Here is a 57,671-nt window from a genome sequence, read left to right as displayed (position 1 = left end):
AACCGCCGTTGATGCTGCGGGTCAACCGCCAGCGCAGCGAACGCGACGCGCTGATCGGCCAGTTGCGCGCGGCCGGCTACGAAGCGGCAGCGCATCCCTGGCTCACCGACGCACTGGTGCTGCCGCACAGCGGCGACGTCACCCGCATGCCCGGCTTCGAGGACGGCCATTTCGCCGTGCAGGACGGCGCCGCCCAGGTGGCCGCCGACCTCGCCGACCTGCGCGACGGCCTGCGCGTGCTCGATGCCTGCGCCGCGCCCGGCGGCAAGGCCTGCCATCTGCTCGAACGCGCCGACATCGACCTCACCGCGCTGGAATTCGACGCCCCGCGGGCCGAGCGCATCCGCCAGAACCTGATGCGGCTGCGCCTCGATGCGAAGCTGGTGATCGGCGACGCGGGCGCACCCAAAGCATGGTGGAAAGGCCAGCCGTTCGACCGCATCCTGATCGACGCGCCCTGCTCGGCCACCGGCGTGCTGCGCCGTCGCCCCGACGTGCGCCTGCACCGGCGCGAAAGCGACATCGCCGCGATGCACGCGCAGCAACGCCGCATCCTGTCCGCGCTGTGGCCGTTGCTGGCGCCGGGCGGGCGGCTGGTCTACATCACCTGCTCGGTGTTGCGTGCCGAGAACGAGGCGATCGTGGGCGAGCTGCTGGCGACCCGGGCTGACGCCGAGGTCGTGCCCTTCAGCCTGCCCGCCGGCCAGCCGGCCGCGACCGGCTGGCAGATCCTGCCCGGTGACGGCGACCTCGATGGCATGTATTACGCCGTGCTGCAGAAACGGCACTGAGATCGTGACTCACGCCGCCGCCGACATCGGCGCGTTATGCTTGCCGCGCCCCTCGCACTGCTGACGGATACCCCGACGTCATGAAGCCCCCCGTGCCCCTGTCGCGCGCGCGCCCGCTGTGGCTGCGCGATGCGCGCATCGAAATGCTGCTGTTCGGCGTATTCGCCCTGCTGTTGCTCGGCCTGGGGCTGGGCCTGCGCGATCCGTGGCCGTCGGACGAGCCGCGTTTCGCCCTGGTCGCCCGCTGGATGGTCGAGCACGGCCAGTGGCTGTTCCCGCACCGCGGTCACGAGCTCTATCCGGACAAGCCGCCGGTGTTCATGTGGCTGCAGGCGCTCGCCTACTTCCTTACCCGCAGCTGGCGCGTGGCCTTCCTGTTGCCGTCCCTGCTGGCGGCGCTGGGTGCACTGGCGCTGGTCTACGACCTGGCCCGACGGTTGTGGAACCACCGCAGCGCCCTGTTGGCCACGGCCACGCTGCTGGTCACGATCCACTTCACCTACCAGATGCGCAACGCGCAGATCGACCCGCTGCTGCTGGGCTGGATGACGCTGGCCAACTACGGCCTGTTGCGCCACCTCCTGCTGGGGCCGTCGTGGCGCTGGTTTGCAATCGGCTGCTTCTTTGCCGGCCTGGGCGTGGCGACCAAGGGCGTCGGCGTGCTGGCCCTGCTGATGCTGGTTCCCTACCTGATCGCCCGGCGCGGCCATTGGCGCGCACTGGCCCTGCCCGCGGGCGGCTGGCGCTGGGCCGGCGGACTGGCGCTGTTCCTGGTGCCGATCCTGGGCTGGCTGCTGCCGATGCTGCTGGTGGCCCGTGCCGACGGCGATCCGCAGCACGCCGAGTACGTGCAGAACATCCTGTTCGGGCAGACCGTGCATCGCTATGCCACGCCCACCGGACACATCCATTCGCCGTTCTATTTCCTCGGCATCATCGCGTTCGACTGGTTGCCCCTGTCGCTGCTGTTGCCATGGGCGCTGCCGGCCTGGTGGCGGCGACTGAAGCGGCGCGATGCGCGCTTGCTGTTGCCGCTGGGGTGGATCGTGCTGATCGTGCTGTTCTTCTCGTTCAGCCCGGGCAAGCGAGACGTCTACATCCTGCCGGCCCTGCCGATGATGGCGCTGGCACTGGCGCCGCTGCTGCCCGGCGTGCTGCGGCGACGCGGCGTGCGGCTCGCCGTGTTCGCACTGACCCTGCTGTTGTCCGCGACGCTCGCGGCGGCGGCCGCGCTGGCGATCCATCACCACCCGGCCTGGGCGGTGAAGATCGAGCAAAGCCTGGACGCGCGGATCTGGTGGCTGCTGCTGGCGATCGGCGTGGCCGGCCTGGTCATCGTGGCGCTCACCCGCGTACGCCACGCGCCGCTGGGCTGGCTGCTGTTCGCCGGCGTCCTGTGGGGGATCTACGGCCTGTGGGGATATCCGATGCTCAACGGCGACCGCTCCGCCCGCGACGTGATGCTGCAGGCACGTTCCATCGCCGGACCGCAGGCCGAGATCGGCCTGCTCGCCTGGAAGGAGCAGAACCTGCTGATGGCCGAGGGGCCGGTGGCCGAGTTCGGCTTTTTGAAGCCCTGGCCGCAGCAATACGTCGATGCCGTGGCCTGGCTGCGGCAGGATGCGTCGAGGCGCTGGATCTTCAGCCTCGACCAGGCAATGGGCGACTGCGTGGATCGCCAGCACGCGATCCATGTCGGCCACGCCAACCGCCGTGAATGGTGGATGTTCCGGGCTGACGCGGTGAAACCTGGCTGCGCGCCGACGGACAAGGGCGATCAGGGTGGCGACGAGCCGCCTTGAGGGGCGCAGGGTCCCATCCGGGCAGCACCCACCCCCGCACATCGCAGATGAACCCGAGCGTTACACCGTGGCCGGCCGACACGCGCATAGCGGCGGGCCACGGTTAGCATGGGCGCGCGGGGGGAGTTTCAGGTGCAAAAAAGGTTGGCCCGTGCACGAAGAACAAGTTTCATGGAAGATCCGGACGGCGTCGGTGCTGCTCGCAGTCTTGCCACTGTGTTTTGCAGTATCCGGACGCCTGAAGGCGGTGCCGATGGGGCTGCTGTTCCTGGCCGGGCTGGTCCTGCTCGCTTCCCGCGCGGAAACCCGGGATATCTTTCGGCGGGTGTGGCCGGTGGTCGCCGTGTGCCTGCTGCGCCTGCTCTACGATCTTGGCAACTTCCTCGGCCACGGGCTCGACGGCAACACGCTCGACCTGCCGGGCCAGACACTGCTGTTCCTGGCGATTGCCGCCGTCTTCACCCTGCCGCTGCAGCAGCGCGTGATCGCGATCGGCTTCAGCATGACCACGCTGCTGCTGGGCGCAGCCAGCATGGTTCAACGCTACGGCATGGGTGCCGACCGTCCCTACGGCCTGAATGGTGGCGACTGGGCGTCGGTCGAATTCGCGATGTACCTGCTGGTCATGGCGCTGTTGTCGATGCTGCAGGCGATACGGCCGGACACGCGTCGTGCGGACCGCTGGCTGCACGGCGTGGCGGTGGTGGTGGGTCTTTATGGCGCGGTGCTTACCCAGAGCCGTGGGCCGCTGCTGTCGTTCGCACCGGTCTTCCTGGGCCTGATGTCGTGGCAGGCGATACGCACGAGGCACTGGAAACGCGTATTCATTCCGCTGGCGGCCACCCTGCTCGGCATGCTGGCGGTAACCGCCACCCTGCACCGGGAGATGGTCGACCGGCTGGCTGATGTACCCGCCCAGATCAGCGAGTACGGCGACAACGCCGCCGGCAGCAGCGGCGCCATTGGCGAGCGTCTGGAGATGTGGCGCACCGCATGGCAGGCATTCACCGAACACCCGCTGGCGGGCATCGGGCTGGATCAGTTCGGCGTGTACGCACGTGCGCAGGTGGCCGCGGGCAAGGCCAGCCCCACGATTGCCAGTTACGTCCACCCGCACAGTGAATACCTCGAATCGATGGTCGCCGGGGGCGTGCCGGCGCTGCTGGTGCTGTTGCTATTGCTGATCGTGCCGGCGGCCTTCTTCGCCCGTCACCTGAACCACCCCAGGGAGCCGGTTGCCTGTGCGGCGGTCGCCGGGTTGATGGTGATCGGCCTCTACAGTCTCTGTGCATTCACCGACAATGTGTTCTATCGGGCGATGCCGCAATCACTTTTCCTGTTCCTCGTGCTGGGATTGACGGTCGACATCGGTCGACAGCTGCGCCATCCCGCCCATTCCTGAAGTCGATCCACATGGCCCGAATCAACCTGCTTGCCTGGGACAACCAGCGCGGACTCACCCACGACATCCGCCTGTTGTGCCGCACGCTCACCGGACTGGGCCATGAGGTGCAGGTGACCCGGCTCGGCCCGCGCCGACATGACGGTCGCTGGCAGGCCCTCAGGCTGCATGCGCGGATGTGGTGGCAACGCCTGCGCCACGGCGACTGGCACACGACGCCGTACGACATCAACATCGCGCTGGAGCACGTCCGGCCGGACTGGTGCGCGCTGGCCCGGCGGAATCTGCTGGTGCCGAATCCGGAATGGCTGTCGCCGCGCAGCCGGCAATACCTGCCGCGCTACGACGCGATCCTGTGCAAGACGCGCTACGGCGTCGACCTGTTCAATTCACTGGGTTGCCGCGCGCTGTACATCGGCTTCGACAGCACCGACTGCCTGGATGCCGCCGTGCCGCGCAAGGCCAGCTTCCTGCACCTGGCTGGCGCCAGCCGGATGAAGGGCACGCAGCGCCTGCTGGCCTTGTGGCGACGCCACCCGGAATGGCCGAAGCTGCTGGTGCTGCAATCACCGCGAACGGCCGCGCGAGCAGCCGGGCCGACGCCGGCCAATATCGAGCACCGACTGGGCCATGTGCGTGACGTGGGCGAGATACGCCAGCTGCAGAACGCCCACCTGTTCCACCTGTGCCTGTCGGAAACCGAAGGCTGGGGCCATTACATCGCCGAGGCGATGAGTTGCGGCGCCGTGGTGATCACCTCCGACGCCGCCCCGATGAACGAGCTGGTGCAACCGGACCGCGGTGTCCTGGTGAAGGCCATCGGGAAAGGCTCGTTCAACCTCGCATCCCTCCATCAATTCGACGAATCGGCGCTGGAAGAGGCGATCGGACGCCTCACCAGCCTGCCGTTCTCCGAGCTTGCCAGCCTGGGCCGGCAGGCGCGGGAATGGTTCGAGAAGAACGAGGCGACGTTCGCGCAGCGGGTGCAAGCCGCGCTGGCCGAGCTGGCCTGAACCGGCCGTCCCGCTCCCGCTGTCCCTCAGCCGGGGCGCAGATCAGCCGGTGGCTGCGCGAATTCGGCCAGATGGCCATCCAACCCCAGCTCGCAGCGGACCAGCCCGCGTGCCCGGGTATCGTCGACGATGAGGTCGTTCGGATTGCCCACCACATGCTTGCGGGTGGGATGGTAGAGGTGGGTCGCCAGCGCGCTGAAGCGCAGCTCACGCCGCAGCAGCCCGGCGTGGAAGGCGCGTATCGCCAGTTCGGTGTCTTCGCGCCCCCAGCCGGTCATCGCCTCGTTGAAGCCATTCAGACGCAGCAGGTCATCGCGCCAGAACGCCATGTTGCAACTCTTGATGCCGCGCTGCTTGGTGCCCGGCCGCGCATACCAACGCGCCAGCGCGGGCAGCCGCAGCGTGTGTCGCCGGCGCTCGATGCCCCGGCTGAAGAACCCGGGCATCGGCGCGGACTCTTCCAGCATCCGCCGGGTCAGCCCGGCATCGGTCAGCACCCGCGAACCCTGCGCGAAGCAGCCGCGGCGGGCGAACGCGTGGTGGTCGGCGATGAAGTGCCGCTCGGCCACCATGTCACCATCGAGCAGGATCACGTAGTCGCCGCGGGCAGCGGCGATCGCCCGGTTGCGCGCGCGGCTCATGCGCGCACCGTCGTCGGGTTGCCACAGGTGCACCAGCCGCACCGGATAGCCGGGCGCGATGCCTTCGAGCAATGCGCGGGTGGCCGGCTGCGAACCGTCGTCGGTGACGATCACTTCGTACGGCAGCTCGCTCTGTGCCGCCAGTGACTGCAGCACCAGCGCCAGCGCGCTCGGCCAGTTGTAGGTGATCACGGCGACACTGATGCGCACGGCAGCCCCGCTCATTCGTCTTCGGTCAGGCGATGACCGCCGCGGATGCCGCGCCACCAGACCGGGCCAAGGATGGCCAGTGCGCGGTTCAGATTGCCCAGCCAGCTGCCGCGGCGCATGCGCACCAGCCTGGCGTAGCGCCTGGCCTCGCGCCAGGAGGGCTCGGGCTTGGTGCGGAACTCGTGCTTGGCGTTGTCGACGGAGCGCGTGTCCAGGCCGATGTTCCTGGCATAGATCTCGATCAGGCAACGCGAGCGGAAGCGGTTGAGATAGATGCTGGTCGCCGTCTGCTTTCCCCACCAGCCATTGTTGCCGTGGATGCGGTAATGCACGGCGCCGGTGCGCAGGTAATACTTGCGTGCGCCCAGCACGCTGGCGCCGAACACCAGGCAGTTGTCGGCGGACAGCCGCCACGTATGGCTCAATTCTTCCGGCAGTTCCAGCGTGCGCCGCGCCCACAGCGCGCGCATCGACAGCGCCGAAGTCGGCGCACCGTACCAGTGCATCAGCATGTAGGTGCAGATGGCGGTGTGACCCAGATCCTGCGTGCGTTCCGAATAGCCCATCCAGCGATTTTCGTCGCCGAACAGCTGCATGTCCGAAAACACGAAATCGACGTCGCGGCGGTCGTCGTAAAGCTCGCCGAGGCGTGACAGATAGTCTGCTTCCCAGCGGTCGTCCGCATCGAGAAAGCAGATCACGTCGGCCGTGGCGCGTGCCACGCCACGCTGGAAGGCCACCAGCTGGCCTCCGTTCTCGCCACAGACCAGGGTGACCCGCGGATCGTTGCCGTAGCGTTCGCGCAGGAGCTCCGCCGAACCGTCGCGGGAGCCGTCATCGACCACGATGACCTGCGCCGCCGCGCGGGTCTGCGCCAGCGCGCTGTCGACCGCCGTACCGACGAAATCCCGATAGTTGTAGCTGGTGATGACGACCGCGAAGCTGGTCATGCCGCCGCACCCTCCTCGCGCAGCCGACGGAAATAGGCAATGGTCTCCCTGAGGCCGTCCTCGAGCGTCACGCTGGGCTGCCAGCCGAGCTTGTCGCGCGCCACGGAGATGTCCGGCTGGCGCTGGCGGGGGTCATCCGACGGCAACGGCTTGTTCACCAGTTTCGAGCGTCCGCCGACCAGGGCGATCACCTTCTCGGCCAGTTCGAGCATGGTGTACTCGACCGGGTTGCCGATGTTCACCGGGCCGGTGAAGCCGCGCCCGGAATCCATCATCCGCACGATCACCTCGATCAGGTCGTCGACGTAGCAGAAGCTGCGCGTCTGGCTGCCGTCGCCGTAGATGGTGATGTCCTCGCCGCGCAGCGCCTGCATGATGAAGTTGCTCACCACCCGTCCGTCGTCCGGGTGCATCCGCGGGCCATAGGTGTTGAAGATGCGCACCACCTTGATGTCCAGGTCATGCTGGCGGTGGTAGTCGAAGAACAGCGTTTCAGCGCAGCGCTTGCCTTCGTCATAGCAGCTGCGGATGCCGATCGGATTGACCTTGCCCCAGTAGCCCTCCACCTGCGGATGCACTTCCGGGTCGCCGTAGACCTCGCTGGTGGAAGCCTGCAGGATGCGCGCCTTCACCCGCTTGGCCAGGCCCAGCATGTTGATCGCGCCATGCACGCTGGTCTTGGTGGTCTGCACCGGGTCGTGCTGGTAGTGCACCGGCGAGGCCGGACAGGCCAGGTTGAAGATGCGCTCCACCTCCACATAGAGGGGGAAGGTCACGTCATGCCGCATCAGTTCGAAATACGGATGCGTGAGCAGATGCGCCACGTTGCGCTTGCTGCCGGTGAAGAAGTTGTCCACGCACAATACGTCGTGGCCGTCGCGGAGCAGTCGATCACACAGGTGCGAGCCAAGGAAGCCGGCGCCGCCGGTGACAAGGATTCGTTTCATGAAAAGCCGTTAATTAGCGATGGCGGGGGCGTGCCGAGGTGTGCACGGTCAATCGACGCCGGTGAATTTTGTCATGGATGGCGCCACGAAGTTGCGACCTGGCCGGCCGAATGGACGAATTGCCCCGAAACGCCGCCTCCACCCGGCTGAATCGGGCCATGGGCTAGAATCCCGCCCATGCCGACCCTGCCGCTGACCCTCGCCGTCATTACCCACAACGAGGCCGGAAGCATCGCCCGTTGCCTGGACAGCGTGCCGTTCGCCGCCGAAAAGCTGGTGGTGGACTCGGGCAGCGACGACGACACCGTGGCGATTGCCCGGGCGCATGGCGCCCGCGTGGTGCAGCAGGACTGGCTCGGCTTCGGTGCCCAGCGCAATTTCGCCAGCAGCCAGTGCAGCCACGACTGGATCCTGGTGCTGGACGCCGACGAATGGCTCAGCCCGGAACTCGCGGTGGAACTGCAGCAGCGGCTGCCGGAGCTGATGGCCGGCAACACCCCGGCGGCGTATCTGCGCCGTCGCACGATCTACATGGGCCGGCCGATGCGCTGGTACCGGCCGAACGTGGGCGAGAAGCTGGCGCGGCTATACCATCGCGGCCGTGCGCGCTGGAGTGATGCGCGGGTGCACGAATCGCTGCGCTTCGACGGCGCCGCGCCGACCTTGCTCGCCGCCTTCGACCACGCCAACAACCCAAGCCTGCCGCACAAGCAGCTGAAGGTGCTGCGCTATGCCGAGCTGAAATGCCGCGACTGGCTGGACCGGCGCAAGCCGGTGCGGATGTGGCAGGCGCCGTTGGTCTACCTGCTGGCCTTCCTCAAGGACTACCTGTTCCGGCTGGCCTTCCTGGACGGCTGGCGCGGCTTCCTGATCGCCCAGACCGCGGCCAGCTACGCGCTGTACAAGCGCATGCGCTATTACGAGATGGTCAACCATCCGGAGTCGGTTGCGGATGCGACCGACTTATTGAACAAACATCACATAGATCGCTGAACACAGATTTGCAGCCATGCACGAGGTAGCGAACCCGCACGGCACCCGCTCCAATCAAATCACGCGCCTCCCGTCTTTGCCTCCTCTCCCTCCGGGAGAGGATTGAGGTGAGGGTTCAGGGCTCGCCACAAACTCCAACTAACTCACCCCCGACTCGCCCATGACCCCCAAGAAGCACTACCTCCTGTACGGCTCCGAGCGTTACGCGCTGGCGATCCTGCGCCCGTTGCAGGAAGCCATACGCGCCCGCGGCGACGAGACCGCCTGGTTCTTCGACGGCCCCGGCGCGGAGGACCTGGTCGAAGGCGAGCGCCTGCTGAGCGTGGCCGAGGTGCGCGCCTGGCGTCCGCTCGCGGTGATCACCTCGTCCAACGCGGTGCCGCACTTCTTTCCCGGCGTGAAGGTGGAGACCTTCCACGGTTTCGACGCCGGCAAGCCCCGGCACATCTACGTGCGCGGCTTCTTCGACCTGTACTGCACCACCGGCCCCCGCGACACCGCCCAGTTCCAGGCGATCGCCGACAAGGTCGGCCACTTCAGCGTGATCGAGACCGGTTTCCCCAAGATCGATCCGTTCATGAAGCAGATCGACGGCCCGCTGCCGCCGGTGCGCCAGCCCCCGGTGATCCTCTACCACTCCACCTTCTCGCCCTCGTGGAGCGCGGCCGAGACGCTGTACGAGGAAGTGTGGCGGCTGTCGCGCGATGGCCGCTGGCGCTGGATCGTCACCTTCCACCCGAAGATGAACCCGGAGACCACGGCGAAGTTCAAGGCGCTGCAGAACGAGTACCTCACGTTCGCCGAGAACGACAACATCCTGGAGCTGTTCCCCCAAGTCGACATGATGTGCTCGGACACCTCCTCCGCGCTCAACGAATTCCTGCTCACCGGCAAGCCGGTGGTGACATTCAGGAACCGCCGGCCCGGTCCGCAGCTGATCGACATCGACGACCCGGCGCAGTTCGAGAGCGCGATCGAGCGGGCGCTGGCGCGGCCGCCGGAGCTGATGCAGGCGATCCGCGACTACGCCGACGCGATCCATCCCTACCGCGACGGCCGTTCCAGCGAACGCGTGCTCGACGCGATCGACACCTTCATCGCCCGCGGCGCGAAGAATCGCCGGCGCAAGCCGCTGAACCTGTGGCGCAAACTGAAGATCCGCCGGCGCATCGGTTACTGGGGCCCGGCCTGATCGTTACCGTGCGCCTGCGCCGCTTGCGGCCGCACGGCGCAGGCTAGAATCATCCCCTGCCCGCCAAGAGCCTGCCCGTGTCACTGAGCCCGTATAGCCGTTCCGAACAACTTCGCGCCGTCTGGCCGTGGCTGCCGCTGTGGACCGCGGTGGCGCTGGCGGCGATCTTCTCGCACGGCCCGATGCCGCTGTACTCCACCCGCACCCTGGCGGTGGCGTGGGAAATGTGGAACCAGGGCCATTGGCTGGTCCCGCACATCAACGGCCAGCCTTACAGCGAGAAGGCGCCGCTGCTGTTCTGGCTGATCCAGGGCGGCTGGTTCGTGTTCGGCGTCAGCGACGTGTGGCCGCGGATCCTCGAGGTGCTGGTCGGCGGCGCCCAGCTGGTGCTGGTCTCGCTGCTGGCGCGCCGGCTGTTCCCGCACCGACCGTGGATGGCCAGGGCGACGCCGTGGATGCTGCTGGCCTTCGGCTACGCCTTCCTGTTCGGCCTGCAGATCATGTACGACGTGCTGCTGGCGACATGGACGCTGGCGGCGCTGCTGTGCCTGACCCCGAAGTCGCAACGCGCCGAGCCGCGCTGGCTGCTGTTCGGCCTGTGCCTGGGCTTCGGCCTGCTGACCAAGGGGCCGGTGATGCTGCTCCACGTGGTGTTCCCGTGGCTGCTCGGCCCGCTGTGGAACGACTGGGCCAGCGAGCATCGCGCGCGCTGGTACGGTCGCGGTCTGCTGTCCTTCCTGCTCGGCGGCACGATGCTGCTGGCCTGGGCATTGCCGGCCGGATTCTCCGGCGGCGAGGCGTACCGGCAACGGCTGTTCTTCACCCAGACCGCCGGTCGCGTGGTCGACAAGCTGGCCCAGGGCAAGGACCTGCAGAACCACGCCGAACCGTTCTGGTTCTACCTGCTGTGGCTGCCGGTGATGCTGTTCCCGTTCAGCGGCTGGCCGCGCATGTGGGTGGCCGTGGCCAGCCTGCGTCGACCGCTGGAGTCGGGCCTGCGCTTCGCGCTGTGCTGGCTGGTGCCGAGCTTCGTGGTGTTCTCGCTGATCAGTGGCAAGCAGGTCTACTACCCGCTGCCGGAACTGGGCGGCATGGCCTTGCTGATGGCCGGTGCGATCGCCGTGTTGCGCGAGCGTCGCCCCATTCTGGCGGCCAGCGGCTGGCTGGGCACGTGGCCACTGGCGCTGGGCAGCATCGTGTTCGCCCTGCTCCTGTTCGCGTTGCCGCTGCTGGTCGCCGGCAACCACCTGCGTGGCGAATGGCTGGATGCCGCGGCGCCCTACAGTCGTTACTTCAGCGTGGTATTCCTGCTGCTGGGCGCCCTGGTTTTGCTGCGCGGCCGTGGCGAACTGCGTCGCCTGGCGGTGGCCGGGCTGATCGGCGTGCTGGCCCTGAACACCTTGTTCACCCTGACCCTGTGGAACCGTTTCGACCTGCGGCCGATCTCGCAGATGCTGGGCGCCGCCGAGCAGGCCGGGCGGCCGATCGCCTTCCTCGGCAACTACGAGGGCCAGTTCCATTTCGAAGGCCGGCTGACCCGGCCGATCCGGGAACTGTTCGGCAATCAGGCAGTGCAGGACCAGGCGATCCAGGACTTCTCCCGCGCCCACCCGGATGGCGTGGTGGTACGCCGCGTGGACCAGCCGGATGCCACGGCACTGCGCTATGCCCTGCTGGTGCAGCCATTCCGCTCGTCATGGCTGGAAGTCTGGCCAGCCGTTGCACTCGCCGACCTGCGCGCAGGGCAAACGCCACCCGAACCGGCGCAACCCACCCGCGTCTACCCGTCGGACGATCGCCGCTACTCGCCACGGCCATGAGTGCCGAACAGATCGCCAACCTGCGCCGGCAATGCGGCGGTCCCCGTGACGGCGCGCTGCTGCGCTTCTCGCTGGGCAGCGCCCTGCTCGCCGGGGGCGACCACGCGGCGGCGATCGAGGAATTGCGTCGCGCCACGGATTTCGACCCGGGCTACTCGGCCGCATGGAAGCTGCTGGGCAAGGCCTGCCTGGCCAGCGGCGACGACGGGGCGGCCGGCGCGGCATGGCGCAGCGGCATCGCCGCGGCCACCGCGCGCGGTGACAAGCAGGCCGAAAAGGAAATGACCGTGTTCCTGCGCCGCCTCGGCTGAGCGCCGGGAACACCGGCGCGCGTGGCGGCTTCCTAGTCGTTCTTGCCGTCGTAGGGATTGACCAGCCCCACCGCGGAATAGCGCCGGTATTGCCACTGGTACTGCGCAAACGCCAGCTCCACGCAATCCTGCACGCCCTGGTTGAGCGCGCGACAGGCGATCGCCGGGTCCGCATCGGTGAGGCCCGCGGGCGCCGGCACCAGATGGATGCGGAAACCCGCCCCGCGCGGCAGCCGTTCGGCAAACGCGTAGAGCACGCTGGCGCCGGTGCGGGCGGCCAGCCGCGGCAGCAGCACCATGGTCAGCGCATCGCGACCGAAGAACGGCGCGAACTCGCCCTCGCCGGCGCGCGGCTTCTGGTCCGGCAGGATGCCGACCGTGCCCCCTGCCGCCAGTCGCTTGTACAAGGTGCGCACGCCGGCGCCATCGGCCCGCACCTGCTCCGGCGCCAGCGCCCCGCGCACCTTGCGCAGCAACCCCTCGATCGCGGCGAAGCGCGGCGGCCGGTACAGGATCGCCATCGGCGTCTTGCGGCACAGCCAGTAATTCAGCAGTTCCCAGCAACCCAGGTGCGGCGCGGCGATGATCACGCCCTTGCCCGCCGCCAGCGCGGCATCCAGCAGTGCCTCGCCGCGCACCTCGCGCACCAGCGCGAGAGCACGCTCGGCACCGGCGCCCCAGACCTTGACGATCTCGCTGCCCGACTTGCCGTTCTCCGTCATCACCTGACGCAGCAGGCGCGATTGTGCCGCCCCGTCCAGCTGCGGTCGCGCGATGCGCAGGTTGACCGCGGTGTTGCGCACCGTGCGGCCGCCGAGCCGCAGCCGCAGGCGGCCGAAGCCGGCGCCGACGCCATGCAGCGCACGCAGTGGCAGCAACGCGAGCAGGCGCAGCAGGAGATAGACGAGAAACATGTCGATACGCATCCGCGCAGTGTAAGCGACGCTCCGCCGATCTTTCACCGCAACGGTCGGCACCGTAAGCTGGGCACTCCGTCGCCAGCGCACCGCCATGATTGCCCTGATCCAGCGAGTCCTTTCAGCCAGCGTCAGCGTGGACGACGAAACGGTCGGCGCCATCGGCCCCGGCCTGCTGGCGCTGGTGGCGGTGCAGCCGGACGACGGCGAGGCGCAGTCCCGGCGCATGCTGGAACGCCTGCTCGGCTACCGCGTGTTCGCCGACCACAACGGCAAGATGAACCGCTCGCTCGGCGACACCGGTGGCGGCCTGCTGCTGGTCAGCCAGTTCACCCTGGCCGCCGACACCCGCTCGGGCATGCGCCCCAGCTTCACCCGCGCCGCGCCACCCGAGCATGGGCGGCGCTGGTTCGAGCACCTGCTGGCCGCGGCGCGGGCGGCGCACCCGGGGGTGGAAACCGGCCGCTTCGGTGCCCATATGGTGGTGCAACTGGTGAACGACGGCCCGGTGACTTTCTGGCTCGACACCGGCTGAACAGATCGACGCGTGCGAGGCCCGGCCCGATGCCAGCCGATGCACGGCAATTCCGTGATTTGGCGCGATTTTTGCGTGCCTGATCGCAACCCTTTCCCACTTGAAAACTGGTCAAAAAAGCAGCACATCGCTATAATGTCCGGTTCTTGAACCTTGCGGCGGTCGGTGAATGAATAGCAAAGCTCCCCACGAGCAACAGTCTGAAATCAAGGCGCTCATCTCCAAGGGTCTGGAGCAGGGCTACCTGACCTACGCCGAGATCAACGACCACCTGCCCGACGACATCGTCGATCCGGAGCAGATCGAAGACATCATGGCGGTGCTCAAGGGTGTCGGCATCGAAGTGCACGACGCCGCGCCGGACACCGACACCATCTCCGATGGCGCCGCCCCCGGCGGCGGCACCGGCGACGACGACTCGGCCGCCGAAGAAGCGGTGGCCCTGCTCTCCGCCGTGGACGCCGAAGTGGGCCGCACCACCGACCCGGTGCGCATGTACATGCGCGAGATGGGCACGGTCGAGCTGCTGACCCGCGAAGGCGAGATCGCCATCGCCAAGCGCATCGAGGAAGGCCTGGGCCAGGTGCAGACTGCGCTGGCCAGCTTCCCGCTGACCATCGAACTGCTGCTGGAGGAATACGACCAGCACCTGGACGGCAAGCGCCGCCTCAGTGAAATCCTGGCCGGCTTCCTCGACCTGGAAGAAGCCGCCGACCTCGCCCGCAAGGAAAAGGAAGCCGCCGCCCTGCTCGCGCCCGAAGTCGAGGAAGGCGAGGAAGGCGACGAGGACGAGGACGAGTCTTCCGAGGACGAGGAAGAAGCCGGTCCCAGCGGCCCCGACCCGGAAGAGGTCAAGCGCCGCATGGAGCTGCTGCGCGACTACTACGGCAAGTTCCAGAAGGCCGCGCCGAAAGCCGCCAGCATCACCGACAAGAAGATCGTCAAGCTGCGCGACCAGATGGCCGAGGAATTCCTCAAGCTCAAGCTGCCGTCCGCGCTGATCGACGGCTTCGTGCGCAAGCTGCGCGAAGTGGTGGGCGACATCCGCCATCACGAGCGCGTGCTGCTGGACATCTTCGTCAAGCAGGTGAAGATGCCCAAGGCCGAGTTCATCAAGACCTTCCCCAGCAACGAGGGCAACCTCGAGTGGGCAGCCGAACTGGGCCGCAAGCGCCAGAAATGGTCGCCGAACATCAAGACCCATCGCGAGGCGATCGACGCCGAGCAGGAGAAGCTCGCCGCGATCGAGCGCAAGCTGTTCCTGCCGCTGATCGACATCAAGGACATCAACCGCGCCATGGCCAGTGGCGAGGCGAAGGCCCGTCGCGCCAAGAAGGAAATGGTCGAGGCCAACCTGCGCCTGGTGATCTCGATCGCGAAGAAGTACACCAACCGCGGCCTGCAGTTCCTCGACCTGATCCAGGAAGGCAACATCGGCCTGATGAAGGCGGTCGACAAGTTCGAATACCGCCGCGGCTACAAGTTCTCGACCTACGCCACCTGGTGGATCCGCCAGGCGATCACCCGCTCGATCGCCGACCAGGCACGCACCATCCGCATCCCGGTGCACATGATCGAGACGATCAACAAGTTGAACCGCATTTCCCGCCAGATGCTGCAGCAGTTCGGCCGCGAGGCCACGCCGGAAGAACTGGCCAAGGAAATGGAGATGCCCGAGGACAAGATCCGCAAGGTGCTGAAGATCGCCAAGGAGCCGATCTCGATGGAAACCCCGATCGGCGACGACGAGGATTCCCACCTGGGCGACTTCATCGAGGACGGCAACGCCAGCTCGCCGATCGACTCGGCGACGGAAACCGGCCTGATGGAAACCGTGCGTGACGTGCTCGCCGGGCTCACCCCGCGGGAAGCGAAGGTGCTGCGCATGCGCTTCGGCATCGACATGAACACCGACCACACGCTGGAAGAAGTCGGCAAGCAGTTCGACGTCACCCGCGAGCGCATCCGCCAGATCGAAGCGAAGGCGCTGCGCAAGCTGCGTCATCCCAGCCGCTCCGAACAGCTGCGTTCGTTCCTCGACGTCGAGTAACCGCTGCTCGCTCCGCGATGCTTCTTTTCAACGGCCGCGCATGCGGCCGTTGTCTTTTCTGGAAGCACGATTTGTCGTGGCCATTTCGGGGTGATGCTCTTCTGCATGGCAATTGGCGCACAACAAGATGCATTTGGTCAGCTCACCCTCGACTTCGGCCATGCTTCGATTCGAGAGCGCGCGCAGGTCGAGGTTGAATGATTTGCGTGCGTGTTTGCCATGGTGCCAGGTCAACGCTGCAAGATTCGCGCGATAACCACACCGCACGCAGCATCCGCCCGCTGACTCAACCAGTTGCCGTTTGCGTAACAGGCCGCGTGACTGCTGGCTGGAGTAGCTTTGGTGTCGATGATTGGTATCCCGGTTCTTGCAGACCCGGGAACAGAATCGGCGCTGCCTGCCTGTCAGGATGGCACCGCACACCATGCAGGCAAGTTCGGATTTCATTTTATTAGCATAATCCAAAGCGCGCGCAAGGCGTGGCTTTGTCTGCGGGCGTTGCTACCATAGGCATACGGGCCTATAGCTCAATGGTTAGAGCAGGGGACTCATCGAAAGGTGCCGCCGTGCAGGAATGCATGGACGGGAACGGGATGAATTCAGGGAAACCTCAGCGGCGCAGACGCGGCCGGTGGCAACCCTGAGCCAAGCCGCCGGTACACCGGCGGAAGGTGCAGAGACTACCTGAGGGCTTCAGCGCCCTTCATTACAGGCTAGAGCGTCCCGCACCCCAACCGCACGAAGCCATGCAACGTGCGAAGGGTGAAGAGATAGTCCGCGCCGAAGGGAAACCTCCGGAACACGCGAATCCCTTGGTTCGAGGTTCGAGTCCTCGTGGGCCCACCATTCACGAAGCGGCATCTCCGGCCATCGCCACGGTTGCGATGCATCCGAATCCGCAGCTTCTCCGTATGCACCGGCATGGAGCACACCCCGGGTCGGGGTGCGCCGCGGCCGTGGGCGGGAAGTTGCGTATGATGGTTCGGAACCACTCTGTCACCGGGATGACGCCCGCCGGGGCCAAACGATCCGTGTCCGCTCCCATGAACCACAGCGCGCCTGATGCATCGTACTGGTCGGCACAGATGGCGGCCGTGTCGGTACAGCGCGACCGTGCGAGTTTCATGCGCATCTACGATCACTTCGCGCCGCGCCTGCAGCGCTACCTGCGCAACCTGGGCGTGGCCGAGTCGATCGCCGACGAGCTGGTGCAGGAGGCGCTGCTGACGCTGTGGCGCAAGGCGGCGATGTTCGATCCGGCGCGCGCCAGCCTCGCCACCTGGCTGTATCGCGTGGCGCGCAACCTCTACATCGACCACGTGCGCAGGGAACCGCACTGGCTGCCGATCCAGGAAGGCCTGGACCGGCTCGACCATCTCGAATCCGGTCGGCTTGACTCGCAACCCGAATCCTCCTTCGACCAGGATCTGCTGAAGCAGGCCATCGATCACCTTCCACCCGTGCAGGCCAAGCTTGTTCGCATGTGTTACCTCGAAAGCAAAAGTCACAGCGAGATCGCCCGCGAGCTGGACATGCCGCTGGGCTCGGTCAAGTCCTCGCTGCGGCGCTCGTTTGCCAAACTGCAGGGCAGCATGAGGGCCCCGCGATGAAACCGAATCGCCACCTCGACGACGCCACCCTGCTCAGCTATTCCGCCGGCGCCTTGCCGGCCGCGCTGGCGGTGGTCGCCTCCGCCCATCTGGAGCGCTGCACCACCTGTCGCGAGCGACTGCTCGACGCCGACCGGATCGGTGGCGTGCTGGTGCAGCAGCAACGCGTCGACGTACCGGCCGACGATGCGCGCGCCGCGATGCTGGCCCTGCTCGACGCCGAACCGGCCGAGGCGCTGCCGCCGGCGCCCGCCGAGATCATCGAGGAGCGGAACCCGGACCGGCTGCCCAGCGCGCTGCACCCGTGGTTCGGCCCGTCCATGCGGGCGTTGCGCTGGCGCCGCGTGGCGCCGGGCGTGCAGCGCATCCGCGCCAGCGGCATCGCCGGCGGCGACCTGATGCTGCTGCGCATCGCGCCGGGCAGCAAGCTGCCGCTGCACAGCCACGGCGGCAGCGAACTGACGATGATCCTGGATGGCGCCTACGACGACCTGCTCGGCCACTTCGGCCCCGGCGACGTGGCCGACCTGGACGGCGAGACCCTGCACCAGCCGGTGACCTCACCCGGCGTGCCGTGCATCTGCGTGGCAGCCACCGATGCCCCGCTGGTGTTTTCCAGCTGGATGGCGCGCACGCTGCAGCCACTGTTCGGGTTCTGAGCGCGGTGCCGCCGCGGAGCCTGCCTCGATGAGCACGGCGCTGGTGCTGTTCCGGCGCGACCTGCGCCTGGCGGACAACCCCGCGTGGAGCGCGGCCTGCGCCGAGCACGCCCACGTGCTGCCGGTGTTCATCCATGCCGATGACGAAGCCTGCCCGGCCGGTTCCGCCAGCCGTTGGTGGCTGCATCATGCGCTGCGCGCGCTGGACCGGGATCTGCGCGATGCCGGCGCCGCCCTGCACCTGCGTCGTGGCGAGCTGCTGGACGTCCTGCGCGAGCTGATCCGCCGCAGCGGCGCCGTCGCGGTGTACTGGAACCGCCTGTACGAACCGGCCGCGATCAGCCGCGACACGCAGCTCAAGAGTGCCTTGCGGCAGGATGGCATCGCGGTACACAGCCACAACGCCGCCTTGTGGTGCGAGCCGTGGCGGATCGCCACCGGGCAAGGCCAGCCGTACAAGGTGTTCACGCCGTACTGGCGCAAGCTGCGACCGGAACTGCAAGCGGTCGCCCCGTTGCCCGCGCCGCGTGTTCCGGGCTGGCGCGAACTGCCCGACGGCCTTCCACTCGAGGCACTGGAACTGCTGCCGCGCATCGATTGGGCCGGCGGTCTGCGCGCACACTGGCAGCCGGGCCAAGCCGGAGCGCGCGAGCTGCTGGAAATCTTCGCCGACGACGCCATCAACGACTACGCCCGCGCGCGCGACCTGCCCGCGCGGCACGGCACCTCGCGGCTGTCGCCGCACCTGCATTTCGGCGAGATCTCGCCGCGGCAGATCCATTTCGAGCTGGACCGACGCGCCGGCGCGATCGACACCAGACGCCGACCCGACCTCGAACCGTTCCTGCGCGAACTGGGCTGGCGCGAGTTCGCCCATCACCTGCTGTTCCATTTTCCGTACACGCCCACGGAGAACTTCAACCCTCGCTTCAACGAGTTCGCCTGGGCCGCCGACGACGAAGTCGCGATCGAACGCTGGCAACGCGGCCGCACCGGCATTCCGCTGGTCGACGCCGGCATGCGCGAGCTGTGGCATACCGGCTGGATGCACAACCGCGTGCGCATGATCGTGGCCAGCTTCCTGACCAAGAACCTGCGCCAGCACTGGCTGCACGGTGCGCGCTGGTTCCACGACACGCTGGTCGACGCCGACCTGGCCAACAACACGCTCGGCTGGCAATGGGTGGCCGGCTGCGGCGCGGACGCCGCGCCGTATTTCCGGGTGTTCAATCCACTCACCCAGGCGAAGAAGTTCGACCCCGACGGCGCCTACCTGCGCCACTGGCTGCCGGAACTGGGCGACGCACCCGTGGCACTGCTGCACGAACCGTGGAAGGACGCGGCCCTGCTCAGGCGCAGCGGCTATCCGGCGCCGATGGTCGACCTCGGCCAGTCACGCCAGCAGGCGCTCGGTGCCTACGCGGCATTGGCCCGCTGAGATCGAAACCCGCCGCAGCATCAGCCCAGGATCTGCGGATTCAGGTGCCACACGGCGAAGTTCAGCGCCGAGGCGAAGCTCACCCAGCCCAGGTACGGCAGCAGCAGGGCGCCAGCCAGCGCGCGCACGCGCCAGAAGCCGAGCACGGTGGCCACGATCAGCAGCCACAGCACCACGATGTCGGCAAAGGCCAGCGCCCCGCGATGCCAGCCGAAAAACAGCCAGCTCCACAACGCGTTCAACATCAGCTGGATCACGAACAGCGCGAGCACGCCGCGCTGCCGACGCCAGCCGCCTTCGCGCCAGGCCAGCCACGCAGCAATTCCCATCAGCGCATACAGCACCGACCATACCGGACCGAACACCGAGGACGGCGGCGCCCACGAGGGCTGGGCCAGTTGCTGATAGAAGTCGGCCGCCTGCACCGACGCCACTGCGCCGATGGCGGCGGCCACGAAGCTCAGCAGCAGCCAGCCGACCAGACCCAGGATCTGTTTCGCGTACGTCATGCCTGACTCCGGATGTGCATGTCTGAAAGTGGCTCCCGTAGCGGAGCTTATCTGCCCACTGTGCGGGAAGTCCCGCACGCACATTGTGAAGGGCCCGCGCCCGCCCCATCTCCTGGGTTCATGGCCAACGGCCGCAGCCACGCTTCGTCCGCATGCGCTCGTCCCGCGCCGCCAGGCGCCGGATCAGGACTCGCCGCTGACCCGGTGATTCGCGTTCGTGCGGCTCTTCGGGATGGGTCATGTTCGACAAGATCAGAAACTGGCGCATGCGACGCCTCGTCGCGCGACGACCGATCGCCGAAGGGCTCTGGCGCGACGCGCTGCGGCGCTGCGGCGCCGCACGCCGGCTGGGCGCTTCGGACCAGGCCAGCTTGCGCGTGCTGGTCACCCTGTTCCTGGAACGCAAGTCGCTGGAGCCGGTCGAGGGCCTGCATCTGGACGACGCCGACCGCGTCCTGCTGGCGACCCAGGCCTGCCTGCCGATCCTGAAACTCGGCCTGGACTGGTACGACGGCTGGCACAGCATCATCGTCTACCCCCGCGCCTTCAGCCCGCAGCGCGAGCGGGTGGACGACGCGGGCGTGGTGCACCGCAGCCGCGACATCCTGGCCGGCGAAGCCTGGAGCCGGGGGCCGGTGATCCTGTCGTGGGATGACGTGCAGGCGATCGGTCGGCGGCCCGGGCACAACGTGGTCGTCCACGAAATGGCGCACAAGCTCGACATGTTGAACGGCGACGCCGACGGCTTCCCGCCGCTGCACCGGCGCATGGATCGCCGCGCCTGGGCGCAGGCCTTCACCAGCGCCTGGGCGCAGCTGACCGAAGCGCGGCATCACGGCATCGAGCTGCCGATCGATCCGTACGGCCTGGAAAGCCATGCCGAATTCTTCGCCGTCCTCAGCGAGCAGTTCTTCGAAGCGCCCGCCGCCTTGCGCGAACACCTGCCCGACGTCTATCGGCAACTTGAGCAGTTCTATCGCCAGCATCCGCTGTGAGCGAAGGTTCCCGCCGCCATCCGCGCGCCGCACGTCGAACGGCCGCGAACCCGTCGCAACCGGGCTGAGCGGTCCCCGCGACGGCCATGCCCGGCAAGAGCCACGTTGCGAGCCAGCCCACGCATCCACTCCGCCGTTTCCCCCGTATCTGTCATCGAGCCCTACTTGCCGCTCGCCCACAGGTACGCCGCATGCCCCGTTCACCCGCCCCTTCCAGCGCACCCGCCAGCCCGGCCGGCATGCCGGCCGGCCATGGCCGCTCCTGGCCGGGCCGCACCCTGCGTCGCTGGGTTGATACCAGCGCCACCGTGCAGGTGGACGAGGGTCGCGAGGACCGGATCGACTGGCTGCGCGCCGCACCGTTCGTGGCGATGCACCTGGCCTGTCTCGCGGTGATCGGGGTTGGCGTGTCGCCGGTGGCGCTGGGCGTGGCGGGCGCGCTCTACGCGCTGCGCATGTTCGCCCTGACCGGCTTCTACCACCGCTACTTCTCGCACCGCACGTTCCAGACCTCGCGGGCGGTGCAGTTCGTGTTCGCGCTGATCGGCGCGTCCTGCGTGCAGCGCGGGCCGCTGTGGTGGGCGGCGCATCACCGGCAGCATCACCGGGTCGCCGATACGCCGGCCGATCCGCATTCGCCGCGCGTGCACGGTTTCCTGTGGAGCCATGTGGGCTGGTTCCTGACCCCGCGCAATTTCCGCACCGACCTGACACGCGTGCCGGACCTGGCGAAGTATCCGGAGCTGCGCTGGCTGGACCGCTTCGACATCGCGGTGCCGCTGCTGCTGGCCGTGGCGATGTACGGACTGGGCGCCCTGCTGCAACAGGTGGCGCCGCAGCTGGGCACCAGCGGCGGACAGATGCTGGTGTGGGGCTTCTTCGTCTCCACCATCGTGCTGTTCCACGCCACGGTGACGATCAATTCGCTGGCACACCGCTTCGGTCGCCGCCGTTACGCCACGAAGGACGACAGCCGCAACAACCTGTGGCTGGCGCTGCTGACGTTCGGCGAGGGCTGGCACAACAACCATCACTTCTTTCCCGGCTCCAGTCGCCAGGGCTTCCGCTGGTGGGAAGTGGACATGACCTGGTACGGACTGAAGCTGATGGCGATGCTGGGCCTGGTGCGCGGACTGAAACCGGTGCCGGCGTGGGTGCTGGCCAGGGCGGGGAGCTGAGCGATGCGCATTGCCGTGGTCGGGTCGGGCATCGCGGGGCTGGCGTCGGCGTGGCTGCTGTCGCGCCAGCATGAGGTGACGCTGTTCGAGGCCAGCGACTATTTCGGCGGGCACACCCATACGCACGAGGTGGAGCAGGCCGGAACGAGTTACCGCATCGACAGCGGCTTCATCGTGCACAACCCGGCGCACTATCCGCTGCTGACGCGGATGTTTGCGCAGCTGGGCGTGGCCTCGCAGCCGACCACGATGAGCTTTTCGGTGCACAGCGAGGCCAGCGGGCTGGAGTACAACGCCAGCACGCTGGACACGCTGTTCTGCCAGCGCCGCAACCTGCTGTCGCCGCGCTTCCTCGGCATGGTGCGCGACCTCACCCGCTTTTATCGCGAGGCGCCCGCGCTGTTGCTGACGCGCGAGGACACCACCAGCCTCGGCGATTACCTGCTGCAGCACGGTTACGGCGCCGCGTTCCGCGACGAGCACCTGATCCCGATGGCCTCCGCGCTGTGGTCGTCGCCGCCCACGCAGATCCTGCAGTTTCCCGCGCGCTACCTGGTGCAGTTCATGGCCAACCACCAGATGCTGCAGCTCAGCGACCGGCCGCAGTGGCGGGTGGTGAAGGGCGGCTCGTCGACCTACGTGGCGGCGCTGCGCGCGCACTGGCCGGTGCGCGAGCGGCTGAACTGCCCGGTGCATTCGATCCTGCGCCACGCCGGCGGCGTCGAGGTGTGCAGCGCGGCGGGCGTGGAGCATTTCGACCAGCTGGTGCTGGCCTGCCACAGCGACCAGGCGCTGCGCCTGCTGGGCGACGCGAACGAGCGCGAGCATTCGATCCTGGGCGCGATGACCTACCAGGCCAACGACACCGTGCTGCACACCGACGCCAGCGTGCTGCCGCGCCGGCGCAAGGCGTGGGCGGCCTGGAATGCGTGGCTGCCGCGCGATCCCGCCGCGCCGTGCACGGTCAGCTACTGCATGAACCTGCTGCAGGGCATCGCCTCGCCCGAGCCGTTCGTGGTGACCCTGAATCGCAGCGAGGCGATCGACCCGTCCAGAATCCTGGCGCGCATGCGCTACCACCATCCGGTCTACAGCCGTGCCTCGGTGCAGGCGCAGGCGCGCAAGGCCGAAATCCAGGGCTGGCGTCGCACCTGGTTTGCCGGCGCGTACTGGGGCTGGGGTTTCCATGAGGACGGCATGCGCAGCGCGGTCGAGGTGGCTGCGGCGCTGGGCGTGCACTGGCCGCCGGACCACGCGCCGGTGGCGACGCCCCCTGCGCACCAGGCGGAGCTGATCGCGTGACGACGAAACCGGCCAGCTCGAGGCTGCGATTGGCCAGCGCCGTGTATGAAGGCGTGGTGCGCCATCGCCGGCATGAGCCGCAGGCGCATGCGTTCAGCTATCGCATGGCCCAGTTGTACCTGGACCTGGACGAGGTCGAACGGATCTTCGCCGAGCGCTGGCTGTGGTCGACCACCCATCGCAACCTGGCGCAGTTCCGCCGCAGCGACTACCTGGGCCCGGCCACCCTGTCGCTGTCCGATGCGGTGCGCCAGCGCGTGGAGCAGGCCACCGGAGCGCGGCCGACCGGCCCGATCCGCCTGCTCACCCACCTGCGCTACGCCGGCATGGTGTTCAACCCGGTCAGCTTCTACTACTGCTACGCCGAAGACGGCGAAACCCTGCTGGCGGTGCTGGCCGACATCACCAACACGCCGTGGAAGCAGCGCCACGCCTACGTACTGCCGGTCGAGGACGCACAGGTGCATGGCCGCGCGCTGCACTGGAACTTTGCCAAGCGCTTCCACGTGTCGCCCTTCATGCCGATGGACTGCACCTACGACTGGCGCTTCACCGTGCCCGGCGAGGATCTGCGCGTGCACATGAACGTGATGCGCGAAGGCCGGCGCACGTTCGACGCCACGCTGAACTTGCAGCGCCTGCCGCTCACCGGCGCCTCGCTGGCGCGCGTGCTGTGGCGCTATCCGCTGATGACCGCCCAGGTGGTCGGCGCGATCCACTGGCACGCACTGCGGCTGTGGCTGAAGCGCAATCCCGTACACGATCACCCCGCCGGGGTCTCCCGCCATGCCGACTGAAACACACTCTCCGAGGTTTGCCATGAACGACATCGGCACCGCCAGCCGACGCAACGCTGCACCATTGGGCGGACTCGACCGCTTCCTGCGCCAGCAGCTGCTGGAGCGGATGCGCGGCCTGCGCCATGGCCGGCTGGTGCTGGAGGACGCCTGCGGCCGCGTCGAGCTGGGCGAGCCCGCCGGCACGCAGGCCGACCTGCAGATCCACCTGCAGGTGCTGGACGCGGATTTCTACCGCGCCGTGGCCCGCAACGGCAGCGTGGGCGCCGGCGAGTCGTACATGGACGGCCAGTGGCGCTGCGACAACCTGGTCGGCCTGATCCAGTTGCTGGTGCGCAACCGCGACCTGCTCGACGGCATGGAAAGCGGACTGGCCCGAGTCGGCGGCGTGGCGATGCGGCTGTGGCACGCGCTGCGCCGGAACACCCGCGACGGCAGCCGCCGCAACATCGCCGCGCACTATGACCTGGGCAACGACTTCTTCAGCCTGTTCCTCTCGACGGACCTGATGTATTCCTCGGCGATCTGGAGCGACCCGGCCGACACGCTGGAAACCGCCTCCGCACGCAAGCTGGAGCGCATCTGCCGCCAGCTCGATCTCCAGCCCACCGACCGGGTGATCGAGATCGGCACCGGCTGGGGCGGCTTCGCGCTGTACGCGGCGCAGCACTACGGCTGCCACGTCACCACCACCACGATCTCGCGCGAGCAGCATGCGCTGGCCAGCCGGCGTGTCGCCGAAGCCGGCATGAAGGGACATGTCACCCTGCTGCTGGAGGACTACCGCGACCTCGAAGGGCAGTACGACAAGCTGGTCTCGATCGAGATGGTCGAGGCGATCGGCGCGCCGTATCTGGACGTCTATTTCGGCAAGCTCGGCAGCCTGCTGAAGCCGGACGGGCTGGCGCTGGTGCAGGCGATCACCATCGAGGACCACCGCTACGCGCAGGCGCTGAAGTCGGTCGACTTCATCAAGCGCCACGTGTTCCCCGGCAGCTTCATCCCGTCGATCAGCGCGCTGCTCGCGGCCAAGACCCGCGCCAGCGACCTGGGCTTGATCCGGCTGGAGGACTTCGGCGGTTCGTACGCGCAGACCCTGGAAGCATGGCGCGAGCGCTTCATGGCCCACTTGCCGCAGGTGCGCGCGCAGGGCTTCGACGAGCGTTTCGTGCGCCTGTGGGAGTTCTACCTGGCGTATTGCGAAGGCGGCTTCCGCGAGCGCTCGATCGGCGTGGCGCACCTGCTGATGGCCAAGCCGGGCTACCGCCCCGCCGCATCGTCACCAGGCCGGATGGCATGAGCTTCTGGCTCAGCCTGATCGGCTACCAGGCCGTGTGGTTTGTCGCGGTGATCGGCGCGGGCCAAGGGCTGGCGTGGCCGGGCGTGCTCGGCATGCTGGTCTACGCGCTGGTGCAGCTGACGTGCGCTCGCCACGTTCGCACCGATCTCGCCCTGATCGCCGCCGGGCTGGTGATGGGCTTCCTGCTGGATGGTGCGCTGAGTCGCAGCGGGCTGGCTGATTACGCGGCCGGCTGGCCGAACCCGGCGCTGGCACCGGGCTGGATTCTCGCCCTGTGGGTCACCTTCGCGCTGACCTTCAGCCAGTCCTTGCGCTACCTGCAGACACGGCTGTGGCTGGCGGCGTTGCTGGGACTGGTCGGCGGTCCGCTGGCCTATCTGGGCGCGGCGCGCGGCTGGCAGGTGGTGACGTTTGCCGAACCCACATGGCGCGCCCTGCTGGCCCTGGCGCTGGGCTGGGCGCTGGCGACCCCGGCGCTGGCGTGGCTGGCGCGGCGCGGCAGCGCCTCGACGCCGCCGCGGTCGGCAACGCGAGGAGCCCGCGCATGACTCCCTGGTGGCAACTGCTGCTGGTGTGGCTGCTGGCCGCGCTGATGATGACGCTGGGCTGGCAATGGCAGCGCAGGCGCAGCAATGCGGGCATCGTCGACGTGCTGTGGGCGGCGGGTGTGGGCGGCAGCGCCGTCCTGCTGGCGATCACCGGCAGCGGCGCGCCGTGGACACGCGCGGTGCTGGCCTCGCTCGGCGGCGCGTGGGGCCTGCGTCTGTCGGCGCACCTCTGGCGCCGCGTGCGTGGCGAAGCCGAGGACGGCCGCTATCGCAACCTGCGGGCGCACTGGCAGGGCGTGCAGTGGAAATTCTTCGCCTTCTTCCAGTTCCAGGCCTTCCTGATCGTGCTGTTCGCGCTGCCGTTCGCGGCGGTGGCGCGCAACCCGCAGGTGTCCACGCCGTGGCTGGCCGCGGCCGTTGCCCTCTGGCTGCTGGGCGTGCTCGGCGAATCGATCGCCGATGCGCAGCTGGCGCGCTTCCGCGCCGATCCGGCCCACCGCGGCACGACCTGCCGCGACGGCCTGTGGCGGTATTCGCGCCACCCGAACTATTTCTTCGAATGGCTGCACTGGTTCGCCTACGTCTGCCTGGCGGTCGGCTCGCCGATCGGCTGGCTGGCGTGGTCAGGGCCCGTGGTCATGTACGTGTTCCTGCGCTGGATCAGCGGCGTGCCCTACACCGAGGCACAGGCGCTGCGCACGCGTGGCGAGGACTACCGCGACTACCAGCGCACCACGCCCATGTTGATTCCATGGTTCCCCAGGAGAACCCCGCGATGACTACCCCCGCTTCCACCGCACTGGCCAGCGAGCGTCCGGCCCCCGGCCTGCTGGGCATGGCCGAGCGCGGCCATCTTCCCGATGCGCTGCTGCGCCAGGGCATCCGCCGGCTGTGCGCCCAGCGCCTGCGCGAGGAGCAGGCCGGCGGCCTGGACGCGCAGGCCGCGCGGTATGCGCAGCGCATCGAGATGCTGCGCCACAGCCCGGTGGCGATCCACACCGACGCGGCCAACGCGCAGCACTACGAATTGCCGCCGGCGTTCTTCGAGCTCTGCCTGGGCAAGCGCCTGAAGTATTCGTCCTGCTACTACCCGCGCGGCGACGAGTCGCTGGACGAAGCCGAGGAGGCGATGCTCAAGCTGTACGGCGAGCGCGCCCAGCTCGCCGATGGCCAGTCGATACTGGAACTGGGCTGCGGCTGGGGCTCGCTGACCCTGTGGATGGCCGAGCGCTTTCCGGATGCGCGGATCACCGCCGTCTCCAACTCCGCGCCGCAACGCCAGCACATCGAGGCGCAGTGCCGCCGGCGCGGCCTGTTCAACGTGCAGGTGATCACCTGCGACGTCAACGCGCTGCAACTCGATCCGGCGCAGTTCGACCGCTGCGTGTCGATCGAGATGTTCGAACACATGCGCAACTACGAGATCCTGCTGGGCCGCATCGCCGGCTGGCTGAAACCCGGCGGCAAGCTGTTCGTGCACATCTTCGCGCACCGCACCGCGATGTATCCGTTCGAGACCGAGGGCGACGACAACTGGATGGGCCGGCACTTCTTCACCGGCGGGCTGATGCCGGCGTCGGACACCTTGCTGTGGTTCCAGTCCGCGCTGCACATCGAGCAGCGCTGGCATGTCGACGGCACGCACTACCAGCGCACGGCCAACCACTGGCTGGCCAACCAGGACGCGCACCGCGAGCAGGCGATGGAGGTGCTGGCGCAGGCCTACGGTAGCAAGGCCGCACCGCTGTGGTTCCAGCGCTGGCGCATGTTCTGGATGTCCTGCGCCGAGCTGTTCGGTTACGCCGACGGCCAGGAGTGGCTGGTCGCGCACTACCGCTTCGTGCGACCCGCCGCCGAAGCCCGACCATCCTTCACCCCGGAGACACCATGAAACTCCCGTCGACCCTGCTGGTAGCCTGCGCCATGCTGTTCAACCTCAACGTCGGCGCCCGCGAACTGCCGCCGATCACGCCGGTGGCCCATGTCGACCTGCCCCGCTTCATGGGTGACTGGTACGTGATCGCCACCATTCCCACCCGCTTCGAGAAGCATGCTTACGACGCAGTCGAGGTGTACACGCTGAAGCCCGATGGCCACGTCGCCACCTCGTTCCACTTCCGCGACGGCAGCTTCGACGGCGAGCGCAAGGAGATCCACTCCACCGGCTTCGTCAAGCCCGGCAGCGGCAACGCGGTGTGGGGCGTGCAGGTGTTCTGGCCGCTGAAGGCCCAGTACATCGTGGCCTGGCTGAAGGACGACTACAGCCAGGTGATCGTGGCCCGCGATGCGCGCGACTACATGTGGGTGATGGCGCGCACGCCGACCATCGCCCAGGCCGACTACGACGCCCTGCTGGCGCGGGTGCAGGCGCTGGGCTATCCGATGGACAAGGTGCGCAAGGTGCCGCAGCAGGAACCGGCCGCCAGATCCGGCCGTTAGCCGCGCCGGACCCGCGCCGACCATGTGGCACGGCGGCTCGACGGCGGCGCGGCAAGCGGACCCGGAGGGGGCCGTGCGGGCGATGTAACCGGTGCGCCCGCGGCAGCGAATGGAGAGACTGACACACTCGCCAGGACAAGCAGCCGCCATGCCCGTCAACGATCCCGCCGACGCTCCAATGACCCGCCATCGCTGGCCAGCCCTGCTGGCGATCGCCCTGATCGTGGGTGGCGTCGCGCTTGCCTTCGGCTGGATCGCCGGCTGGCTGACGCCTGGCCGGCTGACCCCGCAACGTTTCACCAACGCGATCGAGAGCGGCAACGGGCAGATCTACCGGGGCTACCGTCGCGCGCATGCCAAGGGCGTCTGCGTGGCGGGCTATTTCGAAGGCAACGGGCAAGGCGTGGCGCTGTCCAGCGCGCGACTGTTTGCACCGGTGCGCACGCCGTTCGCGGGCCGCCTGTCGATCGCCGGAGGCTCGCCCTACGGGCTGGACGGCAAGGCGCGCGTGCGCAGCATGGCGCTGGAGTTGAACAGCGACGACGGCCAGCAGTGGCGCATGGCGATGAACAGCTTCCCGTTCTTCGGCGTGTCCACGGTGTCGGCGTTTTACGAGCAGACCCGCGCCAATACCCCCGACCCCGCCACCGGCAAGCCCGATCCGGCGAAGCAGGCTGCCTTCCTCCGCGCCCATCCGGAATTCGCCCGCTTCGCCAGCTGGGCGAAGAGCGCGCCGTGGTCGACCAGCTGGGCCAACACCACCTTCAACGGCGTCAACGCCTTCCGCTTCATCAACGCCCGTGGCGACGTGCGCAACGTACGCTGGTCGATGCAGCCGCAGGCGGCCTTCGCGGCGATGACGGCGGAGCAGCGCGCCGCCGCCGACGGCAATTTCCTCAGCGAGGACCTGCAGGCGCGACTGGCCCGCGCGCCGCTGCGCTGGGACATGGTGGTGACCCTGGCGCAGCCCGGAGATCCCACGGCCGACCCGGCGCAACCCTGGCCCGAGGATCGCCAGCACGTCACCGTCGGCACCGTGGTGATCGAAAGCAGCACGCCGCAGGCCAACGGTGCCTGCCGCGACATCAACTACGACCCGCTGGTGCTGCCGACCGGCGTGCAGGGCTCGGATGATCCGATCCTGGCCGCGCGTTCGGCCGTCTATTCGGTGTCGTTCAACCGCCGCGAACACGACATCGCCAGTGGCAAGGCGGACACCGCCGTCGGCAAGACCGCCGCACCGGAGGCCAGGCCATGAACGATCTTCATCCCGCCAGGCTCGCTCCGCGGCACTTCAACCTCACCGCGCGCGTGCTGCACTGGAGCATGGCGCTGGCGATCCTGGCCATGCTGTTCGTCGGCATCGGCATGGTCACCTCCCTGAGCCTGCGCCCGACCCTGGTCAGCCTGCACCGGCCGCTGGGCATCGCGATCCTGCTGCTGGCGATCGTGCGGCTGGTGAACCGGCTGCGCCATCGCCCGCCACCGTTGCCGGCCGACCTGCCCCGGGTGCAGGTGCTGGCGGCAAAGGCCTCGCACTGGCTGCTCTACGCGCTGATGTTCGCGATGCCGCTGATCGGCTGGTCGATGCTGTCCGCCGGCGGTTACCCGGTGACCATGTTCAAGGGCTTCAACCTGCCGCCGATCGTACCCCACGACGCCACCGTCTACGCCGCGCTGCGCGGCGCCCACACCTGGCTGGCCCTGCTGCTGTTCGCCACCGTGCTGCTGCACCTGGCCGCCGCGCTGTTCCATGCCTGGGTGCGTCGCGACGAGGTGTTCCCCAGCATGGCGCGGGGCGCATCGCCGACGCCGGCGTCAGCTGCGCCGGAGCCGGCCGGCGTGTCGCCACGGGACTCAGGCGACAACGACGCGGACTCCTGACGGCCTCGAACTCAACCGGCACGCTGCACGGTTCGCAGCTTGCCGCTGTTGCCGCCACCACAGAAGAACTGGTCGCCGCCGTCCGACTCCAGTCCCGACACGCCGGTGCCCGCCGGCATCTCGAGGATTTCCAGCACCTCGCCACTGCCCGGATCGATGCGGCGCAGTTCGCTTTCGTCGTTCTCCCAGGTGCCGTGCCAGAGTTCGCCATCGGCCCAGCAGACGCCGGTGACGAAGCGGTTCGATTCGATGGTGCGCAGGATCGCCCCGGTGGCGGGATCGATCTGGTGGATCTGTCGTGCGCGGTACTGCCCCACCCACAACGAACCTTCGGCCCAGGCCAGCCCCGAGTCGGCGCCGCCACCGGGTGCGGGGATCGTGGCGAGCACCTGGCCGCTGTGCGGATCGATCTTCTGGATGCGGTCCTCGGCAAGCTGGAACAGGTGCTGGCCGTCGAACGCCGTTCCCGCATGCGCGACCACATCGATCGAACGCAGCGTCCTGCCGCTCGCCGGGTCGATCGCGTTCAACTTGTCGCCTGAGGCAAACCACACGTGCCGGCCGTCGTAGGTGACGCCATGCACACCGTCGACACCTGCAAAGGGGCCTTGTTCGCGGACGATTCGGGCGGCTGATCGTTTCATGCTGCTTCCTGACCGGGCCCCGGGAACCTGCTTCCGCGCCGTCACCCCTGCAAAGTCCGGAGGTGCTGCATCAAGGGCGAAGCGAGTCATCCAGGGCGTGTTGTGGGAGATCAAGGTGGATTCCCGCTTGCGCGGGAATGACGTCATGGCGGAGTTTCGGGATGCGCGGTCGGCGCGCCGGTCCATCTGATGTGTCTCGATGCAGACAGCCTAGTCGCCCTGCAGCGGCGCGGGGAGTAACAAGCTCGTCGGGAATCCGGGCACCGGCGGGCTCAGCCAGCGACGCGCCCGCCCGCGGCCAAACGACTGCACCTTGCCGGTCGCCGCCAGCGCATCGAGCGCGCGTTGCACGCTGCGCTGACTGGTGCCCAGCGCCAGCGCCAGGGCCGAGCTCGACCACGACTCGCCGTCGGCCAGCAAGGCAAGCACGTCCGCGTGGCGTTCATCGAACGGCGGCGCCAGCACGACGACCTGATCGGCCCGATGCGGCGCCAGCGCAAAACCGCGCTTCGTCGCGCCCACGCCGGCCAGTGCCTGCAGTTCGGTGCGCAGCCGGCCGATTTCGACGCGCAGGCGCACCCGATGCGATTCGTCGGCGTACCCGGTGCGGAAGACTTCGGCGATGAGCGTGTCCCGCGACACGTCGCCCGGCCATGCCCCGGCCAGCAGACGGGCGATCGCGAACAGCACGGGCCGCTTCGCCAGCGCCGCCCGCGTGCCGGACTGGCAGACGACGTGACGACAGGCGTCGATGACGAAGGCGTTCGATGCCAGCAACGCCTCGACGTCCTCCAGCCTGATCAGCCGTTCACCGCCATGCGTGATCAGCCGCGCCGCGGGCGCGTCGAGCACGCGGGCAGCATCGTCGATTTCCGCCAGCAGCGCCGGGATGCCGGCGTGGCGCGCGGCGTAGCTGGCCCGGGCCAGCGCCGCACGCGCCGGTTTCGTGCGCAGGCGGCGCAGGGCGATGCCGGCGTTGACCAGCTCGCGGGCCGCGCGCGAGGCGAGTGGCAGCGGCGCGGCATCGAATCCGGCCAGCGCCCGCTCGGCCTCGTCGAGGCGACCGAGCAGAAGCAGGCGCCGCGCCGCGAGATAGCGCGCATGCGCCGCGTTCACCGGATCGCCGTGCGCCTCCAGGGTCGCCCGCGCAGCATCCAGCGCCTTCACCGGCCAGCCCAACTCGCGCGAGGCGAGCGCGATTTCGGCTTCGGCGATGACGCACTTCGCGCGGGCCACCGCCTCGCTGGCACCGAACGCCCGCGCCGCGCGCTGCAGCAGCGCTTTCGCCCGCACGAAATCGCCGAGCTGCGCCATCGCGATGCCGCGCAGCGCCAGCGCGGACGCATCTTCGCGCAAGGCGATCCGGTTCAGCGCGCCCAGCGGATCACCCGCCGCCAGCGCACGCGCCGCCGCCGTGATCAGCGAGTCCATCGGACCGGAACCCATCGCGCCACGCTTGTCACTCCCACCGTCCGATGTCCGGTTTCTAATCTAGCCCACGATCCACCAGCAAGTCGCATCGATCCCCGAACGAAGGCCGGAACCCAGCGGGAGAACGCAATGACCATGCACACGACCGGAACACGCGACGAATGGCTGGCCGCCCGACTCGGCCTGCTCGACGCGGAAAAGGAGCTGACCCGGCGCAGCGACGAAGTGGCCCGGCTACGCCAGGCGTTGCCGTGGGTCAGGGTCGACAAGGCGTATCGCTTCGATACCGACGAGGGCAGTGCCACCCTGGCCGACCTCTTCCGGGGCCGCTCGCAGCTGCTGGTCTACCATTTCATGTTCGGCGCCGATTACCGCGCGGGATGTCCCTCGTGTTCGTCGATCGCCGACGGCTTCGACGGCTTCGCCGTACACCTGGCAAACCACGACGTGACGCTGTCGGCGGTATCGCGGGCGCCACTGGCGAAGCTGCAGGCGTACCGGCAGCGCATGGGCTGGCGTTTCCCCTGGGCGTCCTCATCCGACGGCGACTTCAACTTCGACTTCAATGTGTCGTTCACCGAAGCGCAGCAGCGCGCCGGAAACATCGAATACAACTATCGGCGCGATGGTCACGCGATGGACGCGAGCTCGGCCCCCGCGCCGCTGGTCCAGATGGCCGCCAGCTGCGGCACCGACGCGCCCACCTACACGCGCGACCGGCCGGGCCTCAGCGCCTTCGTGCGCGAGGACGGCGTGATCTACCACACCTACTCCACCTACGCGCGCGGCCTGGACGGCCTGTGGGGCATGTATCAGTGGCTCGATCGCGCGCCGCTGGGGCGCAACGAAACCGGCGTGTGGTGGCGTCGCCATGACGAATACGCTGGCGAGTGAGTCTTGCTCGGGAGTGCAGCGCACAGCTTGGATTGCCACCCCTCCCCGCGCGCCGGGCGTCCCTGGTCGCGAGTGCCGCTGGACGACGCGAATCCGCCGCCATGTCGAGCTTCGCCGTCGCGCCGAACGTGAACGAAGACTTCCTCCATGAACGTCTTGACGACCTGCCGCTCACGCCGATTCCGGAGAGTGGTCGGCACGCGCAGGTCGCCACCGGCATCTGCCGCGTACCTTTCCAACCATGGAGTCACACTCATGAACAACGACCGCATCCAGGGCAACTGGAAACAGCTCGCCGGAAAGATCAAGGCCCAGTGGGGCGACCTGACCGACGATGACCTGACCCAGGCCGAGGGCAACACCGAATACCTGGTGGGCAAGATCCAGGAGCGTTACGGCATCGCCAAGGACGAGGCGGCCCGACAGGTCAGGGACTTCGAAAGCACGCTGTGAACGCCAGCGCGTCCGGTGCCGTGCCGGCAGCCTTCTGCCGGCACGGCCGCGTTCATTCCGACGTCGTCACCTGCGGCACGTCCTGCGAGCCTTCCTCGCGATCGCGGTACAACGCGGCGCGTACCAGCAGCATCAGGGTGATCGGCGTGGTCAGGGTGAGGAAGACACCGATCAGGATCTCGTTGAAGATCGGGCGACCGTGCAGCACCGAGAAGCAGGTGATCGAGGCGGCCAGCATGAAGAACGTGCCCAGCGTGGTGCCCAAGGTGGGCGCGTGCACGCGCTGGTAGAAGTTCTTCAGGCGCAGCAGGCCGAGCGAGCCGATGAACGCGAACAGCGCACCGAGCAGCACCAGCACGGCGACGGTGATGGCCGCCCACGGCGGCAGGGCGTCGAGGTGGCTCATTCGATCACCTGCCCGCGCATCAGGAATTTCGACAGCGCCACGGTGCCGGCGAAACCGAGCAGGGCGATGACCAAGCCGGCTTCGACGTACAGCATGCTGCCGCTGCGGATGCCGATGGTCAGCAGCAGGAGCATCGCGTTGACGTACAGCGCGTCCAGCGCCACCACGCGGTCCTGCGCGCGCGGGCCGCGGACCATGCGGATGATCGAGAAGCTCATCGCCAGCAGGAGCAGCCATTGCGCCGCGATGATGGCGATGTGGAGCAGGCCGTGGCTCATTGGAAGACCTCCAGCAGCGGGCGTTCGTAGCGTTGCTTGATGGTGTCGATCCAGCCCTGCTCGTCGACCAGGTCGAGCACGTGGATCAGCAGGACGTTGGCAGTGGAGTCGTAGTTCACCCAGATCGTGCCGGGTGTCGAAGTGATGATGCAGGCGAGCACGGCGAGGCCGTGGCGATCGGTCAGCGCCAGCGGGATCGCCACGAAACCGGAGTGCATGCCCCGTTCGCGGCGCAGGACGATCCGCGCCACGGCGAGGTTGGAGCGGAAGATGTCCAGCATCACGCGCGCGAACAGCAGGCCGAGCAGGTGCGGGTTGCGCACGCGCGCCTTTGGCGGGCGCAACCGGCCGAAGACCTTTGCCAGCGCGATGCCGAGCAGCGTGCCCAGCAGGATCGCGGCCGGCGCCACGCTCTGGTTGAGCAACAGCCAGATCACCAGCAGCAGCGCCGACAGGATCGGGTATGGCAACCAGCGACGGATCATGGCGCGGCCTCCGCCGGCGGCAACACCGCATGGATGTAGCTGGCCGGCGCGTGCAGCTGGACGGCGGTGTCGCGCAGGTAGCGCAGCGGCGACTCGACCAGCACGGTGAGCAGCAGGCACAGCCCCAGCAGGATCGCGATGGAAGTCGCTTCCGTGAGGCGCACCCCGGGGAAGATCCGCTCCGGCTCGACCCAGAAGATCTGGATGCCGGCGCGGCACAACGCGATCACCGTGCACAAGCCGGCCACGATGATCAACGCGAACAGCGCGACCGCGCCGGGGCGCGCGCCGTGTTCGAGCATCGGCGCCAGCAGCGCGAACTTGGCCAGGAAGCCGGACAGGGGCGGCAGGCCCGCCAGCAGCACCGCGCAGGCGGAGAAGCTCAGCCCGAGCATCGCCATCGGGGCGCTGATCACCACCCGGCTCTCGTCCTCCTGCGCGTACAGGCTTTCGTTGGGCACACTCTCGCCCGCCTGTTCGTACGGCTCCAGGCTCAGCGTGTCGTCGGTGTCGTCGTCGCCGTCGGAGGCGAGCAGTCCGGCGACCAGGTAGAACGCGGCGATCGCCAGGCTGGAGATCACCAGGTAGGCCAGCGCGCCGGTGGTCACGGCCGGTTGCTGCAGGCCGATCGCACCGAGCAGGGTGCCGGAGGAAATCACCACGTTGTAGCCGGCCAGCTTGGCCAGGTCGCGCGCGCCCAGCATGCCGACGATGCCGGCCACCACAGTGGCGACGCCGCCCCACAGCATCCAGTCGCTGCCGAAATGGGCGGAGACCGGGCCCGCGTCATCGCCGAACAGCAGCAGGCCCAGGCGCAGCAGCACGTAGATGCCGACCTTGGTCATCAGCGCGAACATCGCCGCCACCGCCGGCGAGGCGGCGGCATACGTGCGCGGCAGCCAGAAGCCCAGCGGAAACATCGCGGTCTTGATCAGGAACGCCACGCCGAGGATCGCCGCGCCCGCGTGCAGCAGGGCGCGGGTGCGCTCGGGCACGTGCGGGATCAGCTCGGCCAGCGCGGCCATGTTCAAGGTGCCGGTGACGCCGAAGATCAGGCTGACGCCGAGCAGGAACAGCATCGAGGCGGTCAGGTTGACCGCGATGTAGTGCAGCCCCGCGCTGACCCGCCGCGCGCCCGAACCGTGCAGCGCCAGGCCGTACGACGCGGCCAGCAGCACCTCGAAGAACACGAACAGGTTGAACAGGTCGCCGGTGAGGAAGGCGCCGTTCAGGCCCATCAGCAGGAACTGCAACAGCGGCTGGAAGTGGCCGCCCCGATGCTGCCAGCGGCCCAGCGCGTACGGCAGCACGGCCAGCGCCAGCACGCAGGTGAGCAGCACCATCAGTGCGGACAGCCGGTCGGCCACCAGCACGATGCCGAAGCGCGCCGGCCAGTCGCCGATGCGGTAGACCGCCGCCAGCGCACCGTCGGCAGACACCGCGAGCGTCAGCGCGGCGGCGCCGGCGACCAGCGCCGCGCACGAGACGATGCTCAGCGCCAGCACCGTGCGCCGGCGCTTCTCGCCGACCAGCAACTGCAGTGCGGCGACCAGCAGCGGCAGCAGGATCGGCGCGATGATCAGGTGGTTGCTCACGGCGTACCGTCCTCGCCGTCGACGTGGTCGTTGCCGGTCAGCCCGCGCGAGGTCAGCAGCACCACCAGGAACAGCGCGGTGGTGGCAAAACCGATCACGATCGCGGTGAGCACCAGCGCCTGCGGCAGCGGGTCGGTGTACTGGGCGATGTCGCCGCCATGCAGCACCGGGTCGGCGCCGGTGCGCAGACCGCCGATGGAGAAGATGAAAAGATTCACCGCGTAGGAGATCAGGGTCAGCCCGATGATCACCTGGAAGGTGCGCGGGCGCAGCAGCAGCCACACACCGGAGGCGGCAAGAATGCCGATCGCGGCAGCCAGCACCAGTTCCATCAGCCCTCCCCTTCCGCGGCGGGCGCGGGCGCCTGGCGTGGCCGGCGCAGCGACTGGTGCGCCAGCGCGACCAGCATCAGGATGGTGGTGCCCACCACCACCGCGAACACGCCCAGGTCGAACAGCAGCGCGGTGGCCAGCGGCACGCGGCCCAGCAGCGGCAGGTCGAGGTACTGGAAGTACGTGGTCATGAACGGACGTCCAAACGCCAGCGAGCCCAGCCCGGTCAGCACCGCCAGCAGCAGGCCCGCGCCGAGCCAGCGCACCGGCAGCACGCGCAGGCGCGTCTCCACCCAGCGCGCGCCGCGGGCCATGTACAGCAGGATCAGCGCCACCGCCACGGTGATGCCGGCCACGAAGCCGCCGCCGGGCAGGTCGTGGCCGCGCAGGAACAGGTGCAGGCCGAACAGCAGGATCACCGGCGACATCAGCTGGATGATCAGGCCGGGGATCATCAGGTAGTCGGTCAGCGAGTGATCGGCGGCGCGATCGGGCGCGGCCGCGTCCAGTGCCGTCTGCTGGCGTTGCTGCAACGGCGTGCCGATGCTTTCGGCCGCGGGGCGGAAGCGTCGCAGCAGGGCGAACACAGTCAGGGCCACGATCGCCAGAACGCTGATCTCGCCCAGCGTGTCGAAGCCGCGGAAGTCGACCAGGATCACGTTGACCACGTTGTGGCCGCCGCCCTCGGTGTACGCGCGTTCGAGGAAGAAGCGCGAGATCGAATCGGCCACCGGATGGGTCATCGCGGCATAGGCGAGACTGGCTACGCCCAGGCCGGCCACGATCGCGATCACCACGTCGCGGCGGCGGCGGAAGCGTTGCCGGCGGCTTTCCACCGACAGCCCCTCGATCCGCTTGGGCAGCCAGCGCATGCCCAGCAGGATCAGGATCGTGGTGACCACTTCGACCAGCAACTGGGTCGCCGCCAGGTCTGGCGCCGACAGCCACACGAAGCTCACGCACGAGACCAGGCCTGCGCCACCGGTGAGGACCAGCGCGGCGAGGCGATGGAACTTCGCCTGGCTGGCCGCGCCGATCGCGCAGGCCGCGCCCAGCAGCCACAGCGACGCGAACGCCGGGTCGACGCTGGACCAGCGCAGCTCCATGTCCAGCGATGCGCCCGCCGCGGCCAGGGTGCCGGCCAGCAAGGCCAGCAGCACGATCAGCAGCAGTTGCGATTGCAGCCGCCGGCCCGGATAGCGCCGCTCGATCCGCTGCGGCAAGTCGGCGGCCAGCACCGCCATCACCCGCTCGAAGATCCGCTTGCCGCCGAGCCGGCCGATCAACGGCGCCCCCTCGCGCTCGGCGAAACGCCGACGCAAGCCCGCGAACAGCAGGCAGCCGGCCACAAAGGCAAACACGCTCATCAGCAGCGGCGTGGTCACGCCGTGCCACACCGCCAGGCTGTAGACCGGCAAGTCACTGCCCAGCACCGAGGCGGCCGCCGCCTGCAGGGTCGGCCCGATCACCCGCGCGGGCAGCACGCCCACCAGCAGGCAGGTCAGCGCCAGGAAGCCGATCGGGAAGCGCATCCACAACGGCGGCTCGTGCGGCTGGCGCGGCAGCTCGGCCGGCGTGCGGCCGAAGAACACGCCGCGCACGAAGCGGATCGAATAGGTCACGCCGAACGCACTGGCGGCGACCGCGATCACCTCCGAGATCGCGTCCAGCAGCGGCCCCTGCCGCGCGGCCAGCGTCTCGGCGAAGAACATTTCCTTGGACAGGAAGCCGTTCAACAACGGCACACCCGCCATCGCCGCGCCGGCGACCAGCGCCAGCGTGGCGGTGACCGGCATGAAGCGGCGCAGGCCGCCCAGCTTGCGCAGGTCGCGCGTGCCGGCCTCGTGGTCGACCGCGCCGGCGGCCATGAACAGCGAGGCCTTGAAGGTGGCGTGGTTGACGATGTGGAAGATCGCCGCCACCACGCCCAGCGCGCTGCCCAGTCCCACCAGCATGGTGATCAGGCCCAGGTGGCTGATCGTCGAATAGGCCAGCACGCCTTTCAGGTCCTGCTCGAACATCGCCGCGTACGCGCCCAGGATCAGGGTGACCAGGCCCACCCCGCCGACGATCCAGGACCACTCCGCGGTGCCGCCCAGCACCGGCCAGAAGCGCACCAGCAGGAATACGCCGGCCTTCACCATCGTCGCCGAATGCAGGTAGGCCGAGGCCGGCGTGGGCGCCGACATCGCCTGCGGCAGCCAGAAGTGGAACGGGAACTGCGCGCTCTTGGTGAACGCGCCCAGCAGGATCAGCAGCAGCGTGGGCGTGTACCAGGGATGCGCGCGCACCGTGTCGCCCGCGGCGAGGATCGCGTCCAGCTCGTAACTGCCCGCGATGTGGCCCAGCAGCAGCATGCCGCCGAACAGGCACAGGCCGCCGCCGGAGGTGACGATCAGCGCCATTCGCGCGCCGTCGCGCGCCGAAGGCCCGCGGTGCCAGTAGCCGATCAGCAGGAACGAGAACAGGCTTGTCATCTCCCAGAAGAACACCAGCTGGATCACGTTGCCGGACATCACGATGCCCAGCATCGAGCCCATGAAGGCCAGCAGCAGGGCGAAGAAGCGCGCCAGCGGATCGTCGGGCGACATGTAGTAGCGCGCGTACACGCCAACCAGCGCGCCGATGCCGCAGATCAGCAGCATCATCAGCCAGCTGAAGCCGTCGATCCGCAGCACCAGGTCCAGGCCCAGCCCCGGTGCCCATGGAATCACCTGGCGCAGCACGTCGCCGGCGAGGATCAGCGGGGCCAGCCACAGGCAAAGCAGCAGGCCGAGCAGCGCGGTGGCGGTCATCAGCCACGCCGCCCGGTTGTGGCCGCGGCCGCGCATCAGCCACGCCACCACGCTGGCCACGAAGGGCAAGCAGAGGATCAGGCTGGGCAATTGGTGCGGCATCGGTCACGGGCTCCCGGGGTTTGTCGGTGTCTCCGGCAAGAAACCCAGGCGGCGAAACCTGGCACTTCAAGAGCATCCGCGCACTTCGTTCGCTGAAACCTCGGCGACGGCGCTGGCCGCGGACAACGTTTCGGCCCCGCCATGGCACTGCACTCGACAGGCGCAGCCCCTCGAACGGGCATGACGGGATCGTTCGGGACTCGCCGCAGCGCGCGTCCCGCCCGCTGCCCCCGCAGTCTATCGTCCGGCGTGAATGGCCGGCAATGCGGGCGGTCGCGGCGACGCGCCGATGCTGCATGCCGACGCTGCACGGATCGATACGCCGATGCACACGGCCGGATGGAATCATGCCTCTCGTGCGCGGTCCCGCAGGCAAGCACGACTGGGCAGACTGCCATGCGGCGTGCACGCAGCCTGCACGCCCGGGCTTCGTACCATGCAGGCGGGAATCCCCAGGATGGCCTGACCGGCCAAGCCTTCCCATCCGTTCCGCGACCCCGGAGAAAACAACATGAATCATCGACAGCCACGTCGGCTTCGCCGTGCCGGCGGGATGCTCGCCTTCGTCCCGCTGCTGCTCACCTGCCACGTCGCCAGCGCGCAGCAGTCACCCGCGCTGGATCGCGTCAGCGTCTGGCTGGGCGCTTACAACGCCAACGCCGATACCACCATCGGCGCCAGCGACAAGAGTGGCCAGTACCACGGCGACTTCAATCTGGAAAAGGACCTGGGCTTTCCCGACCGCAAGACGGTGCCTCGTGCCCGGCTCGACTTCCTGGTCGGCGACAGCCAGGGATTCTCGCTGGACTACTACAGCGTCAATCGCACCCGCAGCAAGTCGCTGGCGCGCGACATCAGCTACGCCGGCAACGACTACAGCGCGGCGGCCACGGTGAAGGGCAAGCTCAACTTCGACTTCGGCAGCGCGTCCTGGCGCTGGTGGTTCGGCCACGGCAATGACGTGTTCGGCCTCGGCTTGGGCGGCGCCTACTACCGCGTGCACGCCAGCATCAGCGGCGAGGCCAGCGTCAACGGCGACCCCGTGGGCCAGGCCTCGTCCAGCACCACCGACAGCGCCTGGGCGCCGATGCTGCAGCTGGGCTGGCGACATGCGTTCAACGACCAGTGGCGCATGTACATCGACGCCGCCGGCGTCAAGAAGAACGGTGGCAACCTCAACGGACACATCGTCAACGCCGCGCTGGGCGTGGAGTATTTCCCGTGGAAGAACGTGGGCTTCGGCGCCGAATACGGCTACAGCCGCGTCGTGCTGCATCAGCGCAAGCACGACTACAACGCCAACCTCGACATGAAGCTCGACGGCCCCTCGCTGTTCGTGCGCTTCCGCTTCTGAGCACTTTCGCCGCGTAGTGGTTCGACGTGGCGTGGTCGCCTGGTGACCACGCCACGTCTGCATCGGCCGGTTCATTCCTCATCGGTTGCTCGCCTGCCCGGCATCACGGCAGGATCGTTCGAGCATCCGCGGCGCAGCTGTCTCGAAGCTGCGCGAGGATCGGCTGACCTCAGGTCAGTCGGAACTGCCCTGCAGGCAGCACGGCAGAATCGCCGCAGCAGTGCGGGGATACCTTGGGGATACCATGGGCACCAGGATTGCGTGGCCACTCCCGATGACCGCGCGCACAAGGAGACGTGCCCCGATGAGCCGACAGTCGTTGAGTCGCGAACAGTTGCAGCAGCGCGCCGCACGGCGCCATACGTGGCAAGAAGCAGCAGCCCGTGCGCCACAGATCGCCCCCCTGTTCGAACCCCGAAGCCCCACGTGCCGCACGCTGGACAGGAAGCTCGTCCTCGGCGACGAGGCTCTTCGCATGCTGCGTGCGCCCATGCATCTGGGTCTGGGAACCTATGTGGAGCAACTGAGGTTCACCGGCCACCATGAACTGGCACGCTATGCGCAGCAGTTTCACCCTTCCGAGATGGCCTGAATCATGAACACCTCGCCGCCACCGAGTACGCCCTTCAAGCGCCGTCCACTACCTTGGTACAAACGGGCTACCGCGGCCTTCAACGCTCCACGCGGTGGTGTGCCGGCTGCACCCGTCGTACCCAGGCGGATCGATTGCGGACCCTTCACCCTGAGCTTCCTCGAACCCGCGGCCGCGTTCGGTGAGGGCATGGGCACGCCCGACCCCGACCAGGTGAATCTGGATGCGGGCGCCTTTACCCCGACCGAAGCCCCCAACGCGCGGGCCAACCATCAAGCGATCTGGCTTGGGATCAGCAACTGGATCTATCACTTGCCGCGCTGGCACAGTTCGCGGATCTTTCCTGTACCGCATCCTCCCTATGCCGTCATCACGGCTCATTGGCAACTCGAACGGGTCAAGCACGACATCCAGCTCAAGCCCGATGACATGGCGATGCTCGAGGACTACCTGCGCCATGACTACGTCGCCTACCTGGAATCCGAGGGCGGTCCCAACTGGAAGCTGCGCGATGAGACGTACAAGGGCAAGACGATCAGCGGCGCTCCGTTGCCGCAATACCAGATCGACGACATTCTTGCGGCCCACTTGAAAAGCCCCCCTTCAAGCTATGAGCCACTGATCAGCAATGGCATGCATTGGCTACGTTACCTCTGGGATCCGATGCAAGGGATGCCGAACACTCTCATCTACACCACAACCCTGTTGCCCGACGTGCTGTTGACGGTAGATTTTCATATCGCGCGCATGAACTCCGAACCCTGGGAAGACTGGTGGGACCTGTTCATGGAGGACTGCGAGATCCTGGTGAAGACCATCACCTGCCAACGCAAGGAACTGCCGAGCGCCGGTGTGGCCGTGTCGGAATGACCGGCTTGAGAGGTTGGGAGATTCACGACTCAGCGGCGCGTCGATTCGACGACTGCTCCCAGCACCTGGAAGCGGATCGTGGCGAAGGCGCCGTCGCCGGCCAGCGCCGTGACGCGTTGCTCGCCGCCTTGCGGCAGGTCGATCGACATCGGCTCGGCGGCTTCGCTGCGGCCTTGCAGTCGTCCGTTGAGCAGCCATTGCACCGGGCCTTGCGCGCCCAGCGCGCGCAGGTTGATGCGCAGCGGCTGGTCGCTGTTCGGCGCCTGGCGCAGGGTGACGCCATCACCGAGTCCGCTGATGCGGATCGGGTTGGCGCTGTCCAGTGAGTCGGCGGCGCAGCCCGGCGCCAGTGGCGGCAATGCCGAACTCTCCCGGTCGTCGCGACTGAGCCACGGCGTGGCCAGCGCCGGCCAGCGTGCCAGCTGGACGGTCTGCTCGTGCGGCGCATGGCAGGCGCCGCTGAGCCGATGTCCGCGGCCGTCGACACGCAGCGTGATCAGGCCCGCCGACCACGCGCCGAGGCCGCGTTCGGCGAAGGTGGGCGGCAGCGCATCGTCCAGCAGCCAGGCGGTGCGGTGCTGACGGCACAGCGCCGGAGCGGTGGACTCCAGCGCGCCGCCCAGTGGCCAGCAGATCTCGCGCTGGCTGACGCTGGCCGGTCGGGCCGCGACATGACCGCCCCGCGACGGCAGCATGTCGGCGATCTGGAACAGCAGCGGCAGCGCGGTCACCGCGCCGTACTGGCCGGGCGAGGGCGTGCCGTCCGGACGGCCGATCCATACGCCGATGGTCCAGCGGTCGGTGACGCCGATCGACCACGCGTCGCGATAGCCGTAGCTGGTGCCGGTCTTCCACGCCACGCTGGCGTGGCGGTTGATCGCGCCGGCCAGCGGCGCGCCTTCGACGTCGGCGGGGTTGTGCGCAAGGATGTCGCGGATGATCCACGCCGCGCCCGGCGACAGCAGCCGTCGCGGGCGGGCGGGCTGGTCGGCGGTGTAACGTGGCGTGCCGGCGATGCCGCCGTTGGCGAACGCGGTATAGGCGCCCACCAGGTTTTCCAGCCGGGTGGACGCGCCGCCGAGGATGATCGACAGGTTCGGCTGCGCGCCCGCCGGCAGTCCGAGGTCGACGCCGCCCGCGGCCAGTCGGGCCACGAAACGGCTCGACCCGACCCGATCCAGCACATCCACCGCCGGCACGTTGAGCGAGCGCTGCAAGGCCTCGGCCGCGCTGACCGGGCCGGAGAATGCCTCGTCGAAATTGCCCGGCTTGTAGCCACCGAAATCCTGCGGCGCGTCGACCAGCAGGCTTTCGGAATGGATCAGGCCATCGTCCAGCGCCAGTCCGTACAGGAACGGCTTCAGCGTGGAACCGGGCGAGCGCGGCGCGGCCACCATGTCGATGTAGCCGTGCCGCTGCGGGTTGGCGAAGTCGCTGGTGCCGACGTAGATGCGCGCCTCCAGCGTGGCGTTGTCCACCACCAGCAACGCGGCCGAGGTATGCGGCGGCAGTCGCGACAGGTAGGCGCCGACGCGATCCTCGGCGGCGCGCTGCAGGTTCGCATCGATGGTGCTGGTGATCCGCCGCGAAGCCGGCTGCTGGCGCTGCAGCCGCTCGGCCAGCAGCGCGGCCGACAGCGGCGCGCGCAGCGAACGCGCCACGACCGGCTCGATCGCCGCGTCGCGTACCTCGGCCGGACTCCACACCCCGAGATCGCGCATGCGGCGCAGCACCTTGTCGCGGGCGGTCCGCGCCGCCTGCGCGCGACGATCCGGGCGCAGCCGGCTGGGCGATTGTGGCAACACCGCCAGCAGCGCGGCCTCGGCATGCGACAAGCGCGTGGCCGGCTTGCCCAGGTACGCCCACGACGCCGCCTCGACGCCTTCGATCGGCCCGCCGAACGGCGCGTGGTTGAGATACAGGTCGAGGATCTGTGCCTTCGACAGATGCGCTTCCAGTTGCAGCGCCCGGAAGATCTGCACCAGTTTGCCGCGGAACGTATGCGGGCCGAACTCAGACGAGATGGGTTCGATGATCCGCGCCACCTGCATGGTCAAGGTGGAACCACCGGACACGATGTGCCCGTGCACGATGCCGCCGGCAAAGCCGCGCACCAGCGCATACGGATTCACTCCGGGATGGCGGTAGAACCAGCGGTCTTCATAGGTCAGCAGCGCCTGCAGATAAAGCGGCGACACCTGCTTCGCCGTGGTCGGATAGCGCCACACGCCGTCGCTGTCGGCGAACGCGCGCAGCGGCGTGCCGTCGCGCGCCAGCACCACGGTGCTGCCGGTGTCGGGGGCGGGGAGGTGGAGCGGGAACAGGCGGTCGAGGGTGAAGGCGGCGAGCAGCAGCACGCCGACAGTGATGAGCACCGCACGCAGCCAGCGCCACGCGCGCGAGCGGCGTGTGGAAGCGAGCGGCGTGGCGGTTGGAATCGCAGTCATGGTGCGGTGCAGGCTGCCTGGCTCCCTCCCCTGCACAGCAGGGGAGGGCTGGGGTGGGGTGCTCTTTGTCATACCCAAGCGAAAGTCAAAAGCCCTACCCCCTCACCTGAAGGACTCCCTTCGGTCGCCAGCCTCCCCCTGCGAGCAGGGGGAGGAGCAGGAGCATCACGGTTCGACCACGGTGATCTTCGCCGGCTCGACCTTGCCGATGCCGCGCACGGCGGGGCGGTACATGTCCTCCACCAGCGGCGGTGGCACGGTGTAGTTGCCGGGGGTCACCGCACGCACCAGGTAGAACACGCGGGCCTTGTCGCCGCGGCGCAGGTTCAGCGCGGCGGCGTAGCGGTCGTCGCGGTACTCCTCGTGCTGGATGTCGGCGGCCGAAGCGTGTTCGTCCAGGTTGATGCCGTCGATCACCACGCCGGACCAGGTCTGCGCGCCGCCCAGGTTGAGGTTCTCCACTTCCAGCCCGCCGGGCAGCAGGTCGGTGACCAGGGCATCGGGGATGTCCATGCGCGCCTCGATGTCGAGTTCGACGATCAGCGTATCGCCCTCCCTCAGCTCATCGTCAGTCCACGGCTTGCCGTCGGTGGTGAAGTAACTGCGGCGCACGTCGATCTGGCTGTCGTCGGCCGCGGGTGCCTTCTGCGGGATGCCGGCCACGTCGAGCGTGGCGAAGATCGCCGCGCCGCTGGTCGGCTGCACGCTGACGCCAGCCGTGAGTTCGGCCACGCTGAGCGGACGGCTCCACACGCGCTGGTCGGGTGCCTGCTCGGTCTTGCCGCCGGCGGTGATCGTGGCAGCCAGCGGGGCGTTGCTCTTCGCGTCGAACGCCCTCGCCACGCGGGCGATCGCCGCCTGCTCCTGCGTGCTCAGGTACGACCACGACCAGCGGTAGTCCTTGTCCTGCTGCTGGCGCTGGCGCACGTTGGCAGTGGCGTTGCGGGCCCAGTCGACCAGCTTGGCGTCGTAGGCGGGCTTGTTCACGCCGTAGGTATGGGTGAGCGCCACCATCAGGGCCAGGTCGCGCAGGTCCGAGCCGTAGTCGCCGACGTACCAAGGGCGTTCCTTGCTCCACGCGAACGCCTCGTCGATCGCCTTCTGCGCGCGCTCGTTGTCGCCCATCAGCTTCAGCGCGATGCCCAGGTGCGCCAGCGGCAGCGGCGCGACCAGCTTCTGGCGTTCGTTGTCGAACAGCGCGCGCAGCGTGCCCAGCGGCGCGCGGTTGACCCGCGCCAGCACGAAGCCGGAGTACGCCTCGTCGGCCAGCCGCAGGTGGTCGTGGTGCTCGTAGTCGTAGTACGGGTGGCCGCCGGCCAGCAGGTCGTCGTTGAGCCGCTGCAGCGATTTCTGCAGCACGTCCTGCGGCACCGCGAAACCGGCGTCGCGGGCGTCCAGCATGAAGTCGACCACGTACGGCGTGGTGAAGGTGACGATCGGACTGCTGCCGCCCCAGAAACTGAAGTGGCCGTTGCTGGCCTGGAACGAGGCGATCCGCGACAGCGCTCCCTCGACCGCCGCCTTGCGCACGTCATCGCTCATCACCGGCGCGCCCAGCGCCTTGGCCGTCTGGCCGTCCAGAATCAGCTCGGCGTAGCCCTTGCTGGTGGTCTGCTCGATGCAGCCGTACGGGTAGCGCAGGATGTCGCGCAGGGCGGCGGCGTACGGCAGCGGCGGCAAGGTGCTCAGGGTGAGCCGCGCGTTCACCGTGGCCGGCAGCAGGCCGGCAATCGCGGCGGCACCGAAGCGTTCGGGCTTGCCGGCTGCCAGCGCCAGCGGCGTGGTGGTGACGGTTTCCGGCCAGGCCGGGCGCACCGCGAACTCGAAGTGGCGATCCACGCGGTAGTCGTTGAGTTCGGCGTGGATGTCCACGGTCGCCACCGCCGCGCCCGCCTGCGCCGTCACCGGCATGTGCAAGGTGGTGCCGGCGCCGTCCTTCAGCGCCACGTCCTGCACGGCCTTCTCGATGGTGATCGGGCCACCACCCTTGACGCTGACCTTGGCGGTGCCGTCCTTGCCCGAGAGGTTTTTCAGGTCGAGGCTGATCATCGCCTTGTCGCCGGCCGCCATCACCCGCGGCGTGCTGGGCTCGACCACCAGCGGCGCGCGCACGGTGACGTTGCCGTCGGCATTGCCGTAGCGACTGTCGGTATACGCCAGCGCGGCGAGACGCAGGCTGCCGTTGAAGTCGGGCACATCCACATGCAGCGTGGCCCTGCCCTGGGCGTCGAACGCCACCGGGCCGCTGAACAGGTCGACGATCTGCACCTTGGGATTGAGCCGGTTCGCCTTCGGCAACGCGCCTGCACTCATGTCGCCACCGTAGCGCAGCCTGGCCTGCTCGCCGTCCATCGCCTCGATGATGCGGCTGTACAGGTCGTACGCATCGACGCTCAACGCACGCTTGCCGAACAGCCACGCCCACGCATCGGGCACCGGGTAGTCGGTGATGTTGAGCACGCCCTGGTCGACCGCCGACAGCGTGACGAACGCCTTCTGCCCGGCCAGGCCGGTGGCCTGCACGCCGACCTCGAGCGGGTTGCCCGGGCGCATCAGCGCGGGCGCGTCGAGCTTCAGCGGAATGCGCCGGTCGTTGCGGTCCATCGCCACGTATTCCACGCCCATCGCGCGGGCCGGCGTGGTGTGCTCGGCCGCTTCACCGCCGCGGAACACCAGCGCCGTCACGTAGACGTCGTGGCGCTCCCAGTCTTTCGTCACCGGGATATCGAATACCGCGCCGGCCTTGGCCTCGATGTTCCTGGTGTAGAGCAGATGATCCGACTCCACCAGCAACACGCCGGGGCCGTCCTGCGGCGGCGTCACCGTGACTTTCATGGTGTCGCCAGCCCGATAGCGCGCCTTGTCCAGCTGCAGCTTGACCTTGTCCGGCCGCGCCTCCTTGCCGAGATTTTCGTCATCCCAGTTGTAGCCGGCGAAGAACGGGAACACCGTGGTGAGCTTGGTCAGCGGGTCGTATACCTCGACGCGGTAGCTGCCCCACTGCACGGGGAATTCGACGTGGGCCGACTGGCCGGCGGCCACGTCGACATCCTTCTCGTCGACCAGCTGCAGGCGCTGGTTCGCGCTGGACTGCCAACCACCGTTCTGCTCATACAGCCAGTAGAAGTCGCGCAGCTCACGCTGCAGGCGCACCTTCAGGTGGCTGCCGGCGATCAGCTCGCCCTTCGCATTGGCCCGCACGATCTCGAAACCGGCCGGCGCCTCGCTTTCGGCGCCCTGCTTCGGGTCGAACAACGGGCGCACGCCGACCAGCGCGTCGGCCGGCCAGTAGCTGCGCTTGAGCAGCCGCGTCACCGCGCGGCCGCCGCTTTCATAGACGCTGCCGGACAGGGTCACCGCCAGCGGCGCGACCGGCTGCACGTCGTCGGGCAGCGCCACGTCCTGCTCCAGCACGCCTTGCGCATCGAGCTTGGCGTCGATCACGTCGTCGGCGCTCTTGGGCAGCTCGACCAGCGGGTTGCCGAAGAAGGTGTCCTTCATCTTCTCCAGCGGATGCACTTCCGGCGCTACCAGCAGTTTCGCGGTGAAGCGGTTGCCGTCGGCGGGAGCGCCGTACAGGTAACTGGAGGCGACCTTGAGCTTCAGCGGCTCGTCCGGCGCCAGCTGCTGCTGCGGGCTGGACAGTTCGACCTTGAGCCGCTCGGGCAGGAACTCCTCGACGTGGAACGGGAACGCCTGCACGGTGTCCTTGGCTGAAGGGTCGAGGCGGAATTCCAGCTGCCACAGGCCGGTCGGCGCATCGGCCGGAATCGCCTGGCTCAGCTCGAAATAGTTCAGCTGCTGCGGCTCCAGCCGTTTCTCCACCAGGGTGCGGCCGTCGGGCTGTTTCACCCGCACGAACAGCGACTGCGGCTTCATCGGCTTGCCGTCGTAGTCGCGCAGCAGGGCCGACGCACGCAGCGTCTCGCCGGGGCGGTACAGGTCGCGCCCGGACCATGCATAGACCTCGAACGGCGCCTGCCTGCGACCGCTGATGTCGAAGTTCGACACGTCGAGCGCGGGCCGGTTGAACGGCAGCACCGAGACATCCTTGCCGTGGCGCGCCACCAGCACGTCGGACGCCTTGACCTTGTATGCGATCAGCGCATTGCCGTCGGCGTCGGTGGTGGCCTTGAGCTTGCTGCGCCCGTTCACGTCTCGCACTTCGACATCCACCGCATTGACCGGCGTGCCGTCGCGCAGCGAGGCCACGTGCAGCAGCACGTTGTCGCGGTACACGCGCAGGTGCAGGCCGAGGTCGCTGACGAAGAAGGTGGCGGTGTCGTAGCCGTCCTTGAAGGTGCCGCCGGCCTTGACCACCGCCATGTACACGCCAGGCGTGGCCAGCTCCTTGATGTTCTGCACCGGCAGGTAGGTCACCGTGCGCTCGTTCGCCTCGCCACCCAGCGTGTAGTGGTTGGCGTAGACCGAGTCGGCGATGTCGGTGATCGGCACGCTGGCGCGGCGATCGTCGCCTTCGCCGCACTGGTTGTAGTAGCGGACCTCGTGGTCGAGCTCGTAGCTCTCGCGATGGCCGTTGCGTGGATAGGCGCAGAACAGGTCCGAGAGTGCGTCCTCGTGCACGCGGAAGAACTCCACGTCGGCGTCGTGCACGTTCATCGACACCAGCGGAAGGCCGCGGGTGCCGCGCGCGGGCAGCACGCTGCCGTGCGAGGCGAAGCCCACCGCCGCCGGCAAGTTGCCGGAATACACCTCGTGCTTCACCTCGTGACCCAGGGTGCGGCCGTCGGCGGCCAGCACGCCGGACTTCAGCTGCACCACGTAGCGCGTGTTGGCCTGCACGAACGGGAAGCTCAGCGTCTTGCCGTCGTCGTCCAGGCTCCAGCTGCCGCTGACCACCTCGCCGTTCGGGCCGGTCACCGCAATCAGGCTGTCGAACGCCTGGGCCGAGGCCAGGGCCGCGTTGAAGCGCAGGATCAGCGCGGTGCGCGAATCGCGCGGGGTGGAGCTGGCCGAGACCAGCGCGAAGCCGGCCGTGCCCGCGTCCTTCGCGGGCGCGGTCGACGCGCTGGCGGCAGGCTTGCCCTGCAAGGCGGGTTTGCCGTCGTCGCCACCGCGATGACAGGCGCCCAGCGCCAGGCCGATCGCAAGGCAGGCGAGGACTCGCCACGCAAGGTGGCGCGAGATGCGCCGGCTCGATCGAGGTGACATGCAACCTTCTCCCTGTAGGTTTGCGTGGAAGTATCGCCGCCAATCATGGCGATCCGGAGGCGCGCAGCGGGCGCGCCGATTTTTTTCGCGTCGAACGCAGTGTGCCCCAGCGGGCGGGTCGAAAACCGGCCGCAGCGCGCTTCCCCGCGAGATGCCCTACGGAGCCGCCGCGAGATCCTGCCGGCCCAGCCAGTCGGCCAGCTGCATCAGCACCTGGCTGCGCCCCGGTTCGGCCTCGTTGAACAGCTCGTGGTAAAGCGTGGAAAAGAAGCGGGTGGTCAGCTGGCCGCTGCCGGCCGCCTTGCGGGCGAACGAGCGACTGCCGGACGGATCGACCAGCGCATCGCTGTCGGCGACCAGCAGCAGGGTCGGCACCGCCAGACCGGCGGCATCGCGGATGCAGGCGGCCCCGGCATGGAAGATGAAGTCGGCCAGTCGCGGGGTGATCCAGCCGTGGCGCAGCGGGTCGTTGCGGTAAGCGGCGACCACGCCGGCTTCGTGCGACAGCTTGCTGGCATCCAGCCCGTTGCGCAGGGGCAGGTTCGGCACGAGCCGGCTGAGCAGCCGGGCCAGCGCGATCATCCGGGGCGACTCCCAGCTGCGCAGCGCCGGCGATGACAACACCAGCGCCGGCGGCGTGACCCGTCCATCCAGCACCGCGCGCGCCGCGACCAGGCCGCCCATGCTGTGGCCCAGCAGCAGTGGCGGGTGCGGCTGGCTGGCGGCGTAGTCGTTGTAGACGGTGGCCAGATCCTCCAGCAGGTCGTCGGCCTGGCGCAGGGCACCGCGCCGCCCCGGGCTGCGGCCGTGGCCGCGCTGGTCGTAGCTGCGCACCGCGTGGCCGCGCTGGTTGAACCACGCTGCCAGGCGCTGGTAACGCCCGCCGTGTTCGCCCAGCCCGTGCACGATCAGCACCGCGCCGTGCGGCTGGGCCAGTGGCCAGTCACGCAGGCACAGCGGCTGGCCGTCGGCCATCTCCAGCCAGCTGATGCTGCTGTCGTCTTGCGCTGGCGTATCCGGCGCCGGCGCCCGTACCCGTCGTTCCACCCGCTTCCTCCTCGCCTGTTTCAACGGGATACCGTAGCCGGATCGGCCGGTGTCGTCACCACCGGCCGATGCGCCCGACGCTCAGTGCCTGTGAAGAAAACCACTTATTGTGGTTTTCTTCTATCGCACGTCCGGTACACGCCCGGACGTGCTCACGCGAATCTGGCACTTGCGTTCCCGATCCGCGCCCGGCCATTCATGGCCGGGCTTCGAGGTTGTAATTCACAACCTCTCAGTGCTCGGTGACCCGGGCGTCCTTCAGCAGCAGGTCGAGCTTGGCCTTCATTTCGGCGGCGGGGTGGCTGCCCTCGGCGTAGTGGTAGACGGTGTACAGCACGTCGGGCCGGGCCTGGCCCGGCGCGGCCAGCACGCTGCTGATCTTCATCACGTCGTTCTCGCTGCGCGGCACGCCGTCGAACGGCCGCTGGCGGTTGCTGATCTTGCTCCAGTTGCTCTTGTAGTCGTCGTTGAGGTCGTCCGACGGTGCCACCACGCGGGCGAAATTGCTCCAGTACTTGTCGTGCGCACTGGCCGCCTGCCACACGTCGGTCACGTCCCACACCACCTTGCCGTGGTCGAGGAAGTAGCTGAAGCCGATGGTGAGCATGCTGTCCCTGTCGATCTTCTGCAGCGCCGGGGTATAGGCGTAGCGCAGCCGCTTCGAGCTGTAGGCGAAGCGATGGCCGTAGTCGATGTCGATGTGGATGTCGTCGAACGCCGCCGGCAGCAGGTCCTTCTGCTTCAGGAAATCCTGCCACTGGGCCAGGCTGCCGTCGTAGGTGACGTAGAAGAAGTCGGTGAGCGCCTGCAGGTTGATCAGGTAGTCGTGCTCCTGGCTGGCCGGGGCGATCCGCATCAGCACCGCGTAGCCGTCCGGCACCGGCAGGGCGAAGCTCATCACCACCGCGTTCTCGGCCGGTATCGGCCATACCCGCACCTGCCAGCGGCGCTGCCAGGCATCGGTATACAGCGTGTCGCGCACCGGCTTGCCCAGCGAGGTGATGCGCACCTGCTCGGGGCCGACGTTGCGGGTGAGGAAGCCGACCCTGGCGATCATGTCCATCAGCTTGGCCGGGTCGCGGTACAGCGCGGCGGCCGTCACGTTGTCGGGCCGGCGCACGTGGAACAGCAGGTTGCGCCCGACCACGCCCGGCGTGACGTAGCCGTTGTTGGGCAGGCTGGTCTTGCCGCCCTCCTTCTTCGCCAGGCTCCAGGTACCGTCGTTGTCGCGGGTGATCAGCGAGGGGAAGTCGTCCATCGACGGCGTCGAATGCAGCAGTTCGTTGGAGCCCTGGCCGCGGGGGAACAGCCGCTCCGGCTCCTTCGCCAGCAAGGCCTTGAGCTGGCTGTCGGCATAGGCGTTGAAGCGCTGCTGGAATGCCGCGCTGAAGTCGGCAAAGCTCAGCGGCAACCTGAATTCGGCCTTGAAGGTGTTGCTGAGCGTGGTGTCGAACACGTCGAACTGGTAGGGCATGCGCTGGTCGATCGAGGCGACGTGGTCGGGCGCGTCCAGCACGCGGCCGATCGGCAGCGCGTAGTTCAGGTTCTCGTTCTGCGACTTCATCAGCACGATGCCGATGACCTTGCCGGTCGCGTCCAGCAGCGGGCCGCCACTGTTGCCCGGCGATGCCGCCGCCGAGAAGCGCATCCACTTCCAGCGGCCGTCCTGGTCTTCCGGCGTGTCGGAGGTGTACAGGCCGTCGCGGATCACCACGCCGGTACCCAGCGCATTGCCCACCGCATAGACCACGCCGTTGAGGCTGGGCTTGGTGTCCGCCTCCAGCGCGGCGGCCTTCGCCGGCTGCGTGGCCAGGCTGAACACCACGAAATCCTGCTGCAGCGAATATTTCTCGATCTTGTCGATCGCATACACATGGCCGTCGGCATCACGCAGGGCCGGCTCGCCCCACAGGCTGTCGATGCCCACCTGCAGCACGTGCGCCGCGGTCACGTAGCGGTTGTTGCCCAGCGCGAAAGCGGTGCCGATCGAGTAGTACTTGTCGTTGCGCTCCTGGAACGGCAGCAGCTCCAGCGGCAGCGGCTTCTCGTAGGTCAGCGGGTCCTTGACCGGCTTGGCCGCCACCACTTCGAAGGTGGCCGCCTGGATCTTCGGCAACACGGCCGGATCGAGACTGGCCGCATGGCTGGCGGCCGCAGCGAACAGGCTCACCAGGACCAGAAGCGCGAACCGGCTGCAGGCCGTGCGCATGAAGCCGGGCTTGCGCCGCGGCGATTCCATTACGTGCATGAGTGTCCTTCGCATCAACGCCGCCACCGGATTCCCCCCGCGGGCCCCTGGCTGTGACGGCCGAATCTGGATACTGCCGATTCCGAATACTGCCATGGCAGGTCCGGCGCTGCACCGGCGTACGGGTGGCGGGGATCGGCCGAAGCCATGACAGGAGCCGTCGAAGCGGTGGATTCGGGCCTGCCAGGCCCCATATATGATCGACTAGTGTTCCCCGACCGCTGCGCGAATCCGCATCGATGCACATCGCCCCCTGCCCGCTGGACGCATTCCATCCGGCCGTTGCCGCCTGGTTTCGTCGCACCTTCCCTGCGCCCAGCGCGGCGCAGGCGGCAGCGTGGCCATCGATCCGCGCCGGCAGCCACACCCTGGTCGCCGCACCCACCGGCTCGGGCAAGACGCTGACCGCCTTCCTCGCCGCGATCGACGAACTGGTGCGCGAAGGCGTGGCGCACGGCGGCGTGCTGGCCGACGCCACCAGCGTGCTCTACGTGTCACCGCTGAAGGCGCTGTCCAACGACATCCACATCAACCTGGAAGCGCCGCTGGAAGGCATCCGCGCCGAATTGGAGAAACTCGGCCTGCCCGACGTGGCGATCCGCACCGCGGTGCGCACCGGCGACACACCGCAGGTCGAGCGGACTCTGTTGCGCAAAGTGCCGCCGCACATCCTGGTGACCACGCCCGAATCGCTATACGTGCTGCTGGGCTCGGCCTCGGGGCGTTCCATGCTGGCCGACGTGCGCACGGTGATCGTCGACGAGATCCACGCCATCGCCGGCAGCAAGCGCGGCTCGCACCTGGCGCTGTCGCTGGAGCGGCTGGAATCGCTGTGCCAGCGGCGGCTGTTGCGGATCGGCTTGTCGGCGACGCAGAAGCCCATAGAAAAGATCGCCGACTTCTTGGTCGGCTCAACATCTCCCTCTCCCCGGCGGGGAGAGGGCCGGGGTGAGGGGGCGGGGTCGCGAAAGAGCAACAACATAGCGGCCGTCAAAAATGATGCCCCGACGCACGCCGCCCCCTCACCTCAATCCTCTCCCCCAAATGAAATAGGAACCGGGGGAGAGGAGGCGAACGCGAAGAGCGACGTTACTATCATTGACACGGGCCACACCCGCCCCCGCGACCTCGCCATCGAAGTGCCTCCCGTACCGCTCGAAGCGGTGATGTCCAACGACAGCTGGGAGCTGGTCTACAACCGCCTCGCCCAACTGGTCGAGGCGCATCGCACCACTCTGGTCTTCGTCAACACGCGGCGCATGGCCGAGCGCGCCGCGCGGCACCTGTCCGAGCGGCTGGGCAAGGAACACGTGGCGGCGCACCACGGCAGCCTGGCCAGGGAACTGCGGCTGGACGCCGAGCAGCGGCTGAAGCGCGGCGAATTGAAGGTGCTGGTGGCGACCGCCTCGCTGGAACTGGGCATCGACATCGGCGAGGTGGACCTGGTCTGCCAGCTCGGCTCGCCGCGCTCGATCGCCGCCTTCCTGCAGCGCGCCGGGCGTTCCGGCCACAGCATCGACGGCACGCCGAAAGCACGGCTGTTCCCGGCCACCCGCGATGACCTGATCGAATGCACCGCCCTGCTCGACTGCGTGCGCCGCGGCGAGCTGGACGCGCTGATCCTGCCACCGCAGCCGCTGGACGTGCTGGCCCAGCAGATCGTGGCCGAGGTGGCCTGCGCCGAATGGGACGAAGACGCGCTGTACGCGCTGGTGCGCCACGCGTATCCGTATCGCGATCTTTCGCGCGCGGATTTCGACGCCGTGGTGCGCATGCTGGCCGAAGGCTTTACCACGCGGCAGGGCCCGCGCGCGGCGTACATCCACCGCGACGCGGTGAACCGCCAGCTGCGTCCGCGGCGCAGCGCGCGGCTCACCGCACTGACTTCCGGCGGCACCATTCCCGAGACCGCCGACTACAAGGTGGTGCTGGAACCGCAGGCGATCATCGTGGGCACGGTGAACGAGGACTTCGCGGTCGAGAGCATGGCCGGCGACATCTTCCAGCTGGGCAACGCCAGCTACCGCATCCAGCGCGTCGAGCGCGACCGCCTGCGGGTGGAGGACGCGCATGGCGCGCCGCCGAGCATCCCGTTCTGGCTGGGCGAGGCGCCCGGGCGCAGCGACGAGCTGTCGTTCGGTGTGTCGCGGCTGCGCGAGGAGATTTCCGTGCAGCTCGATGCCAGTGGCGTGCCGACGGCGGTGGCGTGGCTGCGCGAATCATTGGGCCTTGGCGAAGCCGCCGCGCAGCAGCTGGCCGACTACCTCGCCCGCGCCAAGGCCGCGCTCGGCGTCCTCCCCAGCCAGCACACCCTGGTGCTGGAGCGCTTCTTCGACGAATCCGGCGGCACCCAGCTGGTGATCCACACGCCGTGGGGCAGCCGCATCAACCGCGCGTGGGGGCTGGCGCTGCGCAAGCGCTTCTGCCGCCAGTTCAATTTCGAGCTGCAGGCGGCGGCGACCGAGGACGCGATCGTGCTGTCGCTGTCGACCAGCCACAGCTTTCCGCTGGAGGAAGTCGCGCACTACCTGCACTCGAACACCGCCGAGCACGTGCTGGTGCAGGCGCTGCTCGACGCGCCGCTGTTTCCCGCGCGCTGGCGCTGGAATGCGGTGACCGCCCTGGCGCTGCCGCGCTTCACCGGCGGCAAGAGGACCCCGCCGCCGCTGCAACGGATGAAGAGCGAGGACCTGCTCGCCGCGGTGTTCCCCGACCAGGTCGCCTGCCTGGAAAACATCGTGGGCGAGCGCGAGGTGCCGGATCACCCGCTGGTCAACCAGACCATGCACGACTGCCTGCGCGAGGCGATGGACGTCGATGGCCTGCTGGCGATCCTGCGCCAACTCGAAGCCGGCGAGATCGCCATCGTCGCCCGCGACCTCACCGCACCCAGCCCGCTCGCGGCCGAAGTGTTGAACGCGGCACCGTATGCCTTTCTCGACGACGCGCCGCTGGAGGAGCGCCGCACCCAGGCCGTGCAGACACGCCGCTGGAACGCCGACAACGCCGACGACCTCGGCCGGCTCGATCCCGACGCGATCGCCGCCGTGCGCGAGGAAGCGTGGCCGCAGGTGCGCGACGCCGACGAGATGCACGAGGCGCTGACCTTGCTGGGTTTTGTCACCGTCGCCGAGGTTGAGGCCAACACCGGCTGGGCCGAACGATTGCAGGCGCTCGCCACGGCCAGGCGCGCGACGCGCCTCACCGACGTGTGGACCACCGCCGAGCAACTGCCGCTGTGGCTGGCGCTGCATCCGGCCGCCAGCATGCAGCCGCCGATCGTCGCGCCCGCCGAGTACGCCGCGCAGGCGTGGCCGCGCGAGGACGCGCTGCTGGAACTGGTGCGCCACCGTCTCGGCGGGCTTGGCCCGGTCACCGCGCGCGAGTTGGCGCAGTCGATGAACGTCGACGCGGGCGAGGTCGAGCAGGCGCTGCTGCGGCTGCAGTCCGAAGGTTACGTGATGCAGGGTCGCTTCACCGCCGATGCCAGCGACACCGAATGGTGCGAGCGGCACCTGCTGGCGCGCATCCACCGCTACACCATCGGCCGGTTGCGCCGCGAGATCGAGCCGGTCAGCCGGCGCGCGCTGATGCGTTTCCTGTTCGACTGGCAGCACGTGTCGGCGGCCACGCGCTCGAACGGGCCGGACGCGCTGGTCGCCACGCTGGCGCAGCTGGAAGGTTACGAAGCCGCGGCCGGCGCGTGGGAAGCGGAGATCCTGCCGGCGCGCGTGGGCGATTACTCGATCAGCTGGCTGGACGAGCTGTGCCGTTCCGGCCGCATCGCCTGGAGCCGCCTGCGCACCGGCAGTGGCGGCGGTGGCGGACCGGTGCGCAGTACGCCGATCGTGCTGCTTCCCCGGCGGGAGATGGCCGTCTGGACGGCCGTCGCCGCGGGCGACCCGCAGGAGATCCTGCTGTCCTCACGCGCCCAGGCCGTGGCCGATGCGCTGCAGGAACATGGTGCGCTGTTCTTCGACGAACTGTTGGCGGAGACCCACCTGCTGCGCACCGAGTTGGAAGACGCGCTGGGCGAACTGGTCGCTGCCGGCCGGATCAGCGCGGACAGCTTCGCCGGCCTGCGCGCCCTGCTGCTGCCGGCGGCCAAGCGCGACGGCGCACGGCATCGGCGCATGCGCCGGCACACCTTCGGCGGCATCGAGGATGCGGGGCGCTGGTCGCTGGCGCGCAGCACGGCGAAGAGCACCCCACCCCAACCCTCCCCTGCTCGCAGGGGAGGGAGCACAACCGCTCCTGCTCCTCCCCCTGCAAGCAGGGGGAGGTTGGGAGGGG

Annotated in this window: 48 protein-coding genes (1 of these 48 running past the window's edge); 30 read left to right on the top strand and 18 right to left on the bottom strand. The window is 68.5% G+C overall.

All coding sequences use genetic code 11. The annotated features are described in order from the left end of the window. From rsmB to UU7_RS12050, 4 genes are all read left to right on the top strand, one after another. Window positions 1–791, top strand: partial view of a 16S rRNA (cytosine(967)-C(5))-methyltransferase RsmB gene (gene rsmB, locus UU7_RS12065; protein WP_007808655.1) — the 3' portion only. Its footprint begins 511 nt before the window's first position; only the last 791 of its 1,302 coding nucleotides appear in the window; its start codon lies off the left edge, out of view; its stop codon occupies window positions 789–791. 80 nt (window positions 792–871) lie between these two features. Next, a complete protein-coding gene (locus UU7_RS12060; protein ID WP_007808654.1) occupies window positions 872–2,593 on the top strand; it encodes an ArnT family glycosyltransferase in 1,722 nt (573 codons plus the stop codon). Between the two features lie 253 nt (window positions 2,594–2,846). Then, window positions 2,847–3,995: an O-antigen ligase family protein gene (locus UU7_RS12055; RefSeq protein ID WP_007808653.1), complete on the top strand. Its 1,149-nt coding sequence runs from the start codon at window positions 2,847–2,849 to the stop codon at window positions 3,993–3,995. A gap of 11 nt (window positions 3,996–4,006) precedes the next feature. Beyond that, window positions 4,007–5,008, top strand: a complete 1,002-nt coding sequence (locus UU7_RS12050) for a glycosyltransferase (RefSeq protein WP_007808652.1) — start codon at window positions 4,007–4,009, stop codon at window positions 5,006–5,008. 26 nt (window positions 5,009–5,034) lie between these two features. Here the strand turns inward: UU7_RS12050 and UU7_RS12045 are convergent, their stop codons facing one another. Genes UU7_RS12045 through UU7_RS12035 form a run of 3 tightly spaced genes read right to left on the bottom strand, consistent with a single transcriptional unit; the run spans window position 5,035 to window position 7,756 of the window. Then, a complete protein-coding gene (locus UU7_RS12045; protein ID WP_050981454.1) occupies window positions 5,035–5,859 on the bottom strand; it encodes a glycosyltransferase family 2 protein in 825 nt (274 codons plus the stop codon). An 11-nt stretch (window positions 5,860–5,870) separates the two neighbouring features. Further along, entirely contained in the window at window positions 5,871–6,809 is a 939-nt protein-coding gene (locus UU7_RS12040) for a glycosyltransferase family 2 protein (protein WP_007808650.1), read from the bottom strand. Beyond that, window positions 6,806–7,756 (bottom strand): UDP-glucuronic acid decarboxylase family protein, encoded by a 951-nt coding sequence (locus UU7_RS12035; RefSeq protein WP_007808649.1) that lies wholly within the window; start codon window positions 7,754–7,756, stop codon window positions 6,806–6,808. The genes UU7_RS12040 and UU7_RS12035 overlap by 4 nt, the downstream gene beginning before the upstream one ends. Before the next feature lie 177 nt (window positions 7,757–7,933). On the opposite strand from UU7_RS12035, the gene UU7_RS12030 reads away from it, so the two are divergent. The 4 genes from UU7_RS12030 (at window position 7,934) to UU7_RS12015 (ending at window position 12,072) form a co-directional block, all read left to right on the top strand. Beyond that, window positions 7,934–8,749, top strand: coding sequence for a glycosyltransferase family 2 protein (locus UU7_RS12030; protein WP_007808647.1), 816 nt, complete (start codon window positions 7,934–7,936; stop codon window positions 8,747–8,749). Window positions 8,750–8,909: 160 nt separating this feature from the next. Continuing rightward, window positions 8,910–9,941 (top strand): CDP-glycerol glycerophosphotransferase family protein, encoded by a 1,032-nt coding sequence (locus UU7_RS12025; protein ID WP_007808644.1) that lies wholly within the window; start codon window positions 8,910–8,912, stop codon window positions 9,939–9,941. 77 nt (window positions 9,942–10,018) lie between these two features. Beyond that, window positions 10,019–11,761, top strand: a complete 1,743-nt coding sequence (locus UU7_RS12020; RefSeq protein ID WP_007808642.1) for an ArnT family glycosyltransferase — start codon at window positions 10,019–10,021, stop codon at window positions 11,759–11,761. Further along, window positions 11,758–12,072, top strand: coding sequence for a tetratricopeptide repeat protein (locus UU7_RS12015; RefSeq protein ID WP_007808640.1), 315 nt, complete (start codon window positions 11,758–11,760; stop codon window positions 12,070–12,072). The genes UU7_RS12020 and UU7_RS12015 overlap by 4 nt, the downstream gene beginning before the upstream one ends. A 32-nt stretch (window positions 12,073–12,104) precedes the next feature. Here UU7_RS12015 and UU7_RS12010 read toward each other — a convergent pair whose 3' ends face one another. Then, a complete protein-coding gene (locus UU7_RS12010) occupies window positions 12,105–12,998 on the bottom strand; it encodes an LpxL/LpxP family acyltransferase (protein ID WP_040673365.1) in 894 nt (297 codons plus the stop codon). An 85-nt stretch (window positions 12,999–13,083) separates the two neighbouring features. Between UU7_RS12010 and dtd the strand changes: the two genes are divergently transcribed. Together dtd and rpoD are read left to right on the top strand one after the other, a co-directional pair. Beyond that, on the top strand, window positions 13,084–13,524 hold the full coding sequence (gene dtd, locus UU7_RS12005; protein WP_007808637.1) for a D-aminoacyl-tRNA deacylase: 441 nt from the start codon (window positions 13,084–13,086) through the stop codon (window positions 13,522–13,524). 169 nt (window positions 13,525–13,693) lie between these two features. Continuing rightward, the gene (rpoD, locus tag UU7_RS12000) at window positions 13,694–15,574 is read left to right on the top strand and encodes an RNA polymerase sigma factor RpoD (protein WP_007808635.1); all 1,881 of its coding nucleotides are present in this window, start codon (window positions 13,694–13,696) and stop codon (window positions 15,572–15,574) included. Window positions 15,575–15,601: 27 nt separating this feature from the next. Here the strand turns inward: rpoD and UU7_RS18435 are convergent, their stop codons facing one another. Then, entirely contained in the window at window positions 15,602–16,021 is a 420-nt protein-coding gene (locus UU7_RS18435) for a hypothetical protein (protein WP_157582207.1), read from the bottom strand. A gap of 596 nt (window positions 16,022–16,617) precedes the next feature. On the opposite strand from UU7_RS18435, the gene UU7_RS11990 reads away from it, so the two are divergent. The 3 genes from UU7_RS11990 to UU7_RS11980 are packed head-to-tail and all read left to right on the top strand — an operon-like array spanning window position 16,618 to window position 19,281. Then, on the top strand, window positions 16,618–17,184 hold the full coding sequence (locus UU7_RS11990) for a sigma-70 family RNA polymerase sigma factor (RefSeq protein ID WP_007808632.1): 567 nt from the start codon (window positions 16,618–16,620) through the stop codon (window positions 17,182–17,184). Further along, the gene (locus UU7_RS11985) at window positions 17,181–17,843 is read left to right on the top strand and encodes a ChrR family anti-sigma-E factor (protein ID WP_007808631.1); all 663 of its coding nucleotides are present in this window, start codon (window positions 17,181–17,183) and stop codon (window positions 17,841–17,843) included. The genes UU7_RS11990 and UU7_RS11985 overlap by 4 nt, the downstream gene beginning before the upstream one ends. Window positions 17,844–17,871: 28 nt before the next feature. Next, window positions 17,872–19,281, top strand: a complete 1,410-nt coding sequence (locus tag UU7_RS11980; RefSeq protein WP_007808629.1) for a cryptochrome/photolyase family protein — start codon at window positions 17,872–17,874, stop codon at window positions 19,279–19,281. A 20-nt stretch (window positions 19,282–19,301) separates the two neighbouring features. On the opposite strand, the gene UU7_RS11975 is transcribed toward UU7_RS11980, so the two are convergent. Further along, complete coding sequence (locus tag UU7_RS11975; protein WP_007808627.1) at window positions 19,302–19,790, bottom strand: TspO/MBR family protein; 489 nt, start codon at window positions 19,788–19,790, stop codon at window positions 19,302–19,304. A gap of 266 nt (window positions 19,791–20,056) precedes the next feature. Here UU7_RS11975 and UU7_RS11970 point away from each other — a divergent pair, with 266 nt between their 5' ends. The 11 genes from UU7_RS11970 to UU7_RS11920 all read left to right on the top strand — a co-directional run bounded on the left by UU7_RS11970 (window position 20,057) and on the right by UU7_RS11920 (window position 30,233). Further along, on the top strand, window positions 20,057–20,785 hold the full coding sequence (locus UU7_RS11970) for a M90 family metallopeptidase (RefSeq protein ID WP_238530939.1): 729 nt from the start codon (window positions 20,057–20,059) through the stop codon (window positions 20,783–20,785). Window positions 20,786–21,024: 239 nt separating this feature from the next. After that, window positions 21,025–21,963, top strand: coding sequence for an acyl-CoA desaturase (locus UU7_RS11965; RefSeq protein ID WP_007808624.1), 939 nt, complete (start codon window positions 21,025–21,027; stop codon window positions 21,961–21,963). A gap of 3 nt (window positions 21,964–21,966) precedes the next feature. Continuing rightward, window positions 21,967–23,265: an NAD(P)/FAD-dependent oxidoreductase gene (locus UU7_RS11960; protein WP_007808622.1), complete on the top strand. Its 1,299-nt coding sequence runs from the start codon at window positions 21,967–21,969 to the stop codon at window positions 23,263–23,265. After that, window positions 23,262–24,062 carry a DUF1365 domain-containing protein gene (locus UU7_RS11955; protein WP_083845981.1) on the top strand — a complete coding sequence of 267 codons (801 nt, stop codon included), beginning with the start codon at window positions 23,262–23,264 and terminating at the stop codon, window positions 24,060–24,062. Before UU7_RS11960 ends, UU7_RS11955 begins: the two co-directional genes overlap by 4 nt. Before the next feature lie 22 nt (window positions 24,063–24,084). Then, window positions 24,085–25,362, top strand: coding sequence for an SAM-dependent methyltransferase (locus UU7_RS11950; protein WP_007808619.1), 1,278 nt, complete (start codon window positions 24,085–24,087; stop codon window positions 25,360–25,362). Further along, window positions 25,359–25,910 (top strand): DUF2878 domain-containing protein, encoded by a 552-nt coding sequence (locus tag UU7_RS11945; RefSeq protein ID WP_007808617.1) that lies wholly within the window; start codon window positions 25,359–25,361, stop codon window positions 25,908–25,910. Before UU7_RS11950 ends, UU7_RS11945 begins: the two co-directional genes overlap by 4 nt. Then, window positions 25,907–26,689, top strand: a complete 783-nt coding sequence (locus tag UU7_RS11940; RefSeq protein ID WP_007808615.1) for a DUF1295 domain-containing protein — start codon at window positions 25,907–25,909, stop codon at window positions 26,687–26,689. Before UU7_RS11945 ends, UU7_RS11940 begins: the two co-directional genes overlap by 4 nt. Further along, on the top strand, window positions 26,686–27,801 hold the full coding sequence (locus UU7_RS11935) for an SAM-dependent methyltransferase (RefSeq protein ID WP_007808613.1): 1,116 nt from the start codon (window positions 26,686–26,688) through the stop codon (window positions 27,799–27,801). The genes UU7_RS11940 and UU7_RS11935 overlap by 4 nt, the downstream gene beginning before the upstream one ends. Beyond that, window positions 27,798–28,349, top strand: a complete 552-nt coding sequence (locus tag UU7_RS11930) for a lipocalin family protein (protein ID WP_007808611.1) — start codon at window positions 27,798–27,800, stop codon at window positions 28,347–28,349. The genes UU7_RS11935 and UU7_RS11930 overlap by 4 nt, the downstream gene beginning before the upstream one ends. Before the next feature lie 148 nt (window positions 28,350–28,497). Then, the gene (locus UU7_RS11925) at window positions 28,498–29,607 is read left to right on the top strand and encodes a catalase family peroxidase (protein WP_007808610.1); all 1,110 of its coding nucleotides are present in this window, start codon (window positions 28,498–28,500) and stop codon (window positions 29,605–29,607) included. Next, entirely contained in the window at window positions 29,604–30,233 is a 630-nt protein-coding gene (locus tag UU7_RS11920; RefSeq protein WP_007808608.1) for a cytochrome b, read from the top strand. The genes UU7_RS11925 and UU7_RS11920 overlap by 4 nt, the downstream gene beginning before the upstream one ends. A gap of 11 nt (window positions 30,234–30,244) precedes the next feature. On the opposite strand, the gene UU7_RS11915 is transcribed toward UU7_RS11920, so the two are convergent. Next, complete coding sequence (locus tag UU7_RS11915) at window positions 30,245–30,877, bottom strand: Vgb family protein (RefSeq protein ID WP_007808606.1); 633 nt, start codon at window positions 30,875–30,877, stop codon at window positions 30,245–30,247. Window positions 30,878–31,087: 210 nt separating this feature from the next. After that, complete coding sequence (locus UU7_RS11910; protein ID WP_238530938.1) at window positions 31,088–32,323, bottom strand: helix-turn-helix domain-containing protein; 1,236 nt, start codon at window positions 32,321–32,323, stop codon at window positions 31,088–31,090. A gap of 114 nt (window positions 32,324–32,437) precedes the next feature. Between UU7_RS11910 and UU7_RS11905 the strand changes: the two genes are divergently transcribed. Continuing rightward, a complete protein-coding gene (locus tag UU7_RS11905) occupies window positions 32,438–33,202 on the top strand; it encodes a DUF899 domain-containing protein (RefSeq protein WP_007808602.1) in 765 nt (254 codons plus the stop codon). A gap of 255 nt (window positions 33,203–33,457) precedes the next feature. Beyond that, the gene (locus UU7_RS11900; protein ID WP_007808600.1) at window positions 33,458–33,655 is read left to right on the top strand and encodes a CsbD family protein; all 198 of its coding nucleotides are present in this window, start codon (window positions 33,458–33,460) and stop codon (window positions 33,653–33,655) included. Between the two features lie 52 nt (window positions 33,656–33,707). Here the strand turns inward: UU7_RS11900 and mnhG are convergent, their stop codons facing one another. Genes mnhG through UU7_RS11870 form a run of 6 tightly spaced genes read right to left on the bottom strand, consistent with a single transcriptional unit; the run spans window position 33,708 to window position 39,648 of the window. Next, window positions 33,708–34,061, bottom strand: a complete 354-nt coding sequence (gene mnhG, locus UU7_RS11895) for a monovalent cation/H(+) antiporter subunit G (protein WP_007808598.1) — start codon at window positions 34,059–34,061, stop codon at window positions 33,708–33,710. After that, the gene (locus tag UU7_RS11890) at window positions 34,058–34,339 is read right to left on the bottom strand and encodes a K+/H+ antiporter subunit F (RefSeq protein WP_007808596.1); all 282 of its coding nucleotides are present in this window, start codon (window positions 34,337–34,339) and stop codon (window positions 34,058–34,060) included. The genes mnhG and UU7_RS11890 overlap by 4 nt, the downstream gene beginning before the upstream one ends. Then, entirely contained in the window at window positions 34,336–34,824 is a 489-nt protein-coding gene (locus tag UU7_RS11885; protein ID WP_007808594.1) for a Na+/H+ antiporter subunit E, read from the bottom strand. The genes UU7_RS11890 and UU7_RS11885 overlap by 4 nt, the downstream gene beginning before the upstream one ends. Next, a complete protein-coding gene (locus UU7_RS11880) occupies window positions 34,821–36,419 on the bottom strand; it encodes a monovalent cation/H+ antiporter subunit D (protein ID WP_007808592.1) in 1,599 nt (532 codons plus the stop codon). The genes UU7_RS11885 and UU7_RS11880 overlap by 4 nt, the downstream gene beginning before the upstream one ends. Beyond that, a complete protein-coding gene (locus UU7_RS11875; protein ID WP_007808590.1) occupies window positions 36,416–36,751 on the bottom strand; it encodes a Na+/H+ antiporter subunit C in 336 nt (111 codons plus the stop codon). The genes UU7_RS11880 and UU7_RS11875 overlap by 4 nt, the downstream gene beginning before the upstream one ends. After that, window positions 36,751–39,648: a monovalent cation/H+ antiporter subunit A gene (locus UU7_RS11870; protein WP_007808589.1), complete on the bottom strand. Its 2,898-nt coding sequence runs from the start codon at window positions 39,646–39,648 to the stop codon at window positions 36,751–36,753. The genes UU7_RS11875 and UU7_RS11870 overlap by 1 nt, the downstream gene beginning before the upstream one ends. Window positions 39,649–40,159: 511 nt before the next feature. Here UU7_RS11870 and UU7_RS11865 point away from each other — a divergent pair. From UU7_RS11865 to UU7_RS11855, 3 genes are all read left to right on the top strand, one after another. Next, entirely contained in the window at window positions 40,160–41,002 is an 843-nt protein-coding gene (locus UU7_RS11865; protein ID WP_007808587.1) for an autotransporter outer membrane beta-barrel domain-containing protein, read from the top strand. Window positions 41,003–41,306: 304 nt separating this feature from the next. Further along, on the top strand, window positions 41,307–41,594 hold the full coding sequence (locus UU7_RS11860) for a hypothetical protein (protein WP_007808584.1): 288 nt from the start codon (window positions 41,307–41,309) through the stop codon (window positions 41,592–41,594). Between the two features lie 3 nt (window positions 41,595–41,597). Next, a complete protein-coding gene (locus UU7_RS11855; protein ID WP_238530937.1) occupies window positions 41,598–42,464 on the top strand; it encodes a hypothetical protein in 867 nt (288 codons plus the stop codon). Window positions 42,465–42,493: 29 nt separating this feature from the next. Here the strand turns inward: UU7_RS11855 and pbpC are convergent, their stop codons facing one another. From pbpC to UU7_RS11835, 4 genes are all read right to left on the bottom strand, one after another. Then, complete coding sequence (pbpC, locus tag UU7_RS11850; protein WP_007808581.1) at window positions 42,494–44,911, bottom strand: penicillin-binding protein 1C; 2,418 nt, start codon at window positions 44,909–44,911, stop codon at window positions 42,494–42,496. A gap of 165 nt (window positions 44,912–45,076) precedes the next feature. Further along, complete coding sequence (locus UU7_RS11845; protein ID WP_007808579.1) at window positions 45,077–50,083, bottom strand: alpha-2-macroglobulin family protein; 5,007 nt, start codon at window positions 50,081–50,083, stop codon at window positions 45,077–45,079. Window positions 50,084–50,239: 156 nt separating this feature from the next. Further along, window positions 50,240–51,130 (bottom strand): alpha/beta hydrolase, encoded by an 891-nt coding sequence (locus UU7_RS11840; protein ID WP_007808577.1) that lies wholly within the window; start codon window positions 51,128–51,130, stop codon window positions 50,240–50,242. Window positions 51,131–51,362: 232 nt separating this feature from the next. Beyond that, window positions 51,363–53,378, bottom strand: coding sequence for a S1 family peptidase (locus tag UU7_RS11835; protein WP_238530936.1), 2,016 nt, complete (start codon window positions 53,376–53,378; stop codon window positions 51,363–51,365). A 239-nt stretch (window positions 53,379–53,617) separates the two neighbouring features. Here UU7_RS11835 and UU7_RS11830 point away from each other — a divergent pair. Further along, window positions 53,618–57,671 (top strand): DEAD/DEAH box helicase (locus UU7_RS11830; RefSeq protein WP_007808574.1); only part of this gene is annotated, 4,054 nt, incomplete at its 3' end.

Source organism: Rhodanobacter spathiphylli B39 (genome assembly GCF_000264295.1).
Lineage (GTDB): Bacteria > Pseudomonadota > Gammaproteobacteria > Xanthomonadales > Rhodanobacteraceae > Rhodanobacter > Rhodanobacter spathiphylli.
This window is presented reverse-complemented; position numbering and strand designations above follow the sequence as displayed.

Coding starts and splice junctions, on each gene's coding strand:
- UU7_RS12060 (WP_007808654.1), top strand. CDS start 872: ATGAAGCCCCCCGTGCCCCTGTCGCGCGCGCGCCCGCTGTGGCTGCGC.
- UU7_RS12055 (WP_007808653.1), top strand. CDS start 2,847: ATGGGGCTGCTGTTCCTGGCCGGGCTGGTCCTGCTCGCTTCCCGCGCG.
- UU7_RS12050 (WP_007808652.1), top strand. CDS start 4,007: ATGGCCCGAATCAACCTGCTTGCCTGGGACAACCAGCGCGGACTCACC.
- UU7_RS12040 (WP_007808650.1), bottom strand. CDS start 6,809: ATGACCAGCTTCGCGGTCGTCATCACCAGCTACAACTATCGGGATTTC.
- UU7_RS12035 (WP_007808649.1), bottom strand. CDS start 7,756: ATGAAACGAATCCTTGTCACCGGCGGCGCCGGCTTCCTTGGCTCGCAC.
- UU7_RS12030 (WP_007808647.1), top strand. CDS start 7,934: ATGCCGACCCTGCCGCTGACCCTCGCCGTCATTACCCACAACGAGGCC.
- UU7_RS12025 (WP_007808644.1), top strand. CDS start 8,910: ATGACCCCCAAGAAGCACTACCTCCTGTACGGCTCCGAGCGTTACGCG.
- UU7_RS12015 (WP_007808640.1), top strand. CDS start 11,758: ATGAGTGCCGAACAGATCGCCAACCTGCGCCGGCAATGCGGCGGTCCC.
- UU7_RS12010 (WP_040673365.1), bottom strand. CDS start 12,998: ATGCGTATCGACATGTTTCTCGTCTATCTCCTGCTGCGCCTGCTCGCG.
- dtd (WP_007808637.1), top strand. CDS start 13,084: ATGATTGCCCTGATCCAGCGAGTCCTTTCAGCCAGCGTCAGCGTGGAC.
- rpoD (WP_007808635.1), top strand. CDS start 13,694: ATGAATAGCAAAGCTCCCCACGAGCAACAGTCTGAAATCAAGGCGCTC.
- UU7_RS18435 (WP_157582207.1), bottom strand. CDS start 16,021: ATGAAATCCGAACTTGCCTGCATGGTGTGCGGTGCCATCCTGACAGGC.
- UU7_RS11990 (WP_007808632.1), top strand. CDS start 16,618: ATGAACCACAGCGCGCCTGATGCATCGTACTGGTCGGCACAGATGGCG.
- UU7_RS11985 (WP_007808631.1), top strand. CDS start 17,181: ATGAAACCGAATCGCCACCTCGACGACGCCACCCTGCTCAGCTATTCC.
- UU7_RS11980 (WP_007808629.1), top strand. CDS start 17,872: ATGAGCACGGCGCTGGTGCTGTTCCGGCGCGACCTGCGCCTGGCGGAC.
- UU7_RS11975 (WP_007808627.1), bottom strand. CDS start 19,790: ATGACGTACGCGAAACAGATCCTGGGTCTGGTCGGCTGGCTGCTGCTG.
- UU7_RS11970 (WP_238530939.1), top strand. CDS start 20,057: ATGCGACGCCTCGTCGCGCGACGACCGATCGCCGAAGGGCTCTGGCGC.
- UU7_RS11965 (WP_007808624.1), top strand. CDS start 21,025: ATGCCGGCCGGCCATGGCCGCTCCTGGCCGGGCCGCACCCTGCGTCGC.
- UU7_RS11960 (WP_007808622.1), top strand. CDS start 21,967: ATGCGCATTGCCGTGGTCGGGTCGGGCATCGCGGGGCTGGCGTCGGCG.
- UU7_RS11950 (WP_007808619.1), top strand. CDS start 24,085: ATGAACGACATCGGCACCGCCAGCCGACGCAACGCTGCACCATTGGGC.
- UU7_RS11945 (WP_007808617.1), top strand. CDS start 25,359: ATGAGCTTCTGGCTCAGCCTGATCGGCTACCAGGCCGTGTGGTTTGTC.
- UU7_RS11940 (WP_007808615.1), top strand. CDS start 25,907: ATGACTCCCTGGTGGCAACTGCTGCTGGTGTGGCTGCTGGCCGCGCTG.
- UU7_RS11935 (WP_007808613.1), top strand. CDS start 26,686: ATGACTACCCCCGCTTCCACCGCACTGGCCAGCGAGCGTCCGGCCCCC.
- UU7_RS11930 (WP_007808611.1), top strand. CDS start 27,798: ATGAAACTCCCGTCGACCCTGCTGGTAGCCTGCGCCATGCTGTTCAAC.
- UU7_RS11925 (WP_007808610.1), top strand. CDS start 28,498: ATGCCCGTCAACGATCCCGCCGACGCTCCAATGACCCGCCATCGCTGG.
- UU7_RS11920 (WP_007808608.1), top strand. CDS start 29,604: ATGAACGATCTTCATCCCGCCAGGCTCGCTCCGCGGCACTTCAACCTC.
- UU7_RS11915 (WP_007808606.1), bottom strand. CDS start 30,877: ATGAAACGATCAGCCGCCCGAATCGTCCGCGAACAAGGCCCCTTTGCA.
- UU7_RS11910 (WP_238530938.1), bottom strand. CDS start 32,323: ATGGGTTCCGGTCCGATGGACTCGCTGATCACGGCGGCGGCGCGTGCG.
- UU7_RS11905 (WP_007808602.1), top strand. CDS start 32,438: ATGACCATGCACACGACCGGAACACGCGACGAATGGCTGGCCGCCCGA.
- UU7_RS11900 (WP_007808600.1), top strand. CDS start 33,458: ATGAACAACGACCGCATCCAGGGCAACTGGAAACAGCTCGCCGGAAAG.
- mnhG (WP_007808598.1), bottom strand. CDS start 34,061: ATGAGCCACCTCGACGCCCTGCCGCCGTGGGCGGCCATCACCGTCGCC.
- UU7_RS11890 (WP_007808596.1), bottom strand. CDS start 34,339: ATGAGCCACGGCCTGCTCCACATCGCCATCATCGCGGCGCAATGGCTG.
- UU7_RS11885 (WP_007808594.1), bottom strand. CDS start 34,824: ATGATCCGTCGCTGGTTGCCATACCCGATCCTGTCGGCGCTGCTGCTG.
- UU7_RS11875 (WP_007808590.1), bottom strand. CDS start 36,751: ATGGAACTGGTGCTGGCTGCCGCGATCGGCATTCTTGCCGCCTCCGGT.
- UU7_RS11870 (WP_007808589.1), bottom strand. CDS start 39,648: ATGCCGCACCAATTGCCCAGCCTGATCCTCTGCTTGCCCTTCGTGGCC.
- UU7_RS11865 (WP_007808587.1), top strand. CDS start 40,160: ATGAATCATCGACAGCCACGTCGGCTTCGCCGTGCCGGCGGGATGCTC.
- UU7_RS11860 (WP_007808584.1), top strand. CDS start 41,307: ATGAGCCGACAGTCGTTGAGTCGCGAACAGTTGCAGCAGCGCGCCGCA.
- UU7_RS11855 (WP_238530937.1), top strand. CDS start 41,598: ATGAACACCTCGCCGCCACCGAGTACGCCCTTCAAGCGCCGTCCACTA.
- pbpC (WP_007808581.1), bottom strand. CDS start 44,911: ATGACTGCGATTCCAACCGCCACGCCGCTCGCTTCCACACGCCGCTCG.
- UU7_RS11845 (WP_007808579.1), bottom strand. CDS start 50,083: ATGTCACCTCGATCGAGCCGGCGCATCTCGCGCCACCTTGCGTGGCGA.
- UU7_RS11835 (WP_238530936.1), bottom strand. CDS start 53,378: ATGCACGTAATGGAATCGCCGCGGCGCAAGCCCGGCTTCATGCGCACG.